The sequence below is a fragment of the Pirellulaceae bacterium genome, assembly GCA_019636385.1.
Lineage (GTDB): Bacteria > Planctomycetota > Planctomycetia > Pirellulales > Pirellulaceae > Aureliella.
This window is the reverse complement of sequence record JAHBXT010000002.1, coordinates 865,074-922,744: the sequence shown is the minus strand read 5'-3', so window position 1 is coordinate 922,744 and position 57,671 is coordinate 865,074. Positions and strand designations below refer to the sequence as shown.

Sequence of the window (57,671 nt, the reverse complement as noted above, 5' to 3'; positions counted from 1 at the left end):
CGAAATACCCCTCGGTGGGCTAAATGTTGCGAATTGGCAACATCGATAAAAGTTGACTTCGTTCGCAACATTTGCTAGCTAAGGCCGTAAGCCACTAATTTCTGAGCACTTGCGACGAGTCCTTCCCACTCGCGGGTAACTCACTCGTCGCTCAGGCGCGGCTTTTGCCCAAGTCTTTTCACATTGGTGGACCGCGTCCTGTTTTAGGCCGGTCGATGGTGGATAAAGTCCTTTGGGCGGCAAGCGAGCGTGGGTATGCAGGCGATTGAGCTGGCGGAATTGGCGGCTGTAGTGGCGGGCGGCTGGCAGCAATGGATTGTGCCAGGCCAACAGGCATTGCGTATAGCCCAGCAGCGTTACTGGCTCCAGGCGCGCTTGCGACACGACTACTGGAATGGTTGTCTGTCAACTCATCGTCAGAACATCCAATGTTCGAACATTGCCAATCGGGCTCAATCTTGGAGGGCTATCGCGCCGGTCATCGAGGAAGTACTGGTCTCGGAACCGCTGACTCGCTGTCTGGCGCATCTGGGTCGAGTGCTGGCCGAACGCGATGTGGCCAGCGATCTGTCGGCTATTTCGCACAACGTAATGACCAGTCACGTGGAGGCGCGGCATCGCTGTCTGCATCTGATTGTCTTCGGCGAAGGGTTGGCGGTCGAGCATCATCGGCGGCTGAATGACGTTCGGCGCATTCTGGAGGGCTATTCGGACAATCTGCTGAGCCTGATGCCGAGCGTTATGCTGCCCGATACATTGTCGTTCGATCATCATGCGGTTCAATTAGCTCAAGCAACAGCCAATCCGCCGATCTCCGGACTGGTCGATTGCCACCGACTGCGTTTGACGAGTCTGAGAATCCAACTGCGCATGTCGCTGGCCCGCAAGCTATCGTCGGTGGTCGCTAGCACGCAACATAATCGACAGATTCATGAGGCGGTGTTAGCGATGATGCCGCCTGAGATGTTCGATTCGCTGGGGGTGGCCCGATCCGCTCTCTTTGCTAAGCTTGCCGCTGCTTCTCCAGAATCTGCGCCGGTGGAGGAGCCGAGTGCCATAGGTATGACACTGGTCAAGGAATTTAGAAGGGTGGAGTGGAAGGCGAGGGGCTGAGGCGGAAAACCGAAGATCGTCCAACACCGGCAGCTAGGTTATGCTGGTTCAGCCGCAGTAACTTCAGTTTCCGGCGCTGCTGGTTCCTCAGAATCCAACTGCGATTCAGGCTCGGGCTGCGTTTCGGATTCGGGCTGCGGGTCTGCAGTAATCGCGGCCGAGCTATCCGGAATTAAATCATCCAGGAAATTCCGCCCTGGAAAACGTTTGGGCCAGTCGGCAATAATGTTAACGAGCGTCGTCTTGTCTCCCTGAGCATCCCTGTATATTTGGCGAAACCTCAAGAATTTTGTGAGCGGAAAGTCTTGTGGAGGCTCAGGCAGATCGCGAAGCTGCAAGTATCTCTGTGCAGCCAATTCGACTTCCTCGGCGGTGTCATCCACCATCACAGCCGGGAAGCGATTAAACAGGGCATTCCACGATCGCCAGGAGTCTTCGTACCGCTCTAAGCACTCCTGCAGCTTACCCAAATCCAGCAACTGTTGCGCGTCAAACATGCTACGGCGAGCCGCCAGGGCTGCATCGTCCTGTTCGGCGACGCACCGAGCCTCCCAATAAGCGTAATTAACCTGATTGCGATAACGATCGATATGCTCAACGTGCGTTGCGGCCAGCTTGAGCTGATTAGCCAATTCGAGAGCCCGTGGTCGCTTGTCAGCAGGCAACGCGTCGATCAGCTCGCTAGTCGAAACTGTCAAAGCTGTGCGCGCGGTTTCGACTGCGGTCAATTCCTGCATGGTAAGACTAGCAGGATCCTTGTCCAATGCGGCCAATTGAAGAGGCGTGAGTTGTTGTCGCTGTTTTTGGTAGGCAGCTTGGTAGGTCTCACCAGCATGCTGGTACAGTTCCTGTTGCAGTTGGTCGCGTTTTTCGCGGGCTGACGTAAGTTCGTTTAAGAAGATGGTAGAACCAAAACTGGTGCGAATCTGTCGCTGACCATAGTTGCGCCAGGCGGTACCGGCTTGTCTCCAAGCGTTGCGGGCCTCTTCGCCCAAGTGCCCTTCGTCCTGAATTGCGCTAGCATGTTTATACTGCCACTGAGCACCTTGGCTGTAGAACATCAGTGGAGTACGAGCTGGCTTGTAGCCCGCGTCGACCATATCGTACGCGCGTTGGGACCACAAAGCACCGCCGCGCCAATTGTCCGGCTTGCCGTCAGGCCCTTGCCCAGCTTGTTGCGTTAGATCGAGCTTGCTGCGATCCAAAACTTCGTTGTGAAAATTGCGGTCGTTGCGATACAGCTCGCGGAACTGAACTCTTTCGTCGGACATCCCAAGCTTATTGCCAAACGCCCAGCCAAGCTCAAACGGCATCTCCGTGCGCGTTTTGTTGAACTTAGAACCGTCGATCAGAAAGTGGATACCTTTTTTCACCCACGCATACCGCTGGCGATAATCGTCGAATTCCACCGACACATTCCAAGCCAAATTGTGAGCCTGAAATCCCCAGACTTTGACAAAATGGGGTTGCAGAATGCGCAATTGGTTTACGGTAGCGGCCAAGCGATCGTAGTACTTTTCGCGCTTGTAGTACTCGGCGCGTTGCCACAGAATAGTGGCTGCCACGCCGCGCAGCCCCAGGGTGGCCAATCGCGCTGACTCACTGGCCGGGTCGAGCTCCCCAAGGTCGCTATGACTGAGATCGTAATTGCTGCGAATCTGAGCCAAATTGCCGCCTTCACGGACGATTTCACCTTCGTCATCTCGCACTGATGGATGCCCCAGGAAGTAGAGTGGCACCAACAGCGCCACAATGGCGGCTATGTAGATCAAGCGTCGGCGAAGCTTTAAGGTGTTCATGACGACGCCAGCTCACGAGTCTTTAGGAAGAAGTAACCCACGACGCTGCACAGTACAAAATAGGCCGCAGCCATTGTCAAATGGCGACATACTAAGCTGCCCGGAATATTGTAGCCGTAGGCCACGAATTCGGACGTGTTGAATTGCGCGAAGCTTGGCAAGGCATGAAACAACGCGGCCACCGAGTACAGAATGCCTCGATCAAACCACTGGATGGCTGACTCGAGCACATTGTTACCCAGATCCAATTCGATAGTGGCTGCCGTGTGCATGGGAATACGGATCAACGATTCGAGCGGTCCGCCACCCGGTGCCGCCCCGGAGGCAACGTCCAACGCCAGCGAGCCGAAGAAACCCAGCACCAGACTGGATAAAGTTGCTACCATGGCCACAGGTCCGCTCAGGAAGGTGCTGAACATCACTCCCAAACAGATCACGATGATCATTTGCAGCCAAATCCCCACAAAACCCTTGGCCAAATTCCAGCCGAAGCGACTTTCGCCAGCGCGCACATACAGATCAGCTTGCGACATGCCGAAGTACTGCCCGCGATCGACGCAGCGCACGATGACCTGCCAATTACCAGCGCTGCAGATATCGTCCCAAATGTTGACTTCGGTAGGTTGCCCACGCTTGGATCCGGGAAGCACACTGGTGAACTCTTGGCGATCCACCACACCCTCTTGCACGATAAACGGGCGGCGTTCGGTTTCCGCGCCCGTTTGTTCGTTTCGCAGAAACAATTCACCGCGCACCCCGGTCACAATGTCGGCCTTGAGGGTGCGGAAGGCCTGTAGCGTCATCTCAATGGGCAGCGTAGCATCCACAAAATTAGCTTGGTTTACTGGCGCGAACGTCCACACGGCTGACATCGGAGAATTGCCTTCGATGTAGGTCTGATACTCCGATTCGTACCCCACATTGATACCGCGACGCACAACGTTGCCGCTACGATCGGTCATGTGCAATTTGCCGAAAATCGGAATTCTAGCCAGCAGCAGACCTTCGGGCGGTCCGATCTCATAGGTGCCGTCATCCTTTTGCCGCACGACATGCGAGTGGCCTTTCAGCGTACTCGTTACACCTAGCTTCTCGCCGGGCAGCATTTCAAAAGTGTGCGCATGACGCGCATCGTACGTCGTGTTGCCCGTTTGATCTTGAGCAATGGATTCCACTTCGTGTTGATGCACGATGCCTCGCGTGACAAATCCATAGCTCAGCAATCCCATCCCCAGCAGCAACAGCGTGCCTACTCCAGAAAATCCTAGAATCCTGCCAAGCACGATCTCGGTACTGCGAACCGGCTTGGTCGTAATCGTTTGAATCGTCTTATTCTTGACATCGGTGGGTAAACTAAAACAGCTCAGAAACAATCCCAACAGTAACACCAAATAGCTGGTGCCAGTCATCACGAAGCTAATGTACAACTGAGCCACATTGTCCGAGCCGGTGTCCAAGAACCAGCCCGCGAACAGCAATACCACAATGAACACCGCCATCAGCACCAACACCTTGCGGCGAATGGCCTCCTGAAAAGCCAGGCGCGCCAAAGCGTAAATGCGTTTGAAACTCGTGCTTGGCAGATCGCGTGCCAACAGTTCATATATTACACGCGTGACTTGGTAGAAGCCTTCCGCTGGGCCCCATTTTACGCTGGCCACCAAATAGCAGGCGATGAACGCCAACAGCGCAATCCCCACCGCTACCAGCAGGCCTTGCACTAGAGCCATTTCCGAGATCAACCACTCGAAGTAGCCCCACATCTGTTCAGGTTCTAGTCGCATCTTCTCTTCAAACTATCCCATGGTAAGTAGCCGCTAATCGGCCATGTCCAAGGCTACAACTCTGCCGACAGTTTCCCTAAGGAACTCACTTCGGCCTGCTGCCTGGTCGATCGTTCTGGACGATATCTAAGAAAAGTTCTTCCATCGTGGTCGTCGGATTATCGATACGCAGCACTTTACCGCCCTCCGCCTTGATGAGTTCAGCAATTTTTTGCTGTGTCTGGGCGGACAAGCCTGTGGCATGAACTTCGGTCACGTCGCGAACCTTCAGCAGTTCTTGTACGCGGCCCATCTCGCGCAGTTCACCCTGATGGAGTATGGCGATGCGATCGCACACATCTTGAACATCCGCCAATTGGTGTGAGCACATCAATATGGTCTTGCCTTGATCTCGCAACGACAGAATCAAATCCTTCATTTCACGAGTGCCAATCGGGTCCATCCCGGTGGTGGGCTCGTCCAAAATCAACAAATCGGGTTGATTAATTAGGGCTTGGGCCAATCCGATGCGACGTGTCATGCCTTTGGAATATTCGCGTAACTGACGGCGACGCGCGTGCGCCAAGCCAACTTGGCGAATCAATTGTTCTGTCCGTTGGCGGCGCACTTCGGCGGGCATGTCGAACAGTCGTCCGTAGAAGTCGAGCGTTTCTTCGGCATTGAGAAATTTGTACAGATAGGACTCTTCGGGCAGATAGCCGATGCGTTCGTTTTTGGCGACATCGCGCGCGTCTTTGCCGAACACGAAGGCTTGACCGGAAGTGGGGAACAGCAGTCCCTGCAGCAGTTTTATGGTCGTCGACTTACCCGAACCGTTTGGTCCCAAGAGTCCAAAAATCTCGCCCTGCCGAACTTCGATGTCTAGCGATTTGAGAGCGGCTACTTTCTTGCGGCCCCAAAAATCGCGGTAGGTTTTACCTAAATTGCGGGTCTCGATGATGACATCCATCGAGTCCGCAGACGCGACTGTGGCTGACCCGGTTTTTGCTGCAGTCGAACTCATAGACTAGTGTTTCCTGGAGCAGGCCATGAACGGCGTCCGAACAATCACCAACCATGGAATTTGGATCGTCGTGCCAAGCCACCATTGTGCCTGGAAATTGGCTGAAAGGGAAGTAGAACCTCTGCCCAACATCCACAGAATCCACTGGAAGCCTGCGCTCGGCAGCATGACGTTCATCAAGAAGGAATCGTCAGTGGCCGACTAGTTCATGCTGCGCACGATGAGCACCGAGTTGATCCCCAACATCCCAAAAGAATTATTGAGGATATACCGCACTTGCGAAACTTCCCGAGGTTGATTCAGCACCAAGCCCGGCAATTCGCACTCTGGGTCCAATTGATCGACATTGATCGTGGCATGGCAAGTGGAGTCGCGAAAGGACAATAGGTTTCCGGCCAGCTCTAGCGAGCCGGCAGCGCCCATCGTGTGTCCCATGAAACTCTTGGTGTTATTAATGAACGTGTCCGGACAGTCTGCGAAGATGCGACGCAACGCTTGACATTCCTGGGCGTCGCCACTGGCCGTACCGGTTGCGTGAGTACTGACGATGTGGATCGCCTGGGGTGGCAATCCCGCGCGCTTCAGTGCCAGTTCAACGCATTGCGCTTGGCGTTCGGGATTGGGCAACACAAAATCCGTGGCGTCGGTGTTGATGGCATACGATACGATTTCGGCGACGATGTTAGCACCACGCCGCTTGGCATCGCTCAAACGCTCCAGCACATACAAGCAAGCGCCTTCAGAAACCACGATACCATTACGCTGCGTATCAAAAGGACGGGAAGCTTTGGTGGGGTCGTCGTGTGTTGCCAATGCACCCTGACTTTTGAAGCTGGCGAAAATCCCAAAGGTATGAATGCTTTCGGAGACTCCGCCGGCCAAGGCGACATCGCAGTCTCCCAGACGTAGCATTTGGGCACCCTGCACAATTCCTACATTGCCGGCAGCACATGCGGCCCCCAGCGTGTAGTGAGGACCGGTGATACCTAAATTGAGCGCGATTTCACCGGCCGGATTGTTTGCCACGGTGCGCGGGTTGTGATGATGCGACCAATACTGGACATCGTAGTCGAATTGCTTGATCTGATAGATTTCGTTTTCAGTTTCAACATTGCCGTGCTCGGTGACGCCAATGTAGATGCCGACTTGCGAACGATCCACGTTCTGCCAATCCAAACCGCTATCGGCGATGGCTTGATTGGCGGCCCAAATCCCCACAGCCCCAGCCCGTGTACCACGCCGCACGTCTTTGCGAGTCTGATACTGGGTGGCGGGGAAATCACAGACTCCAGCCAGGGTTTTGCCGACGTAACGAATCTCGTAATCCCGTACGCCACTGCGACCTTCCAGCAATGCCTGACGTAAGGTGGCCAGATCGTTGCCCAGTGGACTAGTGAGACCGACGCCAGTAATGACGATTCGCTGGTCGTCGGGAAGCTGAGCCGCCTTGTCCACAGTCATCATTCAGCCTGAATCTCTCAGTCTAACCGAGCACTTCGCTGGGGGTGACGTCAATTTTTGCCGGATTGGGACGCAGCTTGCCGGACTTCATTTCCGGTATCTTGGCGGCGCGAGGCAAGAAGGATTGGCTGGAAACTAGGGTCACAATGCGGCCTGACTGCACACACTCGCCCCGCTGATTGATTAGCTTACGAAACCAGGCAACCTCACCACTGCGGCGCCCTCGCGGACGAGTCGACTCGACCTGGGTGATCACGTGTACTGTGTCCCCGACGAAGATCGGATGGTGAAACTGCCAGTGTTCGACGCTTACCAGAGCCAGCGTTCGAACTCGCGGGCAGGTGCTGCTCAAGCCCGCCATAAGCGATAATCCCAGCAGACCGTGAGCAATCGGCTTGCCATAAGGGGTCTCGGCAGCAAACTCGCGATCGACATGCAACGGATCGTAATCACCGGTCATTCCCGCAAAGCCTACGATGTCGGTCTCCGTGAGCGTCCGAGCAGGGCTCTTCCAGCTTGCGCCGACCGGCAAATCCTCGAAAAATAGTGCATCCGACATTCAACCAGACTCCTAATTTAGCGCCACCAGCGGTTGAGCGCATTGCAGACAAGCGCGGGATTACTCTGCGAGACCAACATTGCAGCTCCCAGCCGGCCCTCTCGCGTACCGGTCAAACGATACGGCCGACATGTGAAGGATACCCCTGGATAGCCCTAAAACCAAGCTCACACTGTACCTTTTTTCTTGGTTCTCGGTAGAGGGCCTACTATAGAGCCTGCCACCGACCCAGTTTAACTTTCTGCAACGTTCCAAGAACTGGGAAACGTGCGGAATGCTGACGACAAACTGTCGCCCAGCGACGACGAACAACAGCCAACTGACCTTTTGGCGAACACGCTGAACCCATAGAATCACGGGTGTGTCTGGGTAATTGGTGTCAATTGCCTAAGCTATGAGGCCCGGGAATGCTAGCTGGATGCTTGGAGAAAATCAATAATGTCGGCAGATGGAAAACTAAGTCCCGTCGAGACGGTCAAGGCTGCGAGCCGTCTACTGCGGGGCACGATTGAGCAAGATTTGTCCAACGATAGCGATCAATTCACGAAGGACAATACAAATTTGCTGAAATTCCACGGCACCTACCAGCAGGACGACCGAGACAATCGTGGGAAAAAGGACGGCGGCAAATCGGCCAAGTCCTACAGCATGATGACGCGCACCCGAATTCCCGGCGGACGTTTGACTGCCGATCAGTTGATCGCGCACCTAGACCTGTGTGATAGCCTGGGAAATGCCACACTCAAGTGCACCACCCGCCAAGCGCTACAACTGCACTGTATTCTCAAGAGTAACCTGCGTACAGCCATTCACCGCATCAACCAGATTCAGCTCAGCACACTGGCGGCCTGCGGCGACGTCAATCGCAATGTCATGTGCTGCCCATCGCCAATCAAGAGCCCCGTGCACGACGAAATGTATCGCTTTACTGAGGCGTTGGTCGAGCATTTAGCACCTAAGACAAAGGCCTACTATGAACTGTGGGTTCGCGACGAACAGACCGGCGAAGAGACGCTGGCTGGTGGTGGAGCGCCTGAGGAGGAGCCGATTTACGGCCCGACCTATTTGCCCCGCAAATTCAAGATTGGCGTGACGCTGCCCGAAGACAATTGCATCGACGTCTATACGCAAGACCTAGGGTTCATCGCCGTCGTTCGCGACGGAAAAATCGTGGGCTATAACGTCACGGTCGGTGGCGGCATGGGCATGACCCCTAGCGCTGCCAAGACCTTCCCGGCGCTAGCCCAACGCATGGCCTTTGTGACTCCCGATCAAGCCGTTGGAGTTGCTGAAGCCGTTGTCAAGGTCCAGCGAGATAATGGCGACCGCGCCGATCGCAAGCGGGCACGCATGAAGTACTTGATTCACGATCGTGGCTTGGCTTGGTTCCGCGCTGAAGTAGAGAAGTATTTTGGTCAACCGCTGGCCGATTGCACTCCCGACGATGTCACCGGGGTCGACCTGCACCACGGTTGGCACGCTCAGGGAGACGGCAAGTTTTTCTACGGCCTGAACGTAGAAAACGGACGCCTGTACGACAATCAAGATCGCCGCTGGAAAGCGGCCCTGCGCGAGATATGTGCGCAGCTTCGTCCAAGCATTCGCCTGACCGGCAATCAAAGCATCTTGATAACGGACTTGGCCGAATCCGCGCTACCGCAGTTGGAAGAGATTTTGCGGCGCAATGGCGTTCCGCTGACCGAGCAGGTTTCCACGGTTCGCCAATGGTCCATGGCCTGCGTGTCGCTACCAACCTGTGGACTGGCAGTAACCGAAAGCGAACGCGTTCTGCCCAGCGTAATCGATCAATTGGAGGTCCAGCTAGCCAAGTTAGGATTGGAAAAGGAGGCCTTTACGGTGCGCATGACCGGCTGCCCCAACGGCTGTGCTCGCCCCTATAACGCCGATATTGGGTTGGTCGGGAAGGCCGTTGGCAAGTACACCGTTTATCTGGGTGGTCAGTTGCTGGGCAAGCGTTTGGGAACGATCTACAAAGACCTCGTGCCGCTGGATGACATTGTCCCCACCCTCGTACCAATCTTTGTGGAATTCAAAAGCCAGCGTCAACCTAGCGAAACGTTTGGAGACTTCTGCGCTCGGATCGGTATCGAGAATCTATCTGCCGTGGGCTCGACAACTTGAGCAGCCGCCGAGTTGCCAGGTGCTAGCGGCGTTAACACGGACCTGCTCACGAACTGTAACAGCACTAAACAGGCCATAAACGATACGAATATCAATAGCGCTAAAATGCACAGCGCCGGAGTTCGCGGCCAGGAGCTTGGCTGTTGAACCGACCTGTTTTCGGCGATAACTTGCTCAGCCACGCATTGGACTGGCTGGCCGTCTTCCGCGCGCTGCTTAACGGGCCGACGAGATTGCCACCAGGCAAGCGCAAACGCAATTTCGAAAGCGATGACACCTCCCACCACGGGCAAAAATAGCTCGGGCATGGTGTCGTCGCAGACGAACCATTCCCGAATGACCAGTCCGCCCAAGGCTCCAATGGCCGTGGCCAGTTGAATTTGGTTCGCGACTCGCCAGGAAGGTACAAGACGATTCCAGTTCTGCGCCCATGAAAAGTTGAGTCCATGCTGGGCGGCAGGATCGCTGAGAGCCGCCACAAGATCGACGAGATCGCCCGAGCCTCCGTCGTTCGATTCGCTGTCGAGATACTCCATTAGCCTCAGTAAGTCCCGACGCCGCGGTTCAAGCTGATCACGTACCGCACGTTGATTCAGGCGATATATCCACCAATAGATCGCCAGTAGAAATCCGCACATACAGCCGGCGATACTGACAAAACTCAGCCAGTCACGACTCGCTTGCCAACTGACGTGCACAAAGAAGGCCGCAATCGAAATCGTGAAGGGCAATAAATACCACCAGAACACATTCCGCAGCAACCAAATCTGATGCTCCACCTGCCTCAAGGATTCCCTAACGTAGTACAACAGCGGCTGACCTGGTTCGCTCAGGCGTTGCGGATGACGCCGACGGTCCAGCACGATGAAGCCGACCACCCACAGCAGGGCCGGCATGGTCAGGTACCAGCTCCACGGCAATGACAATTTGCTGCCCAGAAACATCCACACCACCAGCATCAGCAGTGAGACAACTATTTCGCGGATGTCTCTCCAGAGAATCACGGAATGAAAGCTGCCCTGTGAACGCTGCACTTCTCCTGACAGAGCATCTACGTCGACGATGACGCGAGTCCGAGCTGCTTCGGCTTGCCAAGCCCTTTGGTAATTATCAAGTTCCATCGGTCTGCCCGTTCATGAGTGCGGCCAACGACTTCTTGGCCCGGTTCAATTTGACGCCGACATTGCTTTCTGAAATGCCCAAGACCTCGGCCATCTCGCGATAACTCAATTCATCAAGATACAGCAGCACCAAAGCGGTATCGGTACTCGGCAACCGGTGAATCGCTTGGTAGAGCTGCTCGACGGTCTCTCGCTGCTGAATCTGCTCGACACTGTCCAGCTCGCAAGCCGCTACCGCGTGTGTTTCCAACAGCGGCTGTTGTCGCGTGCGGCGCGGCCTATCCTTCCGCTGCCAATTCAAAGCAGTGTGCAACGCGATGCGATAGAACCAAGTCGCCGGACTTGCGGTGCCCTTGTAATTCGGCAAGGATCTCCAGGCTTGCAACAGAATCTGCTGCGCCAGATCTTGGCACTCGTCGTTACTCAACGTATAGGCGCGCGCCACCTTCATGACAGACGAACCGTGCTCGGTCAGCCAAATCGTGAACAGCGATTTGTGGTCATCTTCAATCAAGAGCCCCCGCCTTCCTCTATAAGTATTGGTACCACGAACGTACGGCAACTTACAAAAAAACAAAAACGTGTCATTCGAACTCTCAGGCAGCTCATTCGGTCTTCTTGGTATCGTAGCAACAGCCAGCGGGACGATGGACTATGCAACAAATGCAGCATCATGATGTGAGTAACCTCTCAGAATTCCATTTCCATTAGAGGCAAGACACAACTGCCGAACTTAGACAGAAACGGCCAACGAGCGAGGACCGCAGTTAGCGTGATACATTGTCAGACGAACGCGATCGCGACGAGTTTAATTGGCACGCCGACCCTTGTGGGTATTCCCACCAAACGCCTACGCCACGGCGTGGCCGTGGGCCGGTAAATCCTGAAGAATCCGTGCGTTCGGGGATTGAAATCGCTATCAGAGCAGTTTAAGGAGATTAAACTCCATCTCAGGTGCCGCAGTCGCTTCCGTGAACGATGGGCGGAAAATCGACTAAGTGACTTTGCGATTCATCATTGATTCTGGAGAGACAACATGTCAATGTACTCAGCCATGGCCACTGAATTCCGAATTGATAGAACCTTGCGGTATTTATTGCCTGTTATTGCCGGATTGATGATTTTGCCAGCCGGCGCGTCGCCGGCCGGTTTGATCCACCAGTACCAGTTAAATAACAGTCTCGCCGATGATCTGGGCGGACCTAATTTGGTTTCGCATGGTGGGACATTAAGTCCATCAGGTTATTCATTCGGCTTAAACCAAGGCCTGTCGCTCAGTAATGGCCTTGCAGATCCTGGCAATTACTCAATCGAAATCATTTTTCGAATTGAACAAGTAGATGGCTGGAAAAAAATTATTGACTTCAAAAACCTCACTTCTGATAGCGGTTTGTACAACCGTAGTTCTGAACTTCGCCTTTACAGCTCTGGGTTGGCCGGACCCGCTGGCGGGTTTTCTCCGAACACTGACCTTCGACTTATCCTGACTCGCGATGGAACGTCTAATCTAGTCTCCGGCTACATCGATGGCGTCTCCCAAGGGAGCGTCATCGACAGCACGAACATTGCTGTGGCCAGTGCAACGGACAATATTTTGCACTTCTTTCGAGACGACTTCCTCTCATCTGAAGCCTCAGCCGGGCATGTTCGATTGATCAGAATCTATGACGCACCGATGTCTGCTGACCAAGCGGCGGCGCTTGGCGGTCCGCCAGCCGTCCCAGAACCTTCAGCTGGAGTACTCACGCTACTTGCCTTAACTGGTTGTACGACTTGGCGACTGCGGGGGCGTATTACTTAACGTTAGATAGACCTATTCCCGCTTTGGATTGAAAACGCCATAGTGTTGCAAGTAAGCGACGCTGTGTCCCCAAGAATCTGTGATGCCCCGGCTGAACAGACTTGTTTAGCTGACGGTATCCGTGTAAGACAGAGAGCAGCATCGCCAGGGTTGTACAGCCATCGATGCTTTCGGTGAAATGGTGGCGGCCTGAACTGGCTTCCGTAATCCGCACTCTGTCAGTTGGATAAGGGGACTTCAAGGTGTTTTCTTGGCTGCTCAATCGGCGTCGCCGCCACTGGCAGGCCCCCATGAATCCCCAGTGGCGACAGTGGATTTCCCACCACCTGTGGCACTGGCAGGTGTTGAACAGCAGCCAACAACAAAGACTGGAAAGCCTGGTTCGAGTATTTATCGCTGAAAAGAGCTTTGAAGGCTGTGATGGCCTGAAGGTTTCTCCCCAAATGCAGGTCGTCATCGCGGCTGCCGCCTGCCTGTTACTAATCGGGTTTGAGGACGATTACTGCTTCGACAAAGCTCGCACCATTCTGATCTACCCTCGTCCAACGGCTCAACGCAATCTGCGTCAAGCCAGTGGGGTGATCAATGAGCGGCAGTGGCTGTCTGGCATGGTCCAACATGGAGGCCCAATCATTCTCTCATGGCGAGATGTCCTGCGTGACTGCCAAAATGGTCAACCAGGCCATCATGTAGTGCTGCACGAATTTGCACATTACATCGATGGTCTGGACGGAGCCATGGAAGGGTTGCCTCCCTTTCCGACACCCAGCCTGCAGCAACAATGGCGAGCTGTGGCTGAAAAAGAACTTTCATTGCTACGAACGGCAGTTGACCAAAACGAGCCGACGATCTTGGATCCTTACGGAATGCAGAGCCTGGCCGAATTTTTCGCGGTCGCCACCGAAGCGTTTTACTGTGACGGGCACAATCTAGCACACTGGCATCCCGAACTGTACCACCTATTATCTATCCTGTATCGACTTGAGACCAAACACTGGTTCATGTAAGCCGCATCACGGCAGGCGGGTCGCATCGGTCATAACAAACCTCTGGGGACAGTGCAGAATGCTGAGGCAGTCGCTTACAGGCGGAATAGTTTGCTGGACGATAGCTGGTGGGCTGCCCCCAATTTCTGTCCAGTCGTTATGAGAGTAATGATTGAGTAGAAGGTAATGGATCGCAGTGCTGCTGGAGTCAAGGCGTGGAGCGGCAAGCGGGACGAGGATCGGGTGACGCTGTTGCCCGCAACACTGCACAAGGTGCCGCACGCCCAACTGGCGAAAGTGCGCGAGTGGCACGAGATCGACTTTACCAACGGATATTTGCGAAATCCAAGAAACTCCGGTCCACAAGAACGTCCAGGCGTGATGATTAACACGCATGTGGTTCGCGACCTGACGACGAAGGCGCGTAGTACGTGGGATGACCTGTAGCTTCGCTAAAAACCTGCGGTCTTGAGCTCGGATTGTGCTGGGGAACGACGGCCTGCGGGCCACCGACGGTGCCATCCAATTGACCACAACCGCTCTTGATCGGTCAGTCCCCAAATACCACAGGAGGGCTGACCGAGGCTCCAAGATCTAATTTGACCGTTCGTCTCAGGTAATCAATGTGTCCATAGTGAAAGGCGTGGCGAAGTCGCTTATGTCAAAATCTTGTCAGACGCCCCGTTGATATTGGAGAAGTCTATGAAATTGAATTTACCCGACGAAGCCAACGCGTTCGTGAAGGGATTGGTTGCCCAGGGCAAGTACCAAAACGAAGAAGCTGCAATAGTGGATGGTATCCGATTGCTCGTGGGGCGCGAGAGGTTGCGAAATGAAATTCGAGTAGGGATCGAGGAACTTGATGGTGGCCAGTCACGTGATGACCAAACGTTGTTCTCGGAAGTCGATGCGGTGATCGACGAAATCGAAGCATCTCAGCAGAAAAGTAGCCCATGCTGAGACTTCGGTACTCTGATCAATCAAAAGAGGACCTCAAGGAGATCGCGAAAGACAAACCAATAGCTGCAAGCGAATGGTCGGCAAGGCTTGGCGAGAAATGTGGCATGCTGGCGAAGCATCCAGAGGTAGGCGATGACCGAGCCGACTTGGGCGACGGGATTCGACCAACCTGTGTGGGAAGTTACACTATCTTTTGTCGGCGACGTGAAGAGACACTTGAGATCGTTCGTGTGAGAAGAAGCGATCTCGAATTCCCGTTTCCCTAGTGGCATCCAATGGGCCACACACTCAAATGCAGCGGTCTAAGGCGATAACCGGTAAAACGCTAATGTGGGCGTGATCTGAACGAGACGAGTCGGGTATCAAGCTGCTTCGGTCCGCCATGCCGACAAAGCATGACATGCCATGCTTGCGTGTGTTAGCGACCATCGCTAGACTCCCAGGGTCGTTTGGTCAAACTGCGACCGAGGGTCAGGGACTGACTGCCGAAGCGGGCCTGGATGGCATCGGTGATGTGGTCGAGCTGACGGTGACGGGCGCGCTGCGCGGTTGAGTCGTCGGCGAAGAGTTGCTGTTGTTCCAGCGGTGGTTGGCTCAGGCCGCTGACGCCAAAGCCGATCAGGCGGATGCCCTGGGCCAGTAGCGGCGGTGACGAGGCGGCGTCGAGTAGCCCGCGAGCGGCGTGCCAAAGTTCAGCGGTGATGTCGCTGGGCTGGGCGAGCGACTGCGAGCGGGTGATGGTTCGGAAATCGCTCAGCCGCAATTTGAGCTGCACGGTGCGGCCGACGCGGCCCGAACGCCGCAGTCGACGGGCTACCTGGTCGGTCAGTTCCCATAGCCGCTGCCGCAACGGCTCAATCGCCGTCAGGTCGCGGGCAAAGGTGGTCTCGTGTGAAATCTGCTGGGCCTGCCGATCGGGTACTACCGAGCGCTGGTCGATGCCTCGGGCCAGCCGCCAGAACTGCTCGCCGCCCTCGCCGAACTGCTGCCGCAACTGATCGACGGACAGCAATCGCAACTGGCCAATCGTCTCAACGCCCAGCCGCCGCATGGCCGCCTCGGTTACCTTGCCCACGCCCCACAGACGGCCGATTGGCAGCGGGTCGAGGAAGGCTTCAATCCGTAGCGGATCGACCACGACCAGCGCGTCGGGCTTTTCCAGGTCGCTGGCGATCTTGGCTAAGAATTTGTTAGGGGCCACGCCCACCGAGGCGACTAGGCCGGTTTCGGCGCGGATGTCGTCCTTGATCCGCCGCGCGATGTGCGGGCCGCTGCCAAACAGTTCACGGCAGCCGCTCACGTCCAGAAACGCCTCGTCCAGCGACAGCGGTTCAACCAGTGGCGTGTAGCGGTGGAAGATGTCGCGGATCTGCCGCGAGATGTCCGCGTAGTGGGACATACGGACCGGCAGCAGTATGGCCTGGGGGCACAGCCTCAGGGCGGTGGCCGTGGGCATGGCGCTGTGGATGCCGTAGCGGCGAGCGGCGTAGCTGGCTGCGGCGATCACGCCTCGACCGGTCGCCGAGCCGCCGACGATGACCGGGCGGTCGGCCAACTCTGGCCGATCGCGCTGTTCGACCGCCGCATAAAAGGCGTCCATATCCACATGCAAGATCATCAGCACCGCCGGATATTAACCAAATTGGAAATGGTACTGAGAAGTAATATAACAGGATTGCCCGGGGCAGGGGGGAGTTGTCCCGATCGCACGCCTAGGGACAGCCGGAGAGAAAGCCTCTGAGAGACGGCCCCTAGAGACACAGTCAATCGAGTTCGGTGCGGACTTTGTGACAACGGCAAGTTGGCAAGTTGTCGGTCATGTGATGGAGTTACAGACTTCTGCCGACCCAGCGGCCCATCGGGCCGCGCAGTAGTGCTGGCAGCAGAATCAGATCGCCAATAATGGCGCCAGCAAGAATCAGGATCAGTAGTAGCGCAAATCGACCCGTGGGCAGAAATTCACAAAACATGAATGGCAGCATAGCACCACAAGAGATGAGTGTGGTGAATAACATCGCCCGCGCGCAGTGGCGGATGGCTTGATTGGTGGCTTCCATCGACGACGCCCCGTGTTTCTTTCCGCGTACATACCAATAGACACAGTGCAGTGTATCGTCCACCGAAATGCCCAGGGCGACGCTGGCGGTTAAGATACTGGCTACATCCAAGGGAATAGCCTGCCAACCCATTAAACCAAACACCAATGCCACTGGAATAAGGTTGGGGATCATCAGCAACAGCCCGCCGACTATACTGCGAGCGACAATCATCATCACTGGAGTGATTAGCAGAAAGGCCGTACTAAAGCTGCTAATCAGATCACGCATCAACACGGTGTTGGCAGTTTCGATCACGGTGCGCAGACCGGTAATTTCGAGCGCAGGTCGCACTTGAGATTCGGGAAACAGCATCTCAAGTTCTGCGCGCGACAGTTGTTCCAACTCCGTTCTCAAGCGATGAAATTCTTCGTCGATCTTAGTCTTAAACCTGGCCGTAATTCGCCAGCAATTCCCAGTCGGACTGCTCGAGACCAACTGCGCACTGGCCAGATTGTCTAAATCGGCATTGATGAGATTACGATACACCGCTCGACGCACAGTCGCTCGTGAACCTTGCTGCGTTGGCAATGGAGGCAACAGTTGGATGGCTGAGAAGGTGCTGTGAACTTGATTGTGCTTGGTGAGTACATTCTGCAAGCGGCGAACGGTAGTCAATTGCTCCAAGACATCCACAGGTTGTGGCTGGTCGGCAAACGTAACCAAGAACTCCATGGTCTCGATGGGCCCCAAGCGGTCTTCGACCCACCGCAGGCTGCGGACGGACGGGTGCGAAGCTTCGAACATGCCGTCAAACCGCGTGGTCGTCTTCAAGCGTGGAATCCCGAATGCGGTTGCCACAAACAGCACCAAGCCGACGGCAATAATCCAGCGACGACGGTTGGTCGTAAATCGCACCAGGCATTCAGCCAAATGGAAAGTTGAATCTTGAGCCGGCTGTGTGTCTTTGGTGCCCAGCATTTGAAGTCGCGTAATCGGCACGAACAACATCAATAGCAGTAGTGTTGCCAACACAACGCCGCCACCAGCCAGTGCGCCGAACTGAAAAATCGGCTCCAAATCGCTGACAACAAGTGAACCAAAACCAATGGCGGTGGTCAGGGCTGCCAGCAGGCAGGGAATGAAACCCAGCTTTAGGGCACGCGCCCCAGGATATCCCTGGCCGTCTGCGCGACATTCCACGTAATAGTTGACTAAATGCACGGCCGCTGAAAGTGTCAGCATGAAGAGCAGCGTTGGCACGACGATCAAGATTGCCCCCATCTGCCCGGTGGTGGCGCTAATCAGCGCCATCCCCAACAACTGCCCAACACCGGCCAGGGCCAACACAACCAGGCTCAGTCGCCAACTGCGCAGGCACAGCCAGGCCACCAACATCGACAGCAGGATCGAAAACGGTACAAATCGCTGGATTGATAGCCGACTATAGAGATCTACGATGTGCGTTTGGTAGGGTTCGCCGGCGATCACCATATCTCGCGGCTCGATGCCCAGAGATCGTACCAGTGGTGTCAAGGACGAAACGATCTGATCGCGTTCCTTGGGCATAATGCCGCGCACATGGATGGCCACAAAGCTGCTGCCATCTTGCCCCACAGCCTGTCCCGCCAGGCGCTCGATAGCACCCGCTTCGGTGAGCCCTGAGAGCTTGGATCGCAATTGGTCGATCGACTGCTGAGAGTTGGTAATGGCCACGATGGGCCAATGCGGATTCTGCAGTCGCAGTTCTTCCAGCCGTTCAGTTGCCCGAACGATTCGCGGATCATCCAGCCTGGCTCCACGCCACGCCAGCAACAACACCTGATCTTCGCCAAATCTTTTGGCAAAATCGGCGTATGCCACGCGACTGGGTGTCTCACGCGGCAGCCAATTTTCGACATAGTCTGTGCCAAACTTGATTTGCACCGCATACCAGACAGCCCAGATCAACCCCAGAACCGTCACTAAGGCGGCCCAGTTAGAAATCCGCTGCACTAGGGGAGGGCTAAACATCGCGGTGTCTTGTGACTCGAAAACAAATTCCCTTGAAACTCGAGCGTCGCACTCTGCGATTTCTCCATGCCACTTACTTCAGCCCGCTGGGCCCAGACGACTGATCTTGAGCCTCAGCTACTTGCCGCCCAAGCGTGCCAGCCGTCGATTGACTGCGCGCTTCGGAAACAGCCGCTTTCGGCGAGGCTGCGGCAGCTCGTCGGTCTCTACTGGCGGCACATCCGAGTTGCCCGGTTCCGCTTCAGACTCAGTTGGTTCAGGTGGCGCGACGACCAATTTGTCATCGTTCAAGCTATCTCGCTGCAGCAGAAGATTGATATTCAGTTCGATTGCCGTAAGCTGCGGACCTTCGCTGGCGGTCACAAACGTGAAGGCGATGCCATCCCGCCCCATTCTGCCTGTTCGGCCCACGCGGTGCACGTAGTCGTCGCAATCCATTGGAATATCGAAATTGATAATATGGGATACCGTGGACACATCGATGCCACGGCCGACGACATCGGTGGCTACCAGCAGGTCGATTGTACCGCTGCGCAGATCGGCGAAGACTCGATCGCGATCTCGCTGGTTCATGTCACCGTGAATACACTCGATGCGTTTGCCTTCAAACCCTTTTGCGCCTGTCAGCGTCTCACGCAAACGACGCTGCAAGCGGTCTGTGCCGCGCTTGGTACGACAAAAAATGATTGCTTGCCGAGGCTTTTCACGCATGATGAGCTTGATCAATACGTCGAATTTATCCTCTTGTTTCAGACTGATGTACCGCTGTTCGATCGTATCGACTGACACTTGTGACTGCGAGCAGTTGATATGCACCGGGTCGGTTAGATAGCGCTCCGTCAGTTTCTTGATTGGCGGAGGCATGGTGGCGCTGAGCAACATCGTTTGACGATCGCGCGGACAGGCACGTAGGATTTTTTCAATCGCCGGCCGGAATCCGATATCCAACATGCGATCCGCTTCATCCAGCACCACGCACCATAGATCATCGGTACGGAACGTCTTGCGTTGGATGTGATCGTAGACTCGGCCCGGCGTTCCAACGACAACTTGCGTACCTTCTCGCAATTGCGCCATCTGCTGTCGCATCTGCTTGCCACCGGCCAGCGCGGTAATCGCCGTCTTGCAGCCGTAGGCCAATCTGACCATCTCTTGGTGTACTTGTTCAGCCAATTCTCGCGTCGGCACCAGAACCATGGCTTGCGGATTGCGGCACTCGCTGAGCGGATCAAGCAGCTCCAAAATCGGGATCGAAAATGCAGCGGTCTTGCCCGTACCCGTTCGAGCCTGACCAATTACGTCACGACCATCCAGGGCAATTGGAATCAATTGAGCCTGGATCGGAGACGGAGTCGCGTAGCCCAGCCGCGCCAGCGATCGCATCATTACCTGTGAGAGATCGAGCTGCTCAAAGCTGTTTATTTCCGCGGGTGGCGGTAGATTGCTGTTGTCTGCGGATGGTTCCATATACCCGTAAATCCAAGTCTGCCCAGCCAGTTTTTGCAGCGATCTGCGGTTGCTGAGCCAAACTACTACGTTTTCTCCTTTTGACGGACGTCACTGGTCCAGCGATATGATAACCGACAGAACCCCATTTTGTCAGCCGCTTTTTCCATGAGCGGTCACGTCGAATATGCCCTGTGTTAGCATCGCTGGGTGGTGGTAGCGGTGGGTTGCCACCGTCTGACGAGGGGAGCTGCCAAGCGCACCGGGGTTCCACGGCCCGGCGACGGTAGCTACTGAAGGAGAGTTGGGCGACGAGAATGCTGAACAAACCGCTCTGGCACTCTGTCACAGACGCGTGAGACCGGACAAATGCCCTCATTCATGCATTTTGAAGTTTCACGTCGATAGGTCAGATGAATGCTGAGACTCTGTTGTTGTGGCATTGGTGACGCGCGAACGTCGAGCAGGAGTGGAAAAAACCTCGTGTGGCAGCCGTATTCGGGGGTAGGCAGGGGCTGTAGTAAGCTCAAAAGCGGCCCTTCCCGATGTTGGATAGCCGCCAGAGCTGAGTTATACTACTTGGCTCCCGCCCGGTTACCCTGCCCACTCCACAACTGGCCTAACTTGCTGACCATGGTTGCAATCAGGCAGCACTTTGGTTGTTCTTTTTGGCACTTGGGTGCTCGTCGGGCCGTCGCATCAAGCTTTGCTGGTACCCGAATTCTGTTTGATACCAGAGGGCTGCTGGGCGCACTGCTAGTCATAACCTTGGTTGCGCCTGCCGGAGCGGTAGACGCTGCCAAACCAGATAATGCCAAGTCTGTGGCGGCTCCCTGGCATCAGGTAATATCGGCGACTGGCCAGATCGACTTCGCTAACGATATTGTGCCGATCATTACTAAAGCAGGATGTAATGCAGGTACGTGCCACGCCAAAGCGGGCGGTGGCCAGAATGGATTTGAATTGAGCCTACTAGGCTTTGAGCCGGATGTGGATTATCAGTTTATCGTCGTTCAGGGACGCGGCCGACGTATCTTTCCGGCAGCACCCGAATCCAGCCTGCTGATTCGCAAGGCCTTGGGAGAAGTTCCGCACGGCGGCGGACCACGCTTGCAAGCTGGTTCAGCAGAATATCAAGTGCTGGTCGAATGGATTCGGCACGGTTGCCCAGAAACCGGAGCAGCATTCAAGCGGCCCAATGCTCAGGCCGAGCCAGCAGCTTCTAGTGACGGACCAGTCGCAGGGGCCGCGCCTTGGGAACCGATACGCTTGGCTACCGTTGAAGTTATGCCCAGTAGCGCACTACTTGAGCCGCAGCAGACTGAGCAATTAAGGGTTGTGGCCAGTTACTCTGATGGGTCTTCGCGCGATGTCACCGACTTAGCCTTGTTTGAATCGAACGACACCGATCGGGCGCTGGTCGATCGCCGTGGATTAGTCACCGCAGGCAATGTGCCAGGTACCGCCGCCATTATGGTTCGTTACCAGGGTCATGTCGCTGTATTTCGTCCGGCCATTCCATTGGGCCCAGCTCTTGGCGACCTGCCAACGCCGATGAATCTGGTAGATGAACATCTGTTTTCAAACCTTCAGCGATTGGGAATTCCACCTGCATTGACTTGCGACGATGCCACCTATCTGCGTCGGGTCTCGCTGGATCTTACAGGCCGATTACCGACCGACGGCGAGCGGCAGAGCTACTGGGCTGCCGATGCTCGGGTGCGTCGCGCGGAATTGGTCGAGCAGCTATTAAAGCACCCGGACTACGCCGAGTACTTTGCAAATAAGTGGACGAGTCTTCTCAAAAATCGCCGCGAAGACACCAATGATCTGGCGGCGAATTTTGCTTTCCACGCTTGGGTCCGCGATCACCTGCAGGCTGGCACACCCTATGACCAAATGGTCAAACAACTGCTGGCCGCCACTGGCACCATTAAGAGCAATCCGGCGGTAGCATGGTACAAACGAGTGAAAGATCCCAAAGAGCAGTTGGAAGACATTTCTCAATTGTTCCTCGGAGTCCGGCTGCAGTGTGCCCAGTGTCATCATCATCCGTTTGAGCGTTGGAGCCAAGACGATTATTACGCTCTGTCAGCCTGTTTTTCACGCGTAGGCCGCAAGCCCACAGGCGTACAAAACGAAGACATGATCTTTCACCAGCGCGGAATCGCCGAAGCTCAAAATTTGCGCACCGGTCAGACGCTGCGTCCCAAAGCACTCGGAGCCGACCTTGGCAGGATCGACGCCAGTGAAGACCCACGTCTAAAACTGGCCGACTGGATGCGTTTGCCGGACAATCCATTTTTCGCGAAGGCGCTGGTCAACCGTTACTGGAAACATTTTTTTCGAGTTGGATTGGTTGAACCCGAAGATGACATTCGCGATTCCAACCCTCCGAGTAACCCTGAATTATTGACAGCCTTAGAGTGTTACTTCATCAACAGCGACTTCAATCTACGAGACTTGGCGCGGACCTTGGTATTGTCCAATGCCTACCAGCTCAGCTCCCAACCGAACGATCGCAATCTAGCGGACACGCAGAATTACTCGCGTTTCTATCCAAGACGCCTGCCGGCTGAAGTATTGTTGGACGTGGTCGATCAACTGCTGGGTTCCCAAACCAGTTTTGCAAACTTGCCGCCAGGTACGCGCGCGGTCGGGTTGCCCGATAACAGCTACAATCGAGCCGTACCGTTTCTGAAAGTCTTTGGGCGTCCGGAGAATTCGAGCGTTTGCGAATGTGAACGTGTACAGTCCGCCAATTTGGCCCAAAGTCTGCATCTGCTGAATTCCGCCGAGTTGAAGGCAAAATTGGGTACCGGAGGTGGCTTGGCAGACAAACTGGCCCAGAGTAGCGAACCATTCTCGGCGCGCATCGAACACATCTATCAAGTCGCGTTTTGCCGCTCGCCACGCTCAGAGGAGCTGGCTGCAATCGAAGCTACGGTACCTTCGGGTCAGGCGTCTAAGGCGGATTTTGAAGACGTGCTGTGGGCAGTTCTGAATTCCAAAGAGTTTCTGTTTAATCACTAGGTTTACCCGAGGTAGTGTTCTATGCGATCAACGGGACAGAACTTGGCCCATCACTGCACTTGCAGAGTCGATAGGCAGCCCAACGTAGCTACGCGTGCCAGAGCCTGGACGCTCCAGTCACGAGTTCACTTCAACCAGCGGACCTTCAACTTGTCCGCTGGCATGTCTAGTCTGCGCTGCTTGCTGGGCATGTGCCTGTCCTTGTCGCTAGCCGCATTTGCTGCTGCGCAGTCTGTCTGCCTGCCTGCGCCGCGGTTGCTGCATGTGTTCCCGATGGGAGCACAGATTGGAACTACCGTTGAAGTAACAGTCAGTGGCGAGAACCTGGATGAGTTGGCTGGACTGACCTTTTCTGATCCACGTGTAACCGCCACGCCTGTGCAGGACGAACAGCAGCGGCCTATCGCCGGCCGGTATCGCGTGACAGTTCCTGATAAAATGCAGCCGGGGCTAGTCGAAGCCTATGCGATCGCGCGGCTGGGAGTGTCTACTGGGCGAATTTTTTCTGTCGGCACATTGACTGAAGTTGCTTACAGCTCTGCCAGCGCGAATGCAGAAGAGGCTCAACCGATTCAATTTGACAGCACTGTCAATGCGGCCACGGTTGCTCGCAGCATCAATCATTACCAGTTTTCAGCTTCCGCTGGCCAGTTGTGCCGCATCGACTGCACTTGTCGCGGGATCGACTCCAAACTGGATCCGGTCGTGACCCTGACCGACTCCAGCGGGCGAATTCTAGCGACCGATCGCCAGGCGGCGGGCATCGAGTTTCTGGCTGAGCGCGACGACCGCTACGTTATCAAAGTGCATGATCTGACCTATCAGGGCGGTCCAGAGTACTTTTATCGCCTGAGCCTTCAATTGGTGGATGGCGAAAAGCAACTTGCGCAGTTCGCTTCGACTCAGCAGGTGGCACAGTATTCCTGGCCTCCTTACGGCTATGCCCCTGAAAAGTCGGTTCTTGAAGCCGAAGTGAATGATGCTGCGCAACCACAATCTATCGAATTACCATGCCAGATTCGCGGCTCTTTCTTTCCTGCAGCCGACGTCGATTGCTTTGAGTTCACAGCAATTAAGGGGCAGCAGTGGTGGATCGAGGTGGCTTCGCATCGGTTGGGGGCAGCTACCGGACCTGCTGGAATTGTGCAGCGTGCGGTCACCAATGATGGTTCGACACACTGGCAAGATATTCTTGAGCTCAAGGACATTGCCTCACCAATGAAAGTCTCCAGCAACAACTACGCCTACGACGGGCCACCCTACAACGGCGGTTCGACGGATTTAATCGGAATGCTGGACGTGCCCGAAGACGGACTTTATCGATTGCAGCTCAACGATCTATTCGGTGGAACTCGCGATGATCCAGCCAGCGTCTACGAGCTGGTAATTCGAGAGGCGGAACCTGATTTTGCGCTGACCGGATGGGTTAAGCATTTGGAACTGCGCAATGGCGATCGCAATGCGCTGTCGAAGCCGCTGGCGCTGCGGTCCGGTGCGACGCTAGCCCTAGAAATCGGGGCTTTCCGCCGCGACGGATTTGCAGGGCCAATTCGACTAGAGACGCATGGCTTGCCGGCTGGTGTTTACGCCAGTGCCATTGATATTCCAGCTGGGCAAACAACGGGGCACTTACTGTTGACGGCCCAGGCGGATGCTCCAAAGTCGCTAGGCCATCTGCGTATTGTCGGTCACGGAGAGGTTGCGGGGCAGGCGCTGGAGCGTAATTGCCAACTGGCGACGATGGCTTGGCCCATCCGAGATCATTGGCAAGAGTTTCCCAAGCCGCGACTAACATTGATGATGCCTGTTTCGGTAACCGACGCCGAATCATCTACTATCACAATTCAATCTGCGGTGGATTCTAGCGGCCGGTGTCACATTCAGGCAGTGGCTGGTAGTTCAATTGCAATTCCGCTAAGCATTCATCGTAGCTGTGAATTCTCCGGCTCGGTTCTCAATCTCACTACGATTGGCAACGGCTTTCAAAGTAATTCTCGTTTTGAAATAGCGTTGCAAGAGAGCAGTGCCGAAGTGAAACTCGACTTGGCAGCCTTAAAGACTGAGCCAGGAATCTATACCCTTGCATTTTTGGGACCGGCTGTGGCCAAGTATCGCGACTACCCCCAGGCCGTTGACAAGGCAACTGCCGCCAAGCAGGTTGCGGCGCAGCGCGTCGAGGAACTCACCCGACAACGTGAACAACTGGCCGCCGCCAACGCGCCGAAGAGTGCCGAGCAATCTGAATCGTCGGCCAAGAAATCACCAGGGAGCGGTCAAGAATTCGATGAGCAACAACTCAAAGACGCTGAGGCCGCCTTGATGGCTGCTGACGAAGGGTTGAAAGCGGCTACCCGTCGCTCACAACCGCAAGACATTGTGGATATCATAGTTACTCGACCGGTAACACTCGAAGTCCTACCCAAGGAGGAATCGCGATGACCCAGCCACCTCGCTGTTGTCCAGGGCCGCTAGCACAACGATTGCCCAATCGTCGCTGCTTTATGCAGTTCGGTCTCGCGGGCGCCGGTGGACTGTCGCTGCCGGGATTGCTGAGACTGCGGGCCATGGACGGTCAATCCGCCACCAGTCAATCAAACAGCAGTCGATCTGGCAAGTCGATCATCATGGTTTGGCAGCCGGGCGGTTGTTCACACATCGACACCTATGACCCCAAGCCCAACGCAAGTAGTGAATATCGGGGACCCTTTGGGCAGATCGCCACCAAATTGCCTGGATATCAATTCACCGAATTGATACCACGCCAAGCTGCAATTGCCGACAAAATGGTAGTTCTACGGTCGATGTATCAATACGCTCCCGGCCATCCTGCCGGATCGATGCAGTTGCTATCGGGAGACCCTGATACGCGCGACAAGCCGGCACCAAAGTATCCTGATTGGATGTCGGTATCGCATTACTTGCTCAGCCGCAAGGCAGGCGCAGAGCGATCGTTGCCAGGCTACGTAGGCATCAATCCGCCCACCGAATACAACGGACCGGCCTATTTGGGCGATGCCTATTCGCCATTTAGCATTACTGGCGATCCTAGCGCGCCGAGTTTCGTCGTACCCAACATCGGCTTATCAGACGCTAGTGAAGTTGGCCGCATCCAGCGTCGCGTTAGTCTGCGGCAGCAACTCGATACACTCGACAGGGCCTTTGACCGCAGCGGAGAACTCGGAGCACTCGACCAATTTGAGTCTCAGGCTCTGTCGCTATTGACCGATGCTCAAACGAAGCGGGCGTTCGATCTGACGATGGAAGATGATGCGACTCGCGATCGCTATGGTCGCAATAGTTGGGGGCAGCAACTGCTGATGGCGCGACGGTTGGCGGAAGCGGGAGTTGACATTATTACCACTAGCCTGAGTGGCAAGTTGTGTGGGCGTGTCCACAATTGGGATGATCATGCTGTCAATCACAACGTCTTTGAGGCGCTCCGCTTCCGGGCTGAAGTTTACGACCAAGCCGTGACGGCGCTGATTGAAGATATCTACCAGCGGGGCTTAGATGAAAATATATTAGTCGTGGTGACCGGCGAATTTGGTCGGACTCCACGCATTTCCTATGATGCCAGTACAGGAGCTGGCGACGGAAGCGCACCGGCCGGAACGAAGCAACCCGGCCGCGATCACTGGGTGCGAGGCTTTTCGAACGTTTGGGCAGGCGGAGGTATTCGCGTTGGTCAAGTTGTCGGTGCCACAGACCGGCTGGGCGAAGACGCCATCGAACGCCGCTGCGGCCCAGGCGATTTTCTGGCAACGTTATATCATCATCTGGGCATTGATTCATCCAAAGTCTTCCTCGAAGACTTTAACGGCCGCCCCACTCCTATCGTGGATCGGGGGCGTCCGATTCAGGAGCTGATTTGACAGCTCCTGGTCAATCTGCCATCACAAGTCTCCTACCGCTACAACAGTTTCTCGCTGGACAGCAATTCCAAAGCTGCGTCGATGGTAGCCAAGTCACGATCATTGGAGGAATTGGCAATACTCGCATACACTTCGTCAACGTCTGCCGAGTATCTGTCCGACACTTTGGTACTAGCCAACGTAGTCGTCCTCAATTTTGAAGTCACATCCGCCGCTTCACTTTCAGTTAGCAATATTGATCGCAGATTGTTTGTGGGGGATGACAGTGGCTCCAACAGTGGCGCTGGCTCCAACAGTGGCGCTGCGAAATCCAGCGATTGAGTCCCGTTGGCACTGGCCTCACTGGCACTCGTTGCAGGGCCCCAGGATTCGCCTTCGCCATTGTGGCCACCGCCACCGGGCGACTGGATGGTAATCACTGGCAGTTGCGCCGATATATTAGACCGCATGGCGGTGATGTCGGCGAAGGCGATGGTACCGTTCTTGTCGATGTCGTGGATGCTGCCAGCACCGACGATCAGCGACACATTGTCGCGAATGGGAGTAATGTCGGCAAATGATACCGTAAAGTATCCAAGAGACGGACCGGTTGTTTCACCAAGCAGGTGCCCGGCATAGTAGACTTGCGGCACTTGCAGTCCGGTATTCGAATTGGCCAGCACCGTGACCCGCAGCCAGCGATTTGCAATGGCGTTGTTGGGCCACTGGACCAATACTCGATCAGGCGAACCGGGCGTAACCGTGACTGAAGATGGTGCTGGCGCGGTCGCCCAGCCCGCAGGCGGATTTAAGCCAACGTTATACGCGCCAGTCGGACTCATCTGAAACACAAAATCCGATGCGGTAACCGTTCCGGGCAAACCGCTGATGTCAAACGCCAGTCCATTCAGACCCCGTGACGAGTTAATGATGTTGTTGTAGCCCAATTCTTGCGCTACAGCCCCCTCCAATGCCACAACCTTAACTGTGTCGATAGGCGAGCCTGCTCCCGTGAAACCGCTGTGGTAGATGAAACGACTAGTGATCGAGGAAAAATCGTCATTGACAATAGTACCGGTACCAGTCGAGGTGCCCAGCGATACGTTACGGCCCGACGCCGATAGACTGCTGAGCAGGACTTGGAATGCTTCGGTCGATTCATATTGGTTATCTCGATTAACCAACACTGTTACCTGTTGGGTCGTCGTGCTGCTAGCAGCAAATACAACCGGAACTGCGACCAGTGCTGTAAAATCACTCGGTGCTGTGGCTGTTCCGTTCTGTGAGTTGGCCTGGAGACTCACAGATACATCCACTGGACTGGTGATCGTTACATCAAACACAAACGCAGTCGTACCCCCCCCTGAACCCTCAGCCAGCGTGACGCTGTTGATGTTGATAGTGGCACTGTCATCATTCTGTATCGTGCCCACACCGGTCGACGTTCCCAGCGAAACATTGCGACCACCGGACGATAATCCGCTCAGCAGTATATTAAACACTTCATCCAGTTCTACTAGGTTATCTCGATTGACCTGCACGGTCACCTGTTGGGTGGTGGTGCTGCTGGCACCGAAGACAACTGGTGTTGCAACCACCGCTGTAAAATCACTTGGGGCAGTGGCGGTACCGTTTTGAGTGTTGGCTTGCAGGCTCACAGATACATCGACTGGGTTGGTGATCGTCACATTAAAGACAAAGGCGGTCGTACCGACACCAGAGCCTTCGGCCAGCGTGACGCTGCTGATGTTGATAGTAGCACTGTCATCATTTTGAATCGTGCCCACGCCGGTCGACGTTCCCAACGATACGCTGCGGCCCGAAGCCGACAGGCTGCTCAGCAATACATTGAATGTCTCATCCAACTCCACTAGGTTATCTCGATTCACCAGGACCGTGACCTGCTGAGTCGTGGTGCTGTTAGCCGAAAAGCTGATGGGGGCGGAAGCCACTGCCGTATAATCCCCAGGGGCTACCGCAGTTACATTCTGCGTATTTGCCGACAGGCTAACACCTACATCGACAGGATTGCTAATGGTTACATCAAACACAAACGCAGTCGTACCGACACCAGAGCCTTCGGCCAGCGTGACGCTGCTGATGTTGATAGTAGCACTGTCATCATTTTGAATTGTGCCCACGCCGGTCGATGTTCCCAACGATACGCTGCGGCCCGAAGCCGACAGGCTGCTCAGCAGTACATTGAATGTCTCGTTCAGTTCTACTAGGTTATCTCGATTGACCTGGACCGTGACCTGCTGAGTCGTGGTGCTGCTGGCCGAAAAGCTGATGGGGGCGGAAACCACTGCCGTATAATCCCCAGGGGCTACCGCAGTCACATTCTGCGTATTTGCCGCTAAGCTAACACCTACATCGACAGGATTACTAATGGTTACATCAAACACAAACGCAGTCGTACCGACACCAGAGCCTTCGGCCAGCGTGACGCTGCTGATGTTGATAGTGGCACTGTCATCATTCTGTATCGTGCCCACACCGCTCGACGTTCCTAGCGACACGTTGCGACCAGCGGCCGATAGTCCACTCAGCAGCACATTAAACACTTCGTCCAGTTCTACCAGATTATCTCGACTGACCTGCACGGTCACCTGTTGGGTGGTGGTACTGCTGGCACCGAAGACAACTGGCGCTGCAACCAGCGCTGTAAAGTCACTGGGTGCGGTGGCGGTAACGTTTTGAGTGTTGGCTTGTAGGCTTACAGGTACATCGACGGGGTTGGTGATCGTCACATTAAAGACAAAGGCGGTCGTACCGACACCTGAGCCTTCGGCCAGCGTGACGCTGCTGATATTGATAGTGGCACTGTCATCATTTTCAATGGTGCCCACGCCGGTCGAAGTACCCAACGAGACGCTAAGGCCACCAGCCGATAGTCCACTCAGCAGTACATTAAACACTTCGTCCAGTTCTACCAGGTTATCTCGATTAACCTGAACCGTCACTTGTTGAGTGGTCGTGCTGCCTGCTGAGAAGCTGATGGGGGCGGAAACCACTGCCGCATAATCCCCAGGGGCTACCGCAGTCACATTCTGCGTACTTGCCGATAGGCTAACACCCACATCGACAGGATTGCTAATTGTTACGTTAAAGACAAACGCGGTCGTGCCCACACCAGAGCCCTCAGCCAGCGTCACGTGACTGATATCGATTATCGCGTGGTCGTCATTCTCAATCACGCCATCTGCGGTGGCTACGACGATTTGCGAATTGTTGGTCGAGTCAACCAGGGTGACGCGGAAATGCTCATCAAGTTCTACCAGCGACTCACCGCTGACATTTACCGTAATTGTCTTGGATGTTTCATGAATACCAAAAGAAAGCTGGCCGCTTGGCAGTGTGCCACCAAAATCCGCTGCATCCGCAGGGTTGGGGCCAATTCCGGAAACGGACCAGTCAACAGTGAAGGCACTGCCCGTGAACCAGCTTCTCTGAACTGTAAACGTATAACCCTGGATGCCAGCATCTCCTTCTGGTTTGACTGCGCTGGCTGGGCTGACGGCAATTGAAGCCAACTTAACGGCAAAGATGTCTGGGTATCCATTACTATCACCCACAGTGGTCAGGTCAGTGCCATAGCTGTAGAAGACAGCGGTTGCTCCGTTTTCACTGATGATCGGGGAGTAAGAATCGCTGTTGGAACTTGATGTCCCGGACGAATTTCTACTAAGTAAATCAGTCACGGGCGCTGGCGCGTTCCATTTGCGGATGAAAACGTCTAACTGATTGGTGTCGGCGACATTGGCGTCTAGGTCGCCGGAATTGCTCTGAAAAACAACCGTTGAACCGTCGCGGCTAATGCGAGGCGATTGCGAGTAGTTATCCCCGGAACTCGTTCCCGCTGCGTTGACGCTGATCAAATGAGTTGTCGATAGATTTCTGTCGCGAACAAAAATATCGCTGTTCCACCAAAGATCATCGACTGGGTCCAGTTGAGCAAAACTTTGAAACGCCACATAGCGTCCATCACCACTGATGCTCGGCATGTTTGAGTAATTTTCTCCGACTCCTCCCAGCAATGATTCGCTGATCAGTTCAGTAGACGATGTAGTGACATCTCTGACGTATACCTGCCAATAACCGTTGCCGGTGACTCCATCGCTCAATCCATTGGATGAGCTAGAAAATGCTACGTACCTGCCGGTATCGCTGATATCAAACACGGAATCCACACCAGTCTGACCAGTAAATCTCCCGGTACCCTTGATCGTAACTAATTCAACCGCACTCCCATCGTAAGCGAATACATCCCAGGCGGTGCCATTGGCATCAAAGCTAGTCGAAACTAAATTCGTCGCCTGACTCCAAAATGTCACGACCGCACCGTTTTCACTAAGCGCTGGATTGCGAGATTCTGCGTTAGCACTATCGGCACTCACTGCACTGAGACTCACCAAACGAGTCGATGGACTGAACGCTTGCCAATTGCGAACGAAGACATCATAGGCACCGTTGCCGTCCATAGCGGCACCATCCAAATCGGTCGCAAGACTGTGAAATGCGACTTTAGAGCCGTCACGGCTGATACGTGGATTGTCTGACGAGTTGTCGCCGGAATTGGTTCCTGTTGCATTGATGCTGATCAAATGCATGGAGAGCAGATTTCGATCGCGGACATAGACGTCATAATGCCACCATCCATTGACGTCAATTGCATCCAGTTGAGCCGAACTTTGAAATGCCACGTATCGTCCATCACCACTGATGCTGGGAGCATATGAGTATCCCTCGCCGACGCCTCCCATTAGCGATTGGCTAATCAGCTCTGTAGTTGATGTAATGACATCTCTGATATATACCTGCCAATAGCCGTTTCCCGGTTCCCCGTCACTCATTCCTGTGGACGAACTGGAAAATGCAACATACCTGCCGGTATCGCTGATATCAAAATCAGCATCTACGCTGTACTGGCCGGTAAAATATCCGGGCCCCTTAGCGCTAACCAATTCCACGGCACTACCGTCGTATGCAAAAACATCGTTTGCTGTTCCATTGGCATCAAAACTAGTCGAAACCAAATTCGTAGCTTGGCTCGTGAAGGTCACTACAGATCCATCCTGGCTGACTGCAGGCTGCCATGAGGGGAAGTTGGCACTGTCTAAGCCAGCAGCGTCGCGACTGACCAAGCGAGTGGTGGGACTAATCGACTGCCAATCCCTGACGAAGATGTCAAGCGAACCGTTAGTATCTGATACTGAGCCATCAAGATCGGACGCTTGGCTGACGAAAGCTACCATCGCTCCATTGCGACTCAACCTGACCTCGGTTACGTGATAATCACCTCCTGCCGTTCCGCTACTGTTGACGCTAATCAACTGTGTTGTCGAGGCACCTCGATCTCGTATGTACACATTGTTAATCCACGAGGATGGCAAGGGGTCCAGGTTGCTGGCATAGCTCTCAAATGCGACAAAATTTCCGCTGGCATCCAGCTGCGGACGGTTAGCGGTCCAATCCGCTTCGTCCCCAAAATTGTTTACACTGATCAGTTCGACACCGGTAAAAGGCACACTCAGATCCCTGACAAACACGTCCGAATATCCGTCGGTTTTTACTGGATGCACATCAGTGGCGTAGCTTGAAAAGGCGATTACTTGACCATCATCTGAAAGGCTGAAAGCCGTATCGACTGAATAGTTGCCAGTTGCTGTGCCGTCTGGAATCAAGTTGACAGCCGTCATTGTTCCTGATGCGATGTCGTAAGCAAACAAATCGTAGCCGGTTCCGTTTCCATCTGCGACTCCGGAAACCAAGTCTGAGGCAGAACTCAAGAACACTACGGTCGAGCCGTCGTAGCTGATTTTTTGGTTAATAGAACCGTAATCGCCGGTTTGGAGTGGATCCACGGATGAGCGGCTAACCAGGGTGGTGGTCGGCACACCGGTCAGGTCACGCACATAGATATCGTAGGCATAACCATTGGCATCGACCAAGCCTGTGATCAGATCCTGAGCGAGTGACTGGTAGGCAATCCGCTGGCCATCACCGCTGATAGCTGGATAATACGAATAGTAGTTACCACCATCTGAGTCTGAGCTATTGACCGAAATCAATTCAAGCTGTTCCGAGCTGCGCTGCCAACGGTATATCTGGCTGTAGCCGCTGGTTGAGATAGTTCCGGTGACATCCAGATCCGTAGCATGGCTGTAGAACGCCACATAATTTCCATCACCGCTGATTACGGCGTAATACGAGCTGTTGTTGGCCGAGCCGCCACCTGAGGCGCGACTAATCAGCGTGATAGTTCCCGTCTGCAAGTCACGCAAGAACACGTCGGTAGTTCCGTTTGTATCGCCATCGACCAAGTCGCTGGCATCACTAGCAAACACTTCGTAGCGCCCATCGTCCGACAGGCTCTGCTCGGTTCGTGATGATCCAGAATTTCCGCTGCTCGGCGCGGTACTCTCCACCGAAACATATTGGTTCGTCAACGTGGCTACTTCAAAGGATACAAGATCTAATCCATTACGATTAATATCCGTTACCGCCAATTCAATGTCGGTGGCACCGGTTTTGTAAACTACCCGACTTCCATCACGACTTATTCGCTGGGAATCCGAGTAGTGATTAGCCGTCTGTAGAGGACTGGCTGATGAACGACTGACCAAAATTGTGGTCGGCGCACCGGTTAGATCACGCAAATAAACGTCATAGTTATATCCATTGGCGTCAACCAAGCCTGCTATTAGGTCCTGAGCTATAGACTGGTAAGCTATTCGCTGGCCATCACCGCTAATTGTAGGGTTATACGAATAGTAGTTGCCTCCATCGGTATCCGAGCTGTTAACGGAAATCAACTCGATCTGTCCGGAACCGCGATGCCAGCGGTATATTTGGCTGTAGCCGCTGGTTGAGTTAATGCCAGTGACATCCAGATTCGTGGCATGGCTGTAGAAGGCCACATAGTTTCCATCACCGCTGATTACGGCGTGATGCGAGCTATAGTTAGCCGAGCCGCCACCGACTGCGCGACTAATCAGCGTGGTAGTTCCCGTCTGCAAGTCACGCAAGAACACATCGGAGCTGCCGTTGGTATCGCCTTCGACCAAGTCGCTGGCATCACTGGCGAATACTTCGTACCGACCATCGTCCGAAAGACTCTGCTCGGTTCGCGTAGATCCCGCATTACCGCTGCTGGGAGCAGTGGACTGGACAGAAATATAGCGATTGGTTTGCGACGAGACGTCAAAGGCAACCAAATCCCAATTCGTTCCATTGACGTCCGTAACGCCCATTTCAATGTCTGGCGCCCAGGTGCGGAACACCACAGTGCTGCCATCTCTGCTGATCCTCTGCGAATCAGACCCTCCATCAGCGGTTTGCAATGGATCGGCCGCTGATCGACTGACCAAGATAGTACTTGGTGTGCCAGTCAAATCACGAAGATAGACATCGGTCTGGCCATTTGTGTCCAGCACACCAGCAACCAAATCGCTAGAATAAGTGCGATAGACAATTTTCGTTCCGTTTTCATTGATCGAAGCTTCGTAAGAATAATTATTGGCTCCATCGGTACCATCCGCATTGGGCGAGATCAGCGTGATTTCCCCGGTACTACGCTGCCAGCGGTAGATCTGACCGTATCCACTTGTGGAATTGAGCCCAGTCACATCGAGATCTGTGGCGTAGCTTTGGAAAGCAACGTAGGCACCGTCCGCACTAATCACGGCAGTTTGCGAAGCGTTGTTCGCTGCCGTTCCTCCAGCCGCTCGGCTAACCAGGGTTGTAACCCCGGTCTGCAGGTCGCGTAGGAACACATCGTAGGTTCCATTGGAATCTCCAGCGACGATATCTGCTGCCGAACTTGAAAACACTTGATATCTGCCGTCGCCAGATAGACTCTGCGAAGTGTATTCAAAACTTCCCGCAGCCGTAGCGGTGCCTGGATCGTTGATACTGATCAGCTCCGGCAAACTGACACTCAGTAGCCGCCGAGCCTCCAACAACTCCGCCTGGAATATCCGTCGGGCAGAGCGCCTCGCACGGCGACTTTCTTGTCTCCCGGCAAGCTTTGAAATCCAACGGAAGGCACGCTTTGAGATACTCATGATGTATGTGGCTCTAGGAAGTGAGGGTAGGAAACGTCGGGCAAGCCACCGAGCGACCAGCGGCTTCAAAGCAGCAGTCGCCAGCGGCAAAGAGAGTGCTCGTAGCGGTTGCATCCATACACATAACCGAAAAAACTTGCCAATATGTCTGGGACTTCAACCTGCTACAAGTCATGTCACCACGTAGTCGGCCAGTATATTCAGATTGCGGCGTCTCAGGCTGCTTAAACCCATTGCTACGACCAACATTGCACACGAAGAAATTTCAGGCACCGGGATCGTGAATATCCTCGCTTGATCCATGCCCAATTCTGCGGTGAGTGAAAATGTAGCCGAATTCAGGTCGCCTGCAATAGTGACCATGTCAGACGGCGCCGGTAGCGTATCAAAGCCTCGCGTTGCTATGAACACACCGGGATAGGTTACCAATGCGTTCCCAAAGGGGCCGTCCGTTGAATATAACAACGGCGAGTAAGTTTGGATGCCATGGATCGTCTCTCCCGGGTCAAAGGTAACACTGCCAGTGAGCGAAACGATACCGGGAGCCGGATCAAAATGCACCAAGTAGCTGTGAAAGATTGCGCCGGGTGGCAACATGAGCGATGGTGGAAAACTGCCACCGTGCGGTCCAGGTCCAAAAGCATTCACGAACAGTGGTGGGCCGGGAGGAACAATCGAGATGCCCTCATCGATGATGTACATCGTCGTGGAACTCTCCAGTATTCCCTCGCCGACTACGGAAACGGGCGGCGTGACTACTGTCATCGTAGTGCTGACCGCAAAAATGTCGGCCCGAGCAGCGCCAACGTACAACAAACTCACGATGCAATACAAACCGTGGCTTACTCGAGTCATGGCGACGTTCCTGATACCTTGTTGAACAATTCGCACACCACAATACGAGCGGTAGCGTAGCAGCCTGTTAGGCGTAATACAATAATTTGCAAGTTCAAACAAAAAAATTTTTTAAATGCAAAACCGAGCTGGAACTCACGCCCCCCCAATGGTATTGTTTTCGCTTGCCAACTCAAGTCTTGGAGAGAAGAGCCAATTGATCGCTACGCTATTGCGGTCGATGTCTCACCACCTTGCGAGATCATCCAAGCTTTGACGGTGATTTTCTGAGCGACCATCAGATGCGGGTGGCCACAGAGCTCAATGCCCAGCGGTTGGCACATGGTATTACACTGCGTCTCGCAAATTGCAGGAGCTAGTGTCCAGGGAGGATGATCGATCTCGCCACAGTACAACCGGCCCCGACTGTCAGCGCTGTACAGGCAATATCGAGCTGTCAGCCAGTGCTCGAGCGTTTCGGGTTGTGCTCGAAACCAGTCGCCTTTGGGGCAGTAGCTGGCCGCAAAGTTAGCCGATGGTTCATGGCGATGTGTGCGATGACTACTGTAAGCAATTGTGGAATCAGCATGACGAGCAATTGACATGCGTGCATCCATGTATGGTAGATGGAATGCGGCGCGGGCGACGCGTACGGCCACACGACTGGCAGCATCCAGCGAAAAGAACCACACGCCTGGCTTTCCGCCTGCGGTGACGTAAGTGCGCACGTTTAGCTCCGGAAAATGACCAATCAGCGGTAGCGGCGGACAGCAGCGCGGAGCGACACGTGACATCAAGAATGGAACGATGCCCACCCAGGCAGCACCGTCGCGTGTGTCGAGCGTTAATCCGGCGGGCAATAACGGCATGACAACTGCCGGATCTACTGGCCAATGCGCAAACAACAGGTCGGACCAAGTCATCTGCATCACCCAGGGAGTCTGGGGGAGCGGCCAAGTTCGATCAGAAGTTAGCGAGGTCATCAGGTATTCCGGGTCGCGAAATGCTCTATAATCTAACAACATTTTTGATGTCTAGCCTTCCTTTTTTGACGGTGACTACTCATGCGATTTGGATTCTTCGCTCTAGCCTGGCTGTTCACTGTCACACTTGGCAATGCAGTACTGGCTCAGTCGCCAGTGTCGAGCGAGAAGATCGAGCAAGCGTTGCGTCCCTTCATCGACGACAATACCGTTGCCGGAATCGTGGCTATGGTCGCTGGCCCGGACGAGGTCCTGAGCCAGGTTGTGCTGGGCAAAGCTGACATTGAATCCGATCGCCCAATGCAGCCGGATTCGATCTTTTGGATCGCTTCGATGTCCAAACCGGTAACTGCTGTGTGCATCATGCAAATGGTCGACGAAGGCAAACTGTCGTTGGACGATCCCATCGCTAAACATTTGCCGGACATGTCACAACTTAAGACATCCGATGGGCAACCCGCCGAGATCAACATCCGCCACCTGTTGACGCATACGTCGGGGATGGCCGAACTGCCGTTTCAGTCTGCCTACACCGATGCCACCTTGGCGGATGTGGCGGCGCGGTATGCCAACGTGCGCGTTTCATTTACGCCCGGCTCGCGCTGGCAATACTCCCAGACCAGTATCAACACCGCTGGCAGGATTGTAGAAGTGCTGTCGGGGATGAGTTTCGATCAGTACGTACACCAACAGGTATGCCAACCACTGGGAATGGTCGACACCGCATTTTATCTCAGTCACTCGCAGGCCGAGCGATTGGCAAAAGCGTATTCGACCACGCCCGAGGGACTCAAGCGCACCAGCATCATTCTGATACCCGGCGGTTCGCCGACCGATCGCAGTCATTATCCGGCACCCAACGGCGGACTGTTCTCTACTGCCGGCGATTACCTCCGTTTCTGCCAGATGCTATTAGGTGGTGGGCAACTGAAGGGACAGAGAATTCTGTCTGAACGGTCGGTGAAGGAGCTGCGCACCATTGCAACCGGAGACTTGAAAACTGGATTCACCGAAGGCAATGGTTGGGGCATCGGCTGCTGTGTGATCCGCGAACCACAAGGCGTAACCGCCACGCTATCGCCCGGCACCTTTGGGCACGGCGGTGCCTATGGGACACAGGCCTGGATCGATCCAGTGAAGAGCCGCATCTATCTGCTGATGTTGCAACGCGCCAATTTCCCTAACGCAGACGCTTCACCCGTACGCCAAGCCTTTCAGGAAGCTGCCAACTAGGGAGGAGCCAGCTGGCTACTGTCTTTCTTGCCCGGCGGAATGTTGGGAATTGAATTCAGCTGTGGATTAGGCTCCGTCTTGGCGCAGCCAGCAACCAATATGAGACAGATAACACACAAAAGTCGCATGATGTGAACTCATTAAAAAGCAATACTACTCGCTGGCTGTAGTTAGTTCGCCACCGGCCCGCGTAGCCAGCTTTTCGATCACGTTGGCAGAATGCGAATTGCTGGACAAATCCTGTGGTCTACCCGCTAGATAGCTGATGAACCGCACGCTGCCATCTACCAATGCCCAATTGCCTCCGCCAGGATGAAGACTCCAAAAATGGTACCGCTCAAGACTGTCCGGGTCTTGAATTCTACCGGGGCGGTAAAAGTCTGGCTGAGCCTCTGGAGTTAGAGCTCGTTCGTAGACCCCCAACACTACGTCGGTAGCACCGAATGCTGGTGAGTCTCCGGCTCCTGCCCATTGCCAACCATACAGCAAAGAACTAGAAGGAGGTCTTTCGCCGATGGCTAACGTATTGGACGTGCCGTCCGAGATTGCAGCCATTGTCACTTTTGAGTTCACGTAAAGCAGGCCATCCTGACCGCCAGCTTCTTTGAATTGACAGCGCCCAGATACTCCCAGATAAGACGTTAGTGCATTTTCTTCTCCAGAAGCGCCATACCACTTCAGGTCGACGCGCGGGTCCGACGGACATTTAAAGGTTGGCGTTGAGATGCCATTGAGTATCTGTCCATCTGGCATCTTCTGAAAAAAGGGCCAGGCCGGGCGGATTGGTCGAATGTCTGCGGCGCGATACAAATTGCCAAATTCGATGTAGGGCGTGATACGAAACAACCAGCTCCAGAACGGTCCTTCGGTCGGATAGCCTTCCGCCGTGTAACCTTGCGGTGCAGATTCACGAAAGTATTCGGAATACCAGTTCTGACCAATCTGATGCGCCGACGGAAATCGGCGCTGCGCATCATGGTAGAGCTGCAATCCCAGCACCTGCTGCTTCAAGTTGTTAGCACACTGAATGCGTCGCCCCGCCTCACGCGCCGCTTGAACTGCTGGGAGCAGCAAGCCAACCAGTACGCCAATAATCGCGATGACAACCAACAACTCAACTAAAGTAAATGCTCGGCGCATCATGACTGTACCGTCCCAGCACAAATACGTTGGAAATGCCGCGAGCGAAATATCACCTCATCATCCTAACGACAGATCCAGCCCGGCGTGAAGACACGCCTCGCGTGTCGAATAACATAGGCAAGCGAAGATCGACCATGTTAGGTAGTATTCCCCAAAGGGTTACTCGCTACAAAATCTTGAGCAACAGGAGACTTTTGTTATCTGGCTCCGTTGCTACGCTAAGTTACCTAACATTAGCATACAATGAATCGCTGAAGGCTGGCAAGCGCTTGACCGCCCTTTAATTGAATACGGTTTTTGATGTGACTGATTTGGATAGTGCAATGCAGTTCGGCGATCAGGATGTAGTGGAAGCGTGGATTGACGTAGGTGGCACTTTTACAGATTGCATGGTCAAACTTCCAAGCGGGCAGGTTCTACGACACAAAACGCTCAGTAGCGGTTGTTTGACTGTGACAGTTCATGCCGTCAACGGCAAGCAGTGCATTCTGAAGGAGTTGAACGCTGATGGCGATGCGTTTTGGTGCTCAGCCAAACTGCAAGCATTTGACAAATCTGGAAAATTGGTATGGGAGCGAACGATCACAAAATTTCAGTCGGGTGGGTCTGCTACTCTGGACGCTAGCCCGCCGGACGAGTGGACGGCGGCGGTTCGTTTTCAAATACAGCCCTGCCGTGAAGCTCCGGTGCTGGCCGTGCATCGCGCGCTGCAAATACCGCTCGCGAAAAGTCTACCGCAATTGCTCGTGCGCATGGGCACGACTCGCGGTACCAACGCTTTGTTGACGCGGCAGGGAGCTAAGGTCGCTTTATTGGTAACGGATGGATTTGAAGATTTGCTGCGCATCGGGGATCAGACTCGACCGGATCTATTTGCGCTGGAGATTGTCAAACCGCCTGAAGTGGCTGCCGTGACACGGGGTATCCGGCAGCGCATGGGTGCTCAGGGTCAGGTGTTATGCGAACTTGACCATCAGCACGCGCGGCAGCAAATCTTGCAAGTGCGCGAACTTGGCTGTCAGTCGCTGGCTATCAGCCTGCTGCATAGCTATCGCAATCCCGGCCACGAACAGCAGTTGGAAGTTGTGGGGCGCCAAGCTGGGTTCGATCACGTGAGTGTCTCTAGTCGCTTGGCTCCGGTTATCGAATATGTCGCCAGGACGCAGACTACGGTGGTGGATGCATACTTAAGCCCCATCATCAAGGACTATCTGGCCGACGTCTGCAGTCAGTTGGGTGGTTCGGATCGCGTGCGGTTGTATGTTATGACCAGCGCAGGTGGACTAGTTGATTGGCGGAACTACTCCGGCAAAGACTGCATATTATCTGGTCCCGCAGGCGGAGTGACGGCGCTGGGGGGATTACAGCAATCGCTTGATCGAGGCGCGGTAATTGGGTTAGACATGGGCGGAACCAGCACTGATGTTTGCCGAGTTGATCAGCATCTGCAGTTGCAGTACGAATCCACCAAGGCGGGTGTTCGTATCCTGACCCCAACTCTGCCTATTGAAACGGTGGCGGCCGGAGGTGGTTCGATTTGCTGGTTCGATGGTGTTTCGCTGCGAGTGGGGCCTGATAGCGCGGGGGCTGATCCGGGACCGGCGTGTTATGGTCGCGGTGGACCGCTGACAATCACGGACTTGAATGTCTATTCCGGCAGGATTCCACCCAGCCAATTTCCGTTTGCGATCGACCTAGCGGCTTGCGAACGCCGAATTGACGAACTGCTTACACAGGTTGCACAGACTCTGGGGAATTCATCGCGGCTGCAGTTGGTGGAAGGCTATCGGCGCCTAGCCAACCAGCAGATGGCCGACGCGGTTCGTAGTGTATCGATCAAGCAGGGAATTGACCCGCGACAGCATCTGCTGGTCGGCTTCGGAGGAGCGGCAGGACAACACATTTGCGAAATTGCTGACTCGCTGGGCATGACTCAAATTGTCGATCATGCAGATGCAGGTTTGCTGTCTGCTCTGGGTATGGGACTGGCTGCCCAGCGACTGGATGACACAGTTCCGGTTTACTTGCCTGTAGAATCCGCGAATTGGCCGGAATTGCTGGATCATGTTCAGCTGACACAGAAGAAATTGGCCGCTCAGTTCGGTGTGACACCAGAGAGTAACACCCAGCGGGTTACTGAGCTACAGGCCGAGCTGCGGTATCTCGGTACCGATTCGACACTGTGTGTTTCGTTGAGCGAAGACCGGCTTCTTCGGCAGCGTAACAGCGAAATGCGACGCGCTGAGATTGGCAGCGCTTTGGCAATGCAGTTTCATGAACTGCATGATCGAAGGTACGGCTACGCACGGTTGACCGATACGGTCGAGCTGGTCAGTATCCGTGTCAGCGTGCAGATTGCCGCCAGACATCGACTGCCGCCAGCGCAGGCAGGCCCTACGGCTTGCGATCGCGGCGAAAGTCCTACGACACATTATCGTCATGTCCTGCGCAGCGGTTTGCAGCCAGGTGATCGCTGGCAAGGTCCGCTGACGGTGTTGAATGAAGGATCGACTTTAACATTGGAACGGAATTGGGATGCTGAAGTACTGAGCGACGGCACATTGCTCATCACACGGCAGTCTGCCGCTGAACCCCCAACTTCTATTGACTCATCTATTGTCGGCTCGCAAACGCCCGATATCGTGCTGCGCGACTGTTATGCGCAGCGTCTAGCCGCCATCGCGACACAGATGGGTTATGTATTACAGCAGACTGCGGTCAGCGTGAACATCAAACAGCGGCGTGACTTCAGTTGTGCAGTCTTCGATCCTCAGGGGATGATGTTGGCCAGTGCACCGCACGTGCCAGTGCACTTGGGAGCAATGGGGCAGACGGTGCGAAGTGTCTTGCAGCAATACCCTGACATGCGGCCGGGCGACTCGTTCCTATGCAATGATCCCTACGAGGGTGGTTCGCACTTGCCCGACTGGACGCTGATCGAACCAGTCTTTGCCAATGACTGCCAGCGACCGCAGCTGTTGGTTGCTAATCGAGCGCATCATGCCGACGTGGGTGGCATCGCCCCTGGGTCGATGTCAGTCATGGCTAATCATTTAGAGCAAGAAGGCGTCATTATTCCAGTCTTTAGACTGAGCCAAGCTGGGCAGGTGCGGTGGCAGGAGCTACACGCACTGGTGTCGGCCTGTCCATATCCCCCCAGAAATTTTGCTGAAAACCAAGCTGACCTAAAGGCACAGATGGCCGCCTGCCAGCGCGGTGTGCAGTTATTGGTCGAATATGCTCAGCAGATCGGTTGGCCAGCCATACAGCGTTACGCGGCTGACGTGCTGGATGCTGCGGAGACGCGTGTGCAGCAGTTCGTTACCCAAAACGCCCAACTGTTTTCCGGTCAGACTGCGAGCGCGCGCGGACGGTCCTTTCAAGACACTCTGGAAGATGGCACGCCGATTTGCGTGGCCATTGAATTATTACCCACAGGACGACTGCGCATCGACTTTGCCGGCACCGGTCCGGCCAGCCGACAGAATTTCAATGCCAATCCGTCGATCGTGAGTGCCGCAGTGCTGTATGTGTTGCGGTGCTTAATCGCCGACGATCTGCCGCTGAACGAAGGCGTCTTACGCGGTGTCGAACTGCTGGTGCCACAGTCGGTACTTAATCCAACCGCCGCTGTCCCGCGTGGGCTGAGTCCTGCTGTGGCGGCTGGCAACGTAGAAACTTCGCAGCGCGTGGTGGATGTGCTGCTGGGAGCGCTGGGCGTGTCGGCTGCGTCACAGGGCACGATGAACAACGTGCTGTTTGGCAATCAGCACTTCGGATTCTACGAGACGATTGGCGGTGGCAGCGGTGCAACGGCTCGCGCCCACGGTGCCAGTGCTGTTCATTCACACATGACAAATACTCGTTTGACCGATCCCGAAGTGTTGGAACTGAGATATCCAGTGCGACTAGTAGAATTTCGCGTTCGTTCAGGCAGTGGTGGTGCAGGGCGTTTCTGCGGTGGCGACGGAATGCTGCGCGGCTATCAGTTCTTGGAGCCAATCACGCTTTCGCTCTTAACATCGCGTCGTACCGCTGGACCGTTTGGATTGTCCGCTGGATTGCCGGGGCAGCGGGGCGAGAACTGGCTAGTGAAATCAACCGACGAAAACACCCAATTGCCTGCAAATTGCCAATTGTCCGTCGAGGCTGGCTGGCGGCTGATCGTGGCCAGTCCGGGCGGCGGAGGCTACGGCGATCCAGCCTGAGCAATTATAATGAAGGCTCATCCAAACCCCGACTGCCGCCACTTATTTGAAACTGTGCTGGATGCGAATCTACCTCCACCTTGTCGCCAATTGCGCGCTGCTGTCGCTCCTAGGCTCTCCCGCGATGGCTCAACCGCCCAGCGGGATACCGGCGGGCGATGTGGTCCCGCGCGACGTTCGCGAAGTGTACGATAAGGGATTACAGTACTTGCAGGATAGTCAGAGCGACAGCGGAGCTTGGGCTGACGGTTACGCAGGACCAGGTACAACAGGCTTGTCGCTGATGGCGCTGTTGGCCAGCGGCGAAGACCCAAACTATGGGCGATACAGTCTGGCAATTCGCCGGGCGACTCAGTCGATCATTCGTAGTCAAGACCCAACCACCGGTTACATGGGCGACAGCATGTACCAGCACGGGTTCGCCCTACTGGCGCTAGCGGAAGTCTATGGAGTGCTAGATGAAACTGATTTTTGGGACGGTCAAACGGCCGCGCGCCAGCGATCGCTAGGCGAGGCCCTTGAGTTAGGCGTGCGCTGCGTGATCACCTCGCAGTCAAAGAATCCCCACCAAGCCTGGCGGTATTCACCCAATGCACGCGATGCGGACACTTCGGTCAGCGGAGCAATCTTGATGGGATTGTTGGCGGCCCGGAACGCTGGCATCGAAGTGCCCGATAGCTCGATTGACAAAGCGGTCAATTACTTTACGTCGATGACCGGCGAATCTGGCGTGGTGGGCTATTCCGGCGGCATGGGCGGGTTTGGGCAATCCATAGCTCGCAGCGCAATTGCCTGTTTAGTACTCAGCATTGCCAAACGCAAAGACCTCCAGCAATATAAGGCCACACAGGACTACATCATCAAGAATATGGATGAGCAATCGCACTACGTCGAGTATGCGCGTTATTATCTGGCACAGGCCCTGTTTCAAGCCGACTTCGAGACCTGGGAAAAATGGAATCAGTCGTTAGTGCGACAGCTGAAGTCGATTCAAAACGCGGACGGCAGTTTTAGCGGCCAGTTTGGCAAGGCGACCACAACCAGCCTGAATCTGCTGTCGCTGGCACTCAATTTCCGATTCCTGCCGATCTATGAGCGTTAGTAGTATGGCCAGTTTGTTGGAACAGATCGCCGCTAGTACCACGCTCGGCAACTACCTTCGGAGCAAAGGGGAGGGCAGTGCCTGCCCTCGATCTGGCACCTATCACTATCTTGCATATTCTGCTTGGTACATCTGGAGTTTGTTCGTGAAAAGAAAGCCATGGAGGAATGGCCTCTGGATTTTGTTACTGCTCCTGAGCACCTTCGTCGGGCAGATTGCCGCCGAGAATAAACTGCTTGCTGAATTGCTTCCGTCGCAGGCAGCTACTGCTCAGACTTCGAATAAGCAAGTCATGCAGTTGCGGCTGAAATGTGGGGGGTATGGTTTGGGGCATCTGATATCCAGCCCCTTGGAAGACCTAGTGGCTTGGCAGAACGAGGGATTTGCAGAACCATTTCAGATACAGACTTCAGCGATCCGGTCGATCACAAGTGTGCAGGCCCATTCACAGCAACCATCCAGCGCACAAGATGCATTCGCGATAGAAACGGATACTGGTGAGCGGTTGATTGGCGAACTGTTAGCCCTGGACGAACAGGCGTTGACCGTGCGTAGCCCAGTGCTGGGAACGGTGCAGGTCGATCGTGACCGGTTAGTAACATTGTCGCGCCAAAGCAACGTCGGAGAAATCGTCTATTCAGGAATCGTCGCCAAACAGCCGTTTAAATTTCTCTCTGACCCTCAAGACTGGCAGCGGCGAACCGGTTCTTTGACGGCCACCCGGCAAGGAGCGGCTATTCAGGGAGATTTCAACTTGCCGGCGCAAGCTGAAATCAGTTTGTCCCTGTCTTGGACTGGCGCACCCGATTTTACCGTAGCCTTGGGCGCATCCAGTCAGCCCAAGCAGCCGGTTCAAGCACATACCGGGGCGAGATTGGAGGTCTGGGATCGCCGCTTGGTACTGGTGCGTGAAACGGACACGAATGCAGATGTTGTGAAACTGAGTGAACTGAACGACTATGACACGCAAGTCGATCTCAACATTTTGCTGGACCAAACGACCGGGCTGGTCGTGGTTCGTGACATGTTCGGCAGACGCCTGGGGAGCTTGTCACTAACGCCATCGGGCGATTCCATTGGAGTGGCAATGCAATTCGTTAATCACGGTCCGAGCCTTACGGTGCAACGTTTGGAAGTGCGCCAATGGGATGGACGTTCGCGGATCGGCGGTCAAGACGGTACCTACACTCTGCTTCGCGACGGAACGAAGTTCAACGACTGGATGATGGGCTTCGATCCCCAGTCAGGATTGGTCACACTGGCCGATGCCGATGGAAAGCGACGGGAAGTCCCACTGTCCAGCATTGCTGAGGCCGCCTTGAGACAGCCGGAAAAGGACGATGCCGAATCGACGTCGATAACCGCAACAGCAACAGCATTCAACGAAGCACATGTCGAGATTGTACTCAACGACACTTCGCGGCTGCGAGGAAAAGTATTAGCCTCCACATCGCAAAACATACTCCTGCAAAGTGTGAGTTGTGAGCTGCCGCTGCCATTGGAACCCAACCACATTAGCGCCATTATTGGTAGCTCGCAACGATTTCAAGTTGTCCACTCGTCGCGGCGCAATGGGGTATTGAAGACCGGTGAATCGGAATTGCCAGGCAGTCTGGACAGCGACGTCACGGGTGTGGGGGCAGAATGTCTAAGATGGCAACCTTGGGGGAGCTTGAATTCAAGTTCCTTGTTGCCAAGTGCGGCGGGCAACATCGTTTATCGCCAGCACCTGCCCGTCACGCGCGAGGGCGCGCCGACCGGGAGACTGGACGGCTTATTGCCATCGCCTGCGGTTGGTGCAGACTTAATGGCTACAATCACATCTGGCGTAAGCCCTGCAATTGCCCAGTCGACAGAAAGTACCGCAGTCGCAGAAAACAAGGATGAACCTGCCGAGTCTCAACCACCTACCGTAGCTCGCGAGATAATCTTTGCCAGCGGCGATTCTATCGATGGTTACGTACAGAAGATCGACCAACTGGGCGTCTATCTGCAATCATCGCAAACTCAGGTGGGTTTCGTAGCCCATGATCGACTAAGTCGATTGTCGTTGAATCCGCTTGCTGCTACGGTCAAGCAACCATCGGCTGAAAAGCTTGAGCGGCTGATGACCGTTCCACGTGCTCTGCGTCATGACCCGCCCAGTCATTTGTTATTATCGGTAAACGGGGACTTTCTACGCGGCAGCTTGGTCGGGCTGGACGAGCACGAAGCAGTAATGGAACTGCGGCGTGAAACGGCCAGAATTCCGCGGCAGCAAATAGCTCAGATTGTGTGGCTGCGCGATCGACAATGGGAACAGTCAGCTTCGCCAGATAATGAAGATGCCACCTTAGCAGCAAAAGAGCCGTCGCCGTATCAAGTTCACGTGGTCCAGCAGGGGCGCGGATGGACACTCCATCCAACCGGCATACAGTCAGAGGTGCTGCACGGTACCAGTTCACTGCTGGGTGAGTGTTCAGTACCCCTCCAGCATGTGAGCCAATTGATGTTCGGACCCGATCTCGAAACCCGCGTATGGCAGTCCAAGCAGAATGCTTGGGTACTTTCGTTGGCGAAGCTGCCCAAGGTCTTTGCAGAATCCGATACATCCGGCGGCAAGCAACAATGGCCGCTGATTGGTCAGCAGGCGCCTGAGTTTTCACTTGCCGGTTTAGATGGCCAGACGGTGCAATTGAGTGAGCTGTCAGGCAAAGTAGTAGTGCTGGATTTTTGGGCCAGTTGGTGTGAGCCGTGCATGATATCGCTGCCCCAGATAGGCGTCTTGCTACATGACTTTGACAATCAGAAAGTTCAGTGGATCGGGATCAATTTGCAAGAAACCGAGGGGCGGGCACAGGCAGCCGCCGAGCGTTTGGGAGTGCAATTTCGAGTATGCCTGGATCGCAATGGTCAAGTCGCTCGAAAATATCTTGCCAACTCAATTCCGCAAACGGTGGTCGTCGACCAACATGGCATCGTGCGACACGTTTGGAATCAGAGCGGATCACGGTTGATGGCAGAACTCAGACTGGCCATCGAGGAACTGCTCGGCCCTTCTAAATAGTACAATCGGTATAGACGGTCGTCGGCACGCAAAGAATCGACCGACTGTCCAGGCTGTCTTGGTTCCTACCGGTACATTGCCAACAATCGCGATTGGCGTAGATAACATCCGTGACTGGCCGCTAACGAATTCTCACTCGCCATAAAATCTTCGGAATTTGCTGGACGATTCGGACTGTAACAACGACAATTACAGTAGTGGCACTTGGATAGCAGCGAGGAATTTCATGACTCGTTTCGAACCGCATAGATGGGCGTATGTTTCCAAAGCGATCAACTGGCTGCTGGGGCAAGTCAGGTTTGGTGCCGAACCAGACCAAGCTTGGCGTCCATACCATGAAAGCGGGGCGAAAGATTGCCCGACCGCATTTCTAGTTATAGGCGGACTATCGTCCAACGGAGTCCATGCGAACCGCGAGCTATCGAAAACACTGCATCACACCTGGGGAGAAGCCGAGACCTGGAGTCGTAATTTGTCGGGCCATACGGGCAACTTATTTGACTTCTCCGGCAGCAGATTCTGGCATTGGATCGCAGATGGCGTGAAATCGCTGCGCGAATTGACACTTCGACATGCCAAAACGGATATAGTTTTGGTCGGGCATTCGACCGGTGGCTTGGTCGTCCTGGCACTAGCCATTTTGTCGCGGCTGTTCCCACGCTGGTTTAGTTCGGAAGGCCAGCCGGTGCGTGTCCGTGGAGTACTGATATTCCCACCGTTTCGTTTGAAGCGAAGTCGCGATGCTGCGCTGTTAGGAATCGTGGGGATTCTGTATTACTTAGTCTGCCCGGCAGCGTTTTTGCTGTTGGCGTTTAGTGGGCGCTGGATGTGGCCAATGTCCCTGCTGGCGTTCCTACTGCACATTATGTTAGTGCCACAAATTTCGGTCCCTAGTGGGGAAGAGCGCGCCAGACAGGAAGCCCAGCGCAGTCAACGCAGTCCACGATGGATCGACATACCGGAAAACGTCCTGCTGGGATTGGCCTGTTTGTATTTTGTTGCCGCACCCCCATTAATAGCATTGGGGGCGAGCGTGCTGCCAGGGATCTGGTCAAGCGGTGTGTTTGCCCTATTCATCACCAGCCTGTTGACACCACTATTTTTGATGCCGCGACATTCGCCTGACAACCCAGTACCAGTGGTCTCGCATACGGGCGGCTATCAGTGGATGCCGATTATCACTGTGGCCAATTTGATCATCCTGCAATGGATTCTAAAGCCACTGCTGGGGCTTGTGCGTTGCCCGGTTTTGATAATGGAAGCCGAGCTGGATGAGGTGGTCTACGTTGATCCCAGTTGGTCGACTGCCCTGCGACAGGCTCCCGCCCAAACTATCTGCCTGAAAGGCTATCCACATTCTCGCTTCTCGACAGGGCAGCAGACCGACTTAGCCCGGCTAATTGTCCGCTGGTGCCAACAGAATTAGACTGCACCAGCAGCTATGATGCAATTCATTGAATGACTACGGTTTGCCAGCAGCAACTTCCGTCTGCGCAACGTTGGATTCGACTTAGTCCGCAAACCGCCCAGCGCCGATCATTTGACGAACATCATGGCTGTTGGCTAGCTCCCACTGGGTGCGATGCTTGTCCAGGTTACGGATAACTTGCCGTTACGGATTGATCGAAGGACTGACCTCATCCGGCGATCCTTCGCAGAGTAACAGCATTTTTTGGCTACCAGCGAATGCCGCTTTACCTCGGCCCCTGGTCCCGGTGGCATCGCCGGCAGTCAAGATATTGCCTAGCTAATGCCAAGAACCAATTGTCTAACGGCCAGTGAATTCGACATTTGCACGCCGACGACACTGCGCATTTCTATTGTCCTGCCAGAGCCGGGGTCGCTATGGTCGGTTGGATTGCGCGGTTTAGCGGTACTGCGTCGTCGCCGCGCGTGACTGTAATGCAGACCGATTTTGACCATATTCTGATTGATTGAATTTTGCCGGTACATTAGCATTTAGGCGAGCGGCCGAATTTCAGCTGCCTTCGCCAGACGCTGGATCACAAGTAAGTCCACCTTCTGGTGACGGTAGCTACGGTGGATTCTCAACTGCCGCTGGAGTAAGCCGCACGCCGCCGGGGTGGTAGGCAGGAGATTGGGTCATGGAACTGTATGCTCATACGCTCAATTTTGCGATCCCCTTGTTTTTGGTAATGATCGCTATCGAGCAGTTCGCCGCCAGGCGGTTGGGCATGTCCGTCAATCGTGGCGCAGACATGATTTCCAGCCTTAGTTCGGGGCTGACCAACATCGTTAAAGACGTGTTGGGGTTGTCCATCGTCATCATTAGCTATGGCTGGATGGTCAAGCACTTGGCGGTCTATACCATCGAATCCACCTGGTTGGTCTGTCTAGTGGCGTTCGTTGCCAAGGATTTCGCTGGCTACTGGATACATCGCTTGGAGCATGAGTTTAACGTCCTGTGGAACCGGCATGTCGTGCATCACAGCAGCGAAGAATACAATCTGTCGTGTGCGCTGCGGCAGTCGATTTCCGAGGTCTTTAGCTTCTTCGCCATTTTCATGTTGCCTGCGGCACTACTGGGAGTACCTACCAATGTGTTCGCCATCGTGGCGCCGCTGCACTTATTCGCACAGTTCTGGTACCACACGCGAACTATCGGTCGATTGGGTTGGCTGGAACAAATACTGGTCACACCTTCGCATCACCGCGTGCATCACGCAATCAATCCGATATACATCGACAAGAATTACAGCCAAGTATTTATCATCTGGGACAAGTTGTTTGGCACGTTTCAGCCAGAGTTGGACAGCGAGCCGCCCGTGTACGGCGTCAAGAAACCGGCGCACACCTGGAATCCAATACTCATCAATTTCCAGCATCTGTGGATGCTCGTCCAAGATGCATGGCACACGCGGCGCTGGTGGGATAAGCTGCGGCTGTGGGTTATGCCCACCGGCTGGAGACCGGAGGATGTACAGCAGACCTATCCCGTGGAGATCATCGTCGATCCAACGACTCTGCATAAATACGATACGCAGTTATCGTCAGGTTTACTGTACTGGTCATGGGTGCAATATAGTGTTACCGGCCTAAGCGCGTTGTATCTATTCAACCGCTTGGCGGCCATTGGTGCTCCAGCCATGTTTTTCTACGGGCTATTTGTGTTTGCAAGTGTCTACAGTCTGTGTACTTTGATGGACAAGAATCCGCGAGCGCTGCTATATGAGTTTCTGCGCGCCGCTGTCGGTTGCTCGCTGATCGCGTGGCAGGGCGATTGGTTCGGCTTGAACCAATTTGTGCCTTGGGGAACAGCCGCTATCGCCGTCTACTTCGGCGTGTCATTGGCCATGACCGCCTGGTTTACCGCCACGGAGGTCAAGCAGTACGTCAATCAGCACCAGCTTGCACCAGTGGCAATGGACGGTTGAGCGTAGAAACTTAGATACCGACCGGCATCAGCAGAAGACGGGCTCGTTGATCAAGCATTGAACCAACACTGCTAAAGCAACCTTGCGGAAGAATGGTAGTGAGTTCGTCTGAGAACCGCGCTTCGATTGCGTGATGCGGAACTTCGCGTTGACTGGCTAATGCTGGGTCGCCACCCCCTGCTGGTGCTTATGCCACGGTGCGAGCGAGCATCGCAAGGGTGTCGCCAGGTTGCAAGAGGATACTTGCAAGAGAATTCTCACCACTGCGCCTCAACCAGTGCTCAAGGATTGTGATAATGCCCAAGTTTCTGTGGCCCAGCCGACAGTTTTAGGCAGGCCGCAACAGTTTCGCTAAAACGAGATTAACCACTAAACTCAGTGCGGAATAGACCACAAATATCCCAATTAGATAGGGAACGAACTGGTTGAACGCAATGTCGTGAAGCTTGGCTGGTCCCATTGCAATATCGGGAGCATTGGCCAAATAGCGAAGCGTTACTTTGCTGCCTACTTGTGGCATCCCATACAGATCGTTCTGTCCCCACTGAACTTGATGCACGCCACCGGTCGCGTCCTGATAAGATAACGTGAACTGGCTTGGAAATGGCTCAGGCGGTGGCGGCCAAACCTCAATCACCTCGGCTTCAACTTCTGGTGCACTGTCCCATTTTTTTTGTTCCTCCCAAGCTTGATTACCGAAATAGGCGGCAACTACCAGCGCTGTCGCAGCCAAACCAACTTTGGCCAACCGCTGCACAGGATGCGTCTTCGGCACTTCGGCTTTGAAGGACGCAAGCTGCATCTTTTCGGACAACTGGCGCTGCTGGGCGGTAAACTCTCCCTGGCCACTGCTGGGCAGGTATTGAGGGTCACAGAGCCAAAGTGTAACAATAGCGCCATCGACCAGCCCGAGCCCAATTCCGAGGGTTGTTATCCACAGCGTTCCGTCGTTGAGTAGCTGAGAATCAGATAGATTCTTTGTCGCCGAAGATTTACTGTCCGGGCTTGTTATCTGTCCAATATCGGACATCCACAGCGTGTTGATGCTGGGCACCGCTGCTAAAATGTTGTGCGGAAAATCGCCTATCACTTTTAGAGTGCCAAGTCTCACGCGCTCATCTTGCACCTTGATCAGCAACAGCGGGTGTGGAGCGTGCTCGGCAAAATAAAGTACCGTTTCCATCTCGCACACGTAGAACTCGGTCGAGTCGGTATCATCAACTTCGACATCGATGCCATTCTTCTGCAGCAATTGCAAAACTTCATCGCGTGGCGTTCCCAATTCAAGCATGCCAATGGCTAAGCCTGGTTGGACGGTCCAATAACGCGGGTCGTCCAAGGGATCGCTTGTCGTGCTTTTGGACCTGGTCGCCATCGTTCGAACTTCGTAATGCTTAAATTGTGCCTGTAAATAAGCTTGAAATTATCAGCTTCACTTGTGGCACGCAATCTAGTTCTTGGAAAGAAACTGCTTTGGATGGCAACCGATATGAAGTGGAGCGAGCGGAGCCGGATAGCAAAAAACCTCGTAATCCTTGAGGAGTTACGAGGTACGCATTTCGCCAAAACAGCTCCGAACCCGTTACCCGCTTGCTGCGCGCGTATCAGATACAGGCATTCAACAGCTCCCAAGAGCACCTGCGACCACAACCACGACCTACTGCACCATCTGGCGTAACGGCTGTAGACGGTCGACAGTTCCTGCCACCAGTTTTTGCAGTCACTGAGTCGTCAAATTCGCGTCGAATACCTTGTCACGTTTTGCGCTTGATCGGCTTCATCGCGATTTGCTTGAAATCACCGGTCTTCAAGGTAAACGTCTGCGTCTGCTGCAATTCAATACCAGCGCGATTGGTGGTTATTGCCACTACGGTGAACTCGTATTTTTCACCAGGCGCCAGATTTCGCACGATGAATCGGCGCGACTTGCCAGTGCTGGCAGTTTTGTCGCCATTGATTGTAAGGATTGCATCTGTTGGGCAATCAAGCGTGATTTCCGGAACATCAACGGTTAGGTAGATCGCATTGGCCTCCAGGATTTGCATGTTCGAGTACGACGAAAAGTCGTCCACGCCCATGCCTACACGTGCCTCTGAGCACATGCAATCTTGGCTATGCACTGACTGTGCAAACGCACAGGTGGCCCAAACGCAAATCACTAGGCTTGTCAAGAAACGCACTGGCTTCATTATTGAACCTCCCATATCCTTTGGTCTGACGTGGTATAGACACTGCGGAATCTGCCTCCATGCGGCGCATTGAAGATTCCAGACCGCGATCAAGTATAGCACGCCGAGGGCAGAATGCGCTGCACCAACAAGCAATATCTTCTGCTCGAAGTTGCAAATCGTTTAAAGTTGTACGATTGCTCGGATCATACGGGGAGAGAAAAGAATGCAGCGGGCGCAAGTTGCAGCGAAATTTGAATTCGGGATCAGGCTTTCTAGCTCGTCAGGGTCTTGCGTTAGCCCCTGGAGTTATTCGGCTACAATACTGTCGCGATGGCTGACACGTACGTTTCCGTCTTGCATGCTAGCACGTACCTGAGCATCGGCAACTGCGTTCCTGCTGCTGGCTGACTCGGCCAAATAGATACTGTGATAATTCAGCAGTGTACCTTTTTCAAAATGAATATTTCGCAGCGACAATGCGTAGTCGATTTGCGACTGGTGAAATCGTAACCTGGCATCCAACAGGCGTCGGTGGGTTTCCAAGACCACATCAAGCTCTGGGGTATTAGCAGCCTCTTCGCGAGCTTGGAGTGCATTTAGCTGCTCGACAATTGCGTCCAGTCGATGATGATGCAAATTCATGCTCTCGTAAGAACGTTTGGAATCAGCTACAGCGTTGCTGAGCCCCAATTGGACACCGCGTTCTTGTTCACGAAGCACTTCGTTGGCACGCACAAGCGATAGCTCGGAATTGCGCACTGCCGCATGTGCCCGACGAAATCCAATCGGCATGACGTATTCAATTCCGGCATTCAGTTCTTGGAGGTCGTCATCAAAGAAATGTGAGCCATCAATGGGATGCCGCGTTAGCAACTGGTCGCTGAACCCACGCGCGCGATAACGCGCGATCAGGTCTAATTGCGGCTTCAGGTAATTACGATTGGCAATCAGTTCCAATTCGGACTGCTTGATGACCCATCTTTGCCGACGCAATTCTTCGCGGTGAGTCAACGCGTCAGCGAGTGAATTCGTCCAGTCAAAGGTGGTTGGAATTGTAGTCGGTGTATCGGTAGGCCAGATCAGAGTGCCGTCGTTGATAGGCAAACCGATCATCAATCGCAATTTTCGCTCGGCCACCCGCACGCCACCCGTTCCACGAAAGGTTCCACCGGAAGAGCCGTTATTGGTGCGAGTACCGTCAATGGGGCGACCGTTCAGGGCATCTACAATTTCTGACTGAAAGCGAAGAACCTGCTCTCTGGCCTGTGCAATATCGCCGGTAGCGACATCGCCTGCACCGACCTTCGCAGATCGTTTGCGCAACGTATCTTCTGCGATATCTCGCATTTCGATCTTGGCTTCCAGATCGCGATAGGCGTAGTACAGATCCCAATACGCGTTTTCAACTTCGGCTACCAAATCGCGAACTGAGCGTTCAAAATCAACCAAACTGATATCGGTGCGTGTTCGCGCCAGCAAGACGCCGTTGAGTTGGCCAGGACCGATGGCAGACCCTGCGATCCGATTGAACTCGGTGCCCGCGCCCAGCAGTAGCGGACGTCGCGCTTCGACTTCAAAGAACGACTCCCAACTTTGACGTCGGCCCGGAAACTGGTTACCAGATTGATTGTTATTGTCAGCGATGGTGACATTGCGCACCGTGAACGTTGAACCGGTAGCAGATCTCTTGGATAGTCCGATTTGAGTGGTATTGAGTGACTGAATGAAACGACCATTGACCCCAAAGAACTGATTATTGAATTTGCGATTGTTCGACTCGAACATGTTGGAAGCGAACAGCTGCGCATCGAAAGCGCTGAGAGCTGCTTCTTCACCTGTCCGCGGATCGGTGTAGATCATCGCCGGATCCACCGTGGAGTTCGTCGTTTGTGGCGACCGAATTACGGTTACCCCTAGATCTCGCATAACCTTCGAGCTTTGCAGTGCGTCCCGAATGCACTGCTCTAATGACATGTGCATCGTGGCCGACTGCCCGACTTGGGATTCATCAACATCCAACGGTGAAAAGACGCTGAGCTCTGCACCAGCGCATTCATGGCACAGTAACGCATCAGACTGGCGAAGCTGAGCAAAGGAGTCTGTGGGACAGTGAGCCGGTGCGTTACAGTGCTGCCCGCCGGACATGAACAACTGCCGATTTCCGCTCATGCATCCGTTGCTGGCGGTTAGGCCAGCAAGGAGTCCGCAGAGCAATTTTCGGTATCCCCCCCTCATTGTGCACTCCGAACAAAAGGCAGTTGTCAGGCATCTTTTCCACGCATTCACCCTGTATCGGTTCTGCTGAAACTTTCTTTTAATCAGTTCCTTTTAATTGTTCGGATTTGGCTGTCAAATTGCCATTGCCCAGGTAGTGTCGGCGGCTTTCTTGTCATTTTCGGTGGTGCGGATGCACTTTCAGCTTAAAATCAGAAAGGCTATCACAAGCGTGTCGACCACCAATTGGTGAACTGCGATTGCTCCGTGTCTGATTGCGATTAGTCTCATTTCGATGACATGTGGCTCTACATACTCTAAGGGATGACGAATGCAGTCTTTGGGAGCTGAGGTTACCCTCAAGGAACTGGATAGACTGCTAGATTCATTAGAGCAGCTGGCGTCCTGCCCGCAGACTTCAATCAAGGAGTTCAACGAGGCGGTGCTACGTCGTCTTTGTAGCTTACTGCCGGGCGCAAGTATTGCTCTGGTCGCCCCCATACCCGATAGCAATTGGCGCATCGTTTGTAGTGTTGGCAACTGTAACTGGCACGAACTGCTGGACCAAATTCCACACGCTGAGGCTCAATTTGTCGACCATTTGCCAACCGGACTCGACAGTATCGTCTTGCCGATTCGGAAGCGTGCCGGGCAAGCAGCGCTTTTAGTCAAGCTCGGTAGCAAGGTCGACAAACTGGCCTATTCTGAATTGGTCCAGCTTTGCAAGGCCTTCGCAGAAGTCATCGCTCAGCGTCTGCAGTTTGAAATTGAATCGCTTCGTGATGCCTACCTGCCCGCGTTTATACAACTCCATAAAGACATTGCCTCGGCAGGCTCAAGTATCGAAGCCGAAATCTACTTGGTCAACGGATTGTTGCCGATATTGATGGCGGATCGCATCTCAGTTGCCAAACAGTCTCTTTTGGCCAGCCCTCGGATTTCGACGATCAGCAATACGCCTGGACCAATCACGGCATCGGTACTGGTAAGTCAACTGGAACAGATCGGTAAGCGGGTGTTTTCTACCGGCAAACCTGAGTACTCTCAGGAACTTACCGAACACGGCCAGCTAGACGAACTCTCGCCCACCGTGTCGGGCACTTATTACATTGCCTTTCCCCTGAGCGACCCCACTGCCACGCCGCGCCCCCACGATACAGTTCTGATCGTCCAGTGGGCTACCTACGAAGCGTTTTCCAAGGGAATGGTGGTGCTGAATCAAGTTGGGCAGATGCTGGCTGTTGCTTGGTCTCAGCATCAGCGATGGTTGCGAATACCTGGTTGGATTCGTACTTGGAATCAATTTGGAACGGGAGCGATCAGCTCTCGACCACGACAGTTGATCAAGTGGACCACTTGGACATTAGTGGTAGCCGGAATTCTGTGGGCACTTATCATGCCTGCCAACTTACGTATTGAGATGGATGGAACTTTTGAGCCGGTAGACCAACGAACCTTATTTGCACCGTTGGACGGTACTGTGGATCAGGTATTGGTGACCAATGGTCAGGCAGTGCAGAAGGGTCAACTGTTGTTAGCCATGAAATCAACACAATTGGAGTTAGATATACGCAGCGTCGAAGGCGAACTGAGTGCCAATGCAGAGAAGCGAAAGGGTTTATCGCTAAGTCAGAGTCAGCTCAGTAGCGATCCAGCAGCATCACCGGCGATCCGTAACAAACTTACTGCGGAGATTGGCCAATTAGATTCTTGGGCCGAAGTCCTACAACAAAAACTGGATGCGTTGCGGCTTGAGCGACAACGGCTGGAGCTACGAGCTCCGCAGGACGGCGTCATTGTCGCCAGAGATCTCGATAAACTGCTCGAGCAGCGCCCCGTGCGACGTGGTGATAGTTTGTTTCGTATTGCAGACCCCAGTGGCGACTGGTGCCTAAAACTGGAGATTGCTGACGCAGATATTGGATACGTCAAGAAGCAAGTTTTCGCGAACTCGATGGGCTCGCGTTCTATCCCCGTCAAGTCAGAGGCTGTTTTGGAATTCATATTTGTTGCTCAGCCAGATGTTCAGTTTGACGCGCAGATTAGCTGGATTTCTACATTAGCTCGCAATCCACGGGGCGATGGCGTTATCATTGATGCAATCGCTGAACCAGCTACTGCATCCGTCGCGTACGGGCACATCGGTGCCACTGTGAAAGCTTATCTGT

General features: G+C 54.4%; 34 protein-coding genes (1 of these 34 only partly in view). 17 read left to right on the top strand and 17 right to left on the bottom strand.

What is annotated here, in order from left to right:
• The first annotated feature begins 255 nt into the window (after positions 1–255).
• Positions 256–1,113, top strand: coding sequence for a hypothetical protein (locus KF752_09085; GenBank protein ID MBX3421697.1), 858 nt, complete (start codon positions 256–258; stop codon positions 1,111–1,113).
• A 38-nt stretch (positions 1,114–1,151) separates the two neighbouring features.
• On the opposite strand, the gene KF752_09080 is transcribed toward KF752_09085, so the two are convergent.
• From KF752_09080 to KF752_09060, 5 genes are all read right to left on the bottom strand, one after another.
• Positions 1,152–2,912, bottom strand: a complete 1,761-nt coding sequence (locus KF752_09080) for a hypothetical protein (GenBank protein MBX3421696.1) — start codon at positions 2,910–2,912, stop codon at positions 1,152–1,154.
• Positions 2,909–4,696, bottom strand: a complete 1,788-nt coding sequence (locus KF752_09075; protein MBX3421695.1) for an ABC transporter permease — start codon at positions 4,694–4,696, stop codon at positions 2,909–2,911. Before KF752_09075 ends, KF752_09080 begins: the two co-directional genes overlap by 4 nt.
• 85 nt (positions 4,697–4,781) lie before the next feature.
• Entirely contained in the window at positions 4,782–5,699 is a 918-nt protein-coding gene (locus tag KF752_09070; protein ID MBX3421694.1) for an ABC transporter ATP-binding protein, read from the bottom strand.
• A 201-nt stretch (positions 5,700–5,900) separates the two neighbouring features.
• Positions 5,901–7,163, bottom strand: coding sequence for a beta-ketoacyl-[acyl-carrier-protein] synthase family protein (locus KF752_09065; protein MBX3421693.1), 1,263 nt, complete (start codon positions 7,161–7,163; stop codon positions 5,901–5,903).
• A 19-nt stretch (positions 7,164–7,182) separates the two neighbouring features.
• Positions 7,183–7,719 carry a MaoC family dehydratase N-terminal domain-containing protein gene (locus KF752_09060; protein ID MBX3421692.1) on the bottom strand — a complete coding sequence of 179 codons (537 nt, stop codon included), beginning with the start codon at positions 7,717–7,719 and terminating at the stop codon, positions 7,183–7,185.
• Positions 7,720–8,157: 438 nt separating this feature from the next.
• Here KF752_09060 and KF752_09055 point away from each other — a divergent pair, with 438 nt between their 5' ends.
• Entirely contained in the window at positions 8,158–9,861 is a 1,704-nt protein-coding gene (locus KF752_09055; GenBank protein MBX3421691.1) for an NADPH-dependent assimilatory sulfite reductase hemoprotein subunit, read from the top strand.
• Here the strand turns inward: KF752_09055 and KF752_09050 are convergent.
• Together KF752_09050 and KF752_09045 are read right to left on the bottom strand one after the other, a co-directional pair.
• Positions 9,783–10,982, bottom strand: a complete 1,200-nt coding sequence (locus KF752_09050; protein ID MBX3421690.1) for a hypothetical protein — start codon at positions 10,980–10,982, stop codon at positions 9,783–9,785. The two genes, KF752_09055 and KF752_09050, sit on opposite strands and share 79 nt — an antisense overlap.
• Positions 10,972–11,496 carry an RNA polymerase sigma factor gene (locus tag KF752_09045; GenBank protein MBX3421689.1) on the bottom strand — a complete coding sequence of 175 codons (525 nt, stop codon included), beginning with the start codon at positions 11,494–11,496 and terminating at the stop codon, positions 10,972–10,974. Before KF752_09045 ends, KF752_09050 begins: the two co-directional genes overlap by 11 nt.
• A 522-nt stretch (positions 11,497–12,018) precedes the next feature.
• Between KF752_09045 and KF752_09040 the strand changes: the two genes are divergently transcribed.
• The 5 genes from KF752_09040 to KF752_09020 all read left to right on the top strand — a co-directional run bounded on the left by KF752_09040 (position 12,019) and on the right by KF752_09020 (position 14,995).
• Complete coding sequence (locus tag KF752_09040) at positions 12,019–12,783, top strand: hypothetical protein (GenBank protein ID MBX3421688.1); 765 nt, start codon at positions 12,019–12,021, stop codon at positions 12,781–12,783.
• A gap of 242 nt (positions 12,784–13,025) precedes the next feature.
• Positions 13,026–13,790 carry a zinc-dependent peptidase gene (locus KF752_09035; GenBank protein MBX3421687.1) on the top strand — a complete coding sequence of 255 codons (765 nt, stop codon included), beginning with the start codon at positions 13,026–13,028 and terminating at the stop codon, positions 13,788–13,790.
• Between the two features lie 165 nt (positions 13,791–13,955).
• Positions 13,956–14,216: a hypothetical protein gene (locus KF752_09030; GenBank protein MBX3421686.1), complete on the top strand. Its 261-nt coding sequence runs from the start codon at positions 13,956–13,958 to the stop codon at positions 14,214–14,216.
• Positions 14,217–14,471: 255 nt separating this feature from the next.
• Positions 14,472–14,729, top strand: a complete 258-nt coding sequence (locus KF752_09025) for a CopG family transcriptional regulator (protein MBX3421685.1) — start codon at positions 14,472–14,474, stop codon at positions 14,727–14,729.
• Positions 14,723–14,995, top strand: coding sequence for a type II toxin-antitoxin system RelE/ParE family toxin (locus tag KF752_09020; GenBank protein ID MBX3421684.1), 273 nt, complete (start codon positions 14,723–14,725; stop codon positions 14,993–14,995). Before KF752_09025 ends, KF752_09020 begins: the two co-directional genes overlap by 7 nt.
• Positions 14,996–15,147: 152 nt before the next feature.
• Here the strand turns inward: KF752_09020 and dinB are convergent, their stop codons facing one another.
• From dinB to KF752_09005, 3 genes are all read right to left on the bottom strand, one after another.
• A complete protein-coding gene (dinB, locus tag KF752_09015) occupies positions 15,148–16,347 on the bottom strand; it encodes a DNA polymerase IV (GenBank protein ID MBX3421683.1) in 1,200 nt (399 codons plus the stop codon).
• Between the two features lie 211 nt (positions 16,348–16,558).
• Entirely contained in the window at positions 16,559–18,778 is a 2,220-nt protein-coding gene (locus KF752_09010) for an MMPL family transporter (GenBank protein MBX3421682.1), read from the bottom strand.
• Positions 18,779–18,895: 117 nt separating this feature from the next.
• On the bottom strand, positions 18,896–20,245 hold the full coding sequence (locus tag KF752_09005) for a DEAD/DEAH box helicase (protein ID MBX3421681.1): 1,350 nt from the start codon (positions 20,243–20,245) through the stop codon (positions 18,896–18,898).
• A 612-nt stretch (positions 20,246–20,857) separates the two neighbouring features.
• Here KF752_09005 and KF752_09000 point away from each other — a divergent pair.
• From KF752_09000 to KF752_08990, 3 genes are read left to right on the top strand one after another with little or no spacing between them, the layout of a single operon-like run.
• Entirely contained in the window at positions 20,858–23,257 is a 2,400-nt protein-coding gene (locus KF752_09000; GenBank protein MBX3421680.1) for a DUF1553 domain-containing protein, read from the top strand.
• A gap of 21 nt (positions 23,258–23,278) precedes the next feature.
• Positions 23,279–25,696, top strand: a complete 2,418-nt coding sequence (locus KF752_08995; GenBank protein ID MBX3421679.1) for a serine protease — start codon at positions 23,279–23,281, stop codon at positions 25,694–25,696.
• Complete coding sequence (locus KF752_08990; GenBank protein ID MBX3421678.1) at positions 25,693–27,129, top strand: DUF1501 domain-containing protein; 1,437 nt, start codon at positions 25,693–25,695, stop codon at positions 27,127–27,129. Before KF752_08995 ends, KF752_08990 begins: the two co-directional genes overlap by 4 nt.
• Positions 27,130–27,167: 38 nt before the next feature.
• Here KF752_08990 and KF752_08985 read toward each other — a convergent pair whose 3' ends face one another.
• From KF752_08985 to KF752_08975, 3 genes are all read right to left on the bottom strand, one after another.
• Positions 27,168–35,174, bottom strand: coding sequence for a PD40 domain-containing protein (locus tag KF752_08985; protein MBX3421677.1), 8,007 nt, complete (start codon positions 35,172–35,174; stop codon positions 27,168–27,170).
• Between the two features lie 171 nt (positions 35,175–35,345).
• Positions 35,346–36,029 carry a hypothetical protein gene (locus KF752_08980; protein MBX3421676.1) on the bottom strand — a complete coding sequence of 228 codons (684 nt, stop codon included), beginning with the start codon at positions 36,027–36,029 and terminating at the stop codon, positions 35,346–35,348.
• A gap of 203 nt (positions 36,030–36,232) precedes the next feature.
• Positions 36,233–36,991 (bottom strand): DUF2071 domain-containing protein, encoded by a 759-nt coding sequence (locus KF752_08975; protein MBX3421675.1) that lies wholly within the window; start codon positions 36,989–36,991, stop codon positions 36,233–36,235.
• 81 nt (positions 36,992–37,072) lie between these two features.
• Here KF752_08975 and KF752_08970 point away from each other — a divergent pair, with 81 nt between their 5' ends.
• Positions 37,073–38,224 (top strand): beta-lactamase family protein, encoded by a 1,152-nt coding sequence (locus KF752_08970; GenBank protein ID MBX3421674.1) that lies wholly within the window; start codon positions 37,073–37,075, stop codon positions 38,222–38,224.
• A gap of 153 nt (positions 38,225–38,377) precedes the next feature.
• On the opposite strand, the gene KF752_08965 is transcribed toward KF752_08970, so the two are convergent.
• Positions 38,378–39,367, bottom strand: a complete 990-nt coding sequence (locus KF752_08965; GenBank protein ID MBX3421673.1) for a DUF1559 domain-containing protein — start codon at positions 39,365–39,367, stop codon at positions 38,378–38,380.
• Positions 39,368–39,690: 323 nt separating this feature from the next.
• Between KF752_08965 and KF752_08960 the strand changes: the two genes are divergently transcribed.
• The 5 genes from KF752_08960 to KF752_08940 all read left to right on the top strand — a co-directional run bounded on the left by KF752_08960 (position 39,691) and on the right by KF752_08940 (position 51,118).
• Entirely contained in the window at positions 39,691–43,575 is a 3,885-nt protein-coding gene (locus KF752_08960; protein ID MBX3421672.1) for a hydantoinase B/oxoprolinase family protein, read from the top strand.
• 61 nt (positions 43,576–43,636) lie between these two features.
• A complete protein-coding gene (locus KF752_08955) occupies positions 43,637–44,677 on the top strand; it encodes a squalene--hopene cyclase (GenBank protein ID MBX3421671.1) in 1,041 nt (346 codons plus the stop codon).
• A gap of 145 nt (positions 44,678–44,822) precedes the next feature.
• The gene (locus tag KF752_08950) at positions 44,823–47,723 is read left to right on the top strand and encodes a TlpA family protein disulfide reductase (GenBank protein ID MBX3421670.1); all 2,901 of its coding nucleotides are present in this window, start codon (positions 44,823–44,825) and stop codon (positions 47,721–47,723) included.
• Between the two features lie 226 nt (positions 47,724–47,949).
• Positions 47,950–49,149, top strand: coding sequence for a hypothetical protein (locus tag KF752_08945; GenBank protein ID MBX3421669.1), 1,200 nt, complete (start codon positions 47,950–47,952; stop codon positions 49,147–49,149).
• Positions 49,150–49,828: 679 nt separating this feature from the next.
• Positions 49,829–51,118 (top strand): sterol desaturase family protein, encoded by a 1,290-nt coding sequence (locus KF752_08940; GenBank protein MBX3421668.1) that lies wholly within the window; start codon positions 49,829–49,831, stop codon positions 51,116–51,118.
• A gap of 328 nt (positions 51,119–51,446) precedes the next feature.
• Here KF752_08940 and KF752_08935 read toward each other — a convergent pair whose 3' ends face one another.
• The 3 genes from KF752_08935 to KF752_08925 form a co-directional block, all read right to left on the bottom strand.
• Positions 51,447–52,493: a hypothetical protein gene (locus KF752_08935; protein MBX3421667.1), complete on the bottom strand. Its 1,047-nt coding sequence runs from the start codon at positions 52,491–52,493 to the stop codon at positions 51,447–51,449.
• A gap of 379 nt (positions 52,494–52,872) precedes the next feature.
• Positions 52,873–53,307, bottom strand: a complete 435-nt coding sequence (locus KF752_08930; protein MBX3421666.1) for a TIGR03000 domain-containing protein — start codon at positions 53,305–53,307, stop codon at positions 52,873–52,875.
• Positions 53,308–53,595: 288 nt separating this feature from the next.
• Positions 53,596–55,458: a TolC family protein gene (locus KF752_08925; GenBank protein ID MBX3421665.1), complete on the bottom strand. Its 1,863-nt coding sequence runs from the start codon at positions 55,456–55,458 to the stop codon at positions 53,596–53,598.
• Positions 55,459–55,834: 376 nt separating this feature from the next.
• Here KF752_08925 and KF752_08920 point away from each other — a divergent pair, with 376 nt between their 5' ends.
• Positions 55,835–57,671, top strand: the 5' portion of a protein-coding gene (locus tag KF752_08920) for an HlyD family efflux transporter periplasmic adaptor subunit (protein MBX3421664.1). The gene runs 77 nt beyond the window's last position; 1,837 of the gene's 1,914 nt are visible here — the first part of the coding sequence; the start codon lies at positions 55,835–55,837; its stop codon lies beyond the right edge, outside the window.

Excerpts from the sequence above, each read along its gene's own strand:
- KF752_09085 (MBX3421697.1), top strand. The coding sequence starts at position 256 with ATGCAGGCGATTGAGCTGGCGGAATTGGCGGCTGTAGTGGCGGGCGGC.
- KF752_09080 (MBX3421696.1), bottom strand. The coding sequence starts at position 2,912 with ATGAACACCTTAAAGCTTCGCCGACGCTTGATCTACATAGCCGCCATT.
- KF752_09075 (MBX3421695.1), bottom strand. The coding sequence starts at position 4,696 with ATGCGACTAGAACCTGAACAGATGTGGGGCTACTTCGAGTGGTTGATC.
- KF752_09070 (MBX3421694.1), bottom strand. The coding sequence starts at position 5,699 with ATGAGTTCGACTGCAGCAAAAACCGGGTCAGCCACAGTCGCGTCTGCG.
- KF752_09065 (MBX3421693.1), bottom strand. The coding sequence starts at position 7,163 with ATGATGACTGTGGACAAGGCGGCTCAGCTTCCCGACGACCAGCGAATC.
- KF752_09060 (MBX3421692.1), bottom strand. The coding sequence starts at position 7,719 with ATGTCGGATGCACTATTTTTCGAGGATTTGCCGGTCGGCGCAAGCTGG.
- KF752_09055 (MBX3421691.1), top strand. The coding sequence starts at position 8,158 with ATGTCGGCAGATGGAAAACTAAGTCCCGTCGAGACGGTCAAGGCTGCG.
- KF752_09050 (MBX3421690.1), bottom strand. The coding sequence starts at position 10,982 with ATGGAACTTGATAATTACCAAAGGGCTTGGCAAGCCGAAGCAGCTCGG.
- KF752_09040 (MBX3421688.1), top strand. The coding sequence starts at position 12,019 with ATGTCAATGTACTCAGCCATGGCCACTGAATTCCGAATTGATAGAACC.
- KF752_09030 (MBX3421686.1), top strand. The coding sequence starts at position 13,956 with ATGGATCGCAGTGCTGCTGGAGTCAAGGCGTGGAGCGGCAAGCGGGAC.
- KF752_09025 (MBX3421685.1), top strand. The coding sequence starts at position 14,472 with ATGAAATTGAATTTACCCGACGAAGCCAACGCGTTCGTGAAGGGATTG.
- KF752_09020 (MBX3421684.1), top strand. The coding sequence starts at position 14,723 with ATGCTGAGACTTCGGTACTCTGATCAATCAAAAGAGGACCTCAAGGAG.
- dinB (MBX3421683.1), bottom strand. The coding sequence starts at position 16,347 with ATGATCTTGCATGTGGATATGGACGCCTTTTATGCGGCGGTCGAACAG.
- KF752_09010 (MBX3421682.1), bottom strand. The coding sequence starts at position 18,778 with ATGTTTAGCCCTCCCCTAGTGCAGCGGATTTCTAACTGGGCCGCCTTA.
- KF752_09005 (MBX3421681.1), bottom strand. The coding sequence starts at position 20,245 with ATGGAACCATCCGCAGACAACAGCAATCTACCGCCACCCGCGGAAATA.
- KF752_09000 (MBX3421680.1), top strand. The coding sequence starts at position 20,858 with ATGGTTGCAATCAGGCAGCACTTTGGTTGTTCTTTTTGGCACTTGGGT.
- KF752_08995 (MBX3421679.1), top strand. The coding sequence starts at position 23,279 with ATGCGATCAACGGGACAGAACTTGGCCCATCACTGCACTTGCAGAGTC.
- KF752_08990 (MBX3421678.1), top strand. The coding sequence starts at position 25,693 with ATGACCCAGCCACCTCGCTGTTGTCCAGGGCCGCTAGCACAACGATTG.
- KF752_08985 (MBX3421677.1), bottom strand. The coding sequence starts at position 35,174 with ATGAGTATCTCAAAGCGTGCCTTCCGTTGGATTTCAAAGCTTGCCGGG.
- KF752_08980 (MBX3421676.1), bottom strand. The coding sequence starts at position 36,029 with ATGACTCGAGTAAGCCACGGTTTGTATTGCATCGTGAGTTTGTTGTAC.
- KF752_08975 (MBX3421675.1), bottom strand. The coding sequence starts at position 36,991 with ATGACCTCGCTAACTTCTGATCGAACTTGGCCGCTCCCCCAGACTCCC.
- KF752_08970 (MBX3421674.1), top strand. The coding sequence starts at position 37,073 with ATGCGATTTGGATTCTTCGCTCTAGCCTGGCTGTTCACTGTCACACTT.
- KF752_08965 (MBX3421673.1), bottom strand. The coding sequence starts at position 39,367 with ATGATGCGCCGAGCATTTACTTTAGTTGAGTTGTTGGTTGTCATCGCG.
- KF752_08960 (MBX3421672.1), top strand. The coding sequence starts at position 39,691 with ATGCAGTTCGGCGATCAGGATGTAGTGGAAGCGTGGATTGACGTAGGT.
- KF752_08955 (MBX3421671.1), top strand. The coding sequence starts at position 43,637 with ATGCGAATCTACCTCCACCTTGTCGCCAATTGCGCGCTGCTGTCGCTC.
- KF752_08945 (MBX3421669.1), top strand. The coding sequence starts at position 47,950 with ATGACTCGTTTCGAACCGCATAGATGGGCGTATGTTTCCAAAGCGATC.
- KF752_08940 (MBX3421668.1), top strand. The coding sequence starts at position 49,829 with ATGGAACTGTATGCTCATACGCTCAATTTTGCGATCCCCTTGTTTTTG.
- KF752_08935 (MBX3421667.1), bottom strand. The coding sequence starts at position 52,493 with ATGGCGACCAGGTCCAAAAGCACGACAAGCGATCCCTTGGACGACCCG.
- KF752_08930 (MBX3421666.1), bottom strand. The coding sequence starts at position 53,307 with ATGAAGCCAGTGCGTTTCTTGACAAGCCTAGTGATTTGCGTTTGGGCC.
- KF752_08925 (MBX3421665.1), bottom strand. The coding sequence starts at position 55,458 with ATGAGCGGAAATCGGCAGTTGTTCATGTCCGGCGGGCAGCACTGTAAC.